A 57671-nucleotide genomic window follows, 5' to 3' on the forward strand; every position below is an offset into this window, starting at 1 on the left:
GCAGTTCGTTTACAAAATCCGTAGCCCCCGGACTGCGCGTGGGTTGGGTGGTTCCCGGTCGCTATTACAACAAACTGCTACACATGAAGTACGCCGTCATTGGTACTAACGTTCCCGCTACGCAGCTGGCAGCAGCCTCCTTTGTGCGCGAAGGTCATTACCATCGGCATATCCGGCGTATGCGCCAGATTTATCAGCGTAATATGGAGATCTACACCTGCTGGGTACGGGAATATTTTCCCTGCGGGATCTGCGTCACTCGACCGAAAGGCGGCTTTATGCTGTGGGTCGAGCTGCCGCTCCAGGTCGATATGGTCTGCGTCGCTAAGCAGCTCTGTCGCCTGAAAATCCAGGTCGCACCGGGATCGCTGTTCTCCGCATCCGGAAAGTATCGCAACTGCGTACGCATCAACTGCGCGTTGCCGCCAAACGAGAAGCATCAGGAAGTGATGCAAAAGCTCGGCGAGGCGGTAAAGATGGCGATAGAGTAAACCGGACCGCCCGGTGATTTCGGCCAGACGATTATGCGATTTAACTCATATCTAATGACTTAAACCCTGAATATCTTCTGCGGAAAGCCGGGTAATTTTTTGTACCGTGCAGATATCAATACCGTCTGCCAGCATGGTGTGGGCAATACGGAGCGCCTCATCACGTCGCCCTTCCTGTAACCCTTCCAGCCTGCCTTTTTGTAGCCCTGCCTCATGCAATCTGTCGGCGATCGTCATCAAGTGCTCCTTATGCTGCGGTGAACGTTCGGCAACCTCACGAATAAACTCACTGAATCGAGGTGCATCGCCAGTTCGTAAAATATAATTAAACAGCGTCTTTATCTGGCTGTCATTAGTCAGTCCGGTAAGTAGCAGGGAAACAATTTTCTCGACCAGCCCCATAAGTTCGCGCAGCGAAGCGGGAAGATGTATTTGTAGAAAATCCCGAGCTGTCTCAGGGTGGCGCAAAAACGTTTTAAAGACCGCATCATGCGGGGTGGAAGTCGGTGCTTTGTTCATGGCGATCCATCACCTGGAAATAAGATGCCGTGACTGTAGCGCTGGTAAACCACACCCTCACCTGTAACTTTCTCTCTTTGCGAGGCGATTTCCGGGATAAAAACGCCCCTTTGTAACGTCTGCATTTGTCTGGAACGCATCACGCAGAATCACGACCTCAATGCACATTCCCGCTTTTTCACCGCAGGGCCTGTGCTATAACAAATCATCACTTTCATGGAGGACACGATGTGACGCATACCCGAGATATTCCACAATCGTTCTGGCGTGATGAGCAACTGCCGTGGCTGGAGCTGCGCAGCACCTGGCGCAGCCAGCAGGCCTATAAGCGCCATCACCACTCTCAGCTCTCGATTGGGGCAATTCTCGAGGGAGGAACCTGCTGCCTGTGCGATGACAAGGAATACCATCTGAAGGTGGGCGATCTCATTGTGATCCCACCACTGGCACCTCACAGCTGTAATCCCGTCAACGGGAAATTTCGCAGCTATCACATGCTTTATCTTGATGCCCGGTGGTGTCTTGCCCATCTGCCTACGCTGAACAGCAATCAACGGCTTTGTACGCGCACTCCTGTTATCCGCGATCCGCAATTATTCCAGTGCTACATGCACCTTGTGGCGCTCATGCCGCAACGGCAAACGACGCAGATAACTGATGCCGCGCAAGCATTGCTGCGCTCGCTGCCATTGCAGTCGGTAACACCGGAAAACCTAAGCGTCACCAGCCAGTATCTGCGCGAGCGGTTGCAGTCCAGTTTGCTCTCCCCACCCTCGCTGGATGAGCTGGCAAATGAGTGTCACATGCGTAAAGAGACGCTGATTCGGACCTTTAAGCAGGACACCGGGCTGACGCCGGGAAATTATCTGAACATCATGAGGATTGACTATGCCCGTCAGCGGCTACGGGCCGGGGACGAGATTGTCGATGTCGGCTACCAGAGCGGGTTTGCCGACCAGAGCCATTTCCATCGCACCTTTGTTCGCTACACAGCAGCCACACCGCGCCAGTACGCACTGGGACGATCAATATCAGACAATAATTAGCGTTGCGTCAGGCGTACGCTGATCTCTGTTTCATTTTCTGAGGTCGCTATGTCGCTGCTTGCTGAACTTTTTCCGTCTGCTTTTCCCGCGCTGGCGCTGGCGCATTTTGTTGCACTACTCAGCCCAGGGCCGGACTTCTTTTTACTGGTCGGTTACGCCGTACGTTACCGAATGCGCGGCAGCGCCGGGCTGTGCGTGGGGATCGCTATCGGCAACGGGCTGTATATCCTGCTGGCGATTATTGGTTGGGGGATCCTGCGCCAGCTTCCCCTGCTGTTTACGGTTATTGAGCTGCTGGGCGCGCTCTATTTATTATGGATTGGCAGCCTACTGATACGCAGCCGCCCGCAAACCCTGACCGGAGCAGACGCCCAGTCTACCTGTCCAGGATTTGGCAAACAGCTGCTGCTGGGATTAGGTTCGTCGTTGCTCAACCCAAAAAATGCGCTGTTCTATCTGGCGCTGATGACCGCCCTGCTCGGCCCGTCGGTGACGCTGCTGCAACAAACCATGAGCGGGATCTGGATGACCAGCGTGGTGTTGTTCTGGGATCTGCTGATCGTGATGTTCATCGGCTTACCGCAGATCCAGCGGCGGTTAACCAGAGGGATCGTGTGGATCGAGCGTATCGCCGGCGGCGTGTTGATCATCTTCGGTTGTGCAATCGCGCTGCGGTTTTTGCAGAGCATCGTACCCTGATTAACGTGGTAATTTTCTGCAAATAAAGCGGATAAACTCGTTTAATTAATATCCAATCCGCATTACACTTTGGGTGGCTATTATCCATTCAACCAATTCTTCCCGAGGTGCGATGTGCTGATTGTTACCTGTAATCGTTACGTTTTCTGACCCGAGTCTGAAAACGTTTCTCCTGTTTGCGCCTCGCGCAGGCAGCGTTTTTGATTACATGAAATTCAGTACATTTGCAGTCTGCTTTTTTCTGTCATCGGTCTGACGTCTCAAAGACGGTATTGAATTTCGCTATTCCCGTTGAGGGTTTTCTCCCGAAAAGGAGCTGTTTTATGCAACGGATTCTCGCGTTTTTCTCCCAACGCACCACGACGCTATTTTTTCCTGTCGCGTTGATTTTATATGACTTCGCCGCCTATCTGTCGACGGACCTGATCCAGCCAGGCATCATCAATGTGGTGCGTGATTTCAACGCCGACGTCAGCCTGGCCCCCGCTGCGGTGAGCCTCTATCTGGCTGGCGGCATGGCGCTGCAATGGCTGCTGGGACCGCTTTCCGACCGGATTGGCCGTCGACCGGTGCTGATTGCGGGGGCATTAATCTTTACGCTCGCCTGCGCTGCCACGCTATTGACCACCTCAATGACGCAATTTCTGGTCGCCCGATTTGTACAGGGCACCAGCATCTGCTTTATCGCTACCGTTGGCTATGTCACGGTGCAGGAGGCGTTTGGGCAAACGAAGGCCATTAAGTTAATGGCGATAATCACCTCCATTGTGCTGGTTGCGCCAGTTATCGGCCCGCTCTCCGGCGCAGCGCTGATGCACTTTGTACACTGGAAGGTCCTGTTCGCCATTATCGCCGCCATGGGGCTTATCGCCCTGATAGGGCTAGCGTTAGCAATGCCGGAAACCGTTAAGCGCGGCGCGGTGCCGTTCAGTGCACGCGGCGTACTACGTGATTTCCGCGACGTTTTCCGTAACCGGGTGTTCTTGTTTGGCGCAGCCACGCTGTCGCTAAGCTATATCCCGATGATGAGCTGGGTGGCGGTCTCGCCGGTGATCCTGATCGACGCTGGCGGTATGAGCACATCAGAGTTCGCCTGGGCGCAGGCACCGGTGTTTGGCGCGGTGATCGTCGCCAATATGGTGGTTGTTCGTTTTGTGAAGGATCCAACCCAGCCACGTTTTATCTGGCGGGCGGCACCCATTCAACTGAGCGGACTGGCGGTGCTGATTGCCGGCAATTTGCTGTGGCCACACGTCTGGCTGTGGTCGGTGCTGGGAACCAGCCTGTATGCGTTTGGCATTGGTATGATCTTTCCGACGCTGTTCCGCTTTACGCTGTTTTCCAACAACTTACCGAAGGGTACGGTCTCGGCGTCGCTGAATATGGTCATCCTGACGGTGATGGCGGTTTCTGTCGAAATCGGACGTTGGCTGTGGTTTAACGGCGGCAGGATTTCGTTTCATCTGCTGGCGGTTGCGGCGGGTATTGCTGTCGTCTTTACCCTGGCAGGCTTACTGAAGCGGGTTCGCCAGCATGAAACAACAACGTTAGCCACTGAAAACTAACAAGCCGGATGGCACTGACGCTTATCCGGCCTATGTCGTAGTGATAGGCCGGATAAGGCGCTTGCACCGCATCCGGCAACCATCACATTGTCTTAAGCAATGCGCGCAAACCCTGCTTCCAGATCGGCAATCAGGTCGCCAATATCCTCAAGGCCAATATGCACCCTGACCAGGGTACCGCTGAAATCCACCTCTCCGGCTGGGCGAATGCTGTTCAGCTCTTCCGGCTGATTCGCCAGAATAAGCGACTCAAATCCGCCCCACGAATAGGCCATATGGAACAGCGAGAAGTTATCGAGGAAATTCGCCATCTGCTCGTCGGTCAGTCTCTTTTTCAGCACAAACGAGAACAGGCCTGAGCTTCCGGCAAAGTCACGCTGAAAATACTCGTGCCCTGGACATTCCGGTAATGCCGGATGATTCACCCGCGCCACTTCCGGCCTTGCCGACAGCCAGCGGGCAATATGGATGCTGCTCTCCTGATGCTGCTTAAGACGTACCGCCAGGGTGCGCAATCCACGGCTGCCGTTGTAGGCCGTATCGGCATCCAGCGTTTGCCCCATCAAATAGGAGTTCTCGCGCAGACGATCCCAACAACGCGCGTTGGACACCGCCGTGCCCAGCATGCCGTCCGAATGACCGATGGTGTACTTCGTTCCCGCCTGAATGGAAATATCCACGCCATATTCCAGCGCTTTGAACAGCACACCCGCCGCCCAGGTGTTGTCGATCATAATGACAATCTCCGGATTAACCGCGCGGATAGCTTTCACCATCCCCGGTACATCCTGGACTTCCATGGTGATCGAACTTGGCGATTCGAGGAATACAACTTTCGTTTCCGGACGCAGAAGATCAACGATACCAGCACCAATCAACGGATCGTAATACGTTGTTTCCACATTGAATTTACTCAGGATCTTATTGCAAAAATCCTGGGTTGGCTCGTAGGCCGCGCCCGTCATCAAAATATGATCGCCACCCTGAACAAACGCAAGAATCGCATTGGTCACCGCCGCAGCGCCGCACGGGTAAAGCGCGCAGCCAACGCCGCCTTCCAGTTCGCTCATTGCCTTCTGGAAGGCAAAGTGGGTGTAGGTTCCGCGACGGCCGTAAAACAGCTCGCCATTTGCGCGATTGGCGGTGGCGAATTTTTTGTCTTTCACGGTATCAAACACCAGCGAAGAGGCGCGCTGGATAACCGGATTCACCGCTCCCTGGGTGTAGCGTTTGTCGCGACCCGCAACAACTAATTGCGTCTCAAGCTTCATTGCGTCTTTCATAACATCTCCTGTTCTTAATCCGTGTGAAACCTATACCACCGCAGCAGTAGAGTTTATTTCAGTGTTGGTCTGCTTTTTTCCAGCGAACCGTTCAACAATCTGCGCCGCATTCAAATCATGGATAACGTTAATCAGTGTGGCAGGCGCATCGGTAATCGTGCCCAGCACTACCAACATCGGGATCGCTTCCATTGGCAGGCCCAGCGTAGTGACGATAAAGATTTCACCGAGGAATGCCCCGCCCGGTACGCCGCCGACGATAATGGCGGAGAGCACCGCAATCAGCATGGTCAGGAAGAAGGTCTCGGTGGTGAACTCCATGCCCAGCACGGAATAGATAAAGACAATTTTCAGCGCGGCAATCATCGCCACGCCACCTTTGTTCAGGTTAACCAGTAGCGGAATGGAGACATCAACGATTTCCGGGTTAATCCCCATCGCCTTACCGGCACGCAGCGTTACCGGGAGAGTCCCCAGCGAAGAGCAGGTTCCCAGCGCAGTCGCAGACGGTTCAATCGCATTACGCCAGAAGGCTTTGACCGCCGGAATACCGCCGCCAATATACGAATAAAGAATCGAGCCAAAAACAAAGTAGACCAGCGTGGCCACCATGAACAGGCCGATGGCGCGAGCAAAGGTCAGCAGCAGTGCAGAGTCCTGACTGGCCATAGTGGCAGCGAAATAGCAGCCCAGGCCAATCGGTGCGACCTTCATAATGATCGAGACGATCTTCATGATCACGGTATTGGCATCTTCCAGCAGCGACGCAATGCGCTTACCGGCCTGATCCGATTGACCAATCGCCACACCAGCAATAATCGCCATCACAATCAGCGCCAGAATATTGGACTTGGAAAACAGTCCGATAAAGTCGCTGGTCGTGATCATGCTGACAAAATCCATCTTACCGCTGCCCGCCTGCACCGACTGCGAAAGATCGATAGTGACGCCCTGCGCCGGGTTATACCATAGCGCCAGCGCGACGATCCCGGCAGCCGGAATAAAGGCCATTGCGATCGAAACAATAAAGATAATCGCCATAATGCGCCCCAGCCTTTTCAGGTCGGTCATACTGGCGATCGAAGACATGACGCTGATCCCCACCAGCGGCACAATAATCATAAATAGCAGATTTAAGAATATCTGGCCGATTGGCTGGAGTTTACTTGCAAACGAGGGGGCATAAATACCTAATAAGCCGCCAATCACCAGAGCAACTAATAAAATAATCGACGATCTGTAGGGTTCGAGTCGTGACCACATAATCGGTACCTTTAGAATAATATTTAATGAGATTAAATTCACAATGTGATGAGTTTCCGTTTCGCCTCCTTTTATTTTGTGACGTAACTCACCTAAGTTGTTATTTTTTCATTTTGCCAGCAAGTTGTTTCCTGTGATTCAATAGTTGCATGTTTAAAACGCGAATGTAACGGCCTATTCGTACCGTTTTTGCAAATCACTTGTGAATAAAAGGAAACTATGAGTACGCCGATTTCACTCAAGCATCTGGAGTTTTTCATTAAAATCGTCGACTGCGGAGGATTGTCAGAAGCCGCGGCGCAGCTCAACGTCTCACCATCTGCGGTCAGCAAAAGCCTGGCGGCAATGGAAGATACGTTAGGCACGACATTAATTAAACGTACCACCCGCAGTATTACCCTGACCGATGCCGGGCAATATCTCTTTAACCGCGCCAATAAGCTTTTGAAAGAATTCGATGAAACGCTGAATACCACCTCCGGTTATTACCACAGCCCGCAAGGTGAATTACGCATAACCTGCTCAATTGCGTTTGGTTATTCCCGGCTGGTGAACCTGGTGGATAAATATCGTTCCCAGTTCCCAGATGTGAATCTGTATATCGATCTCAACGATAACTTCGTGAATCTGAACGAAACGGATTTCGACATCGCCCTGCGAATCTCCACCGCACCACCGCAGAACTACGCAATGCGCAAGCTGGTACCTGTCCGCTGGGCGTACTGCGCCTCACCCGGCTACCTTGCCAAAAAAGGCATGCCCCAGCGTCGTAGCGATCTGGTCAATCATGATTGCCTGGTTTACCCAGGTCTCACGCCGGTGCTGAAGGTGGCGGATGAACAGGATCGTCTGCATCAGTTAAAACTGCATATGCCTATCCAGGCCAACAGCAGTCTGGTATTGCTGAAATCGGTGTTAGAAGATCAGGGAGTGGCATATTTGCCCACCTATCTGATTGGCGATCATATTCAAAAAGAAGAGATAACGCCGCTGATGCTCGACGGCACCATCACCTGCGAAACCCACGCCCTGTATGCGCTCTATTTTCCCAGTAAGTACAGCAATCCGAAGGTGCGATCGTTTATCGATTTTCTGGTGGCGGAACTCGGCCCCTTACCCGCCTGGGACAACTGGATCCCGGAGTAAGCTTTGCTCGTCTGAAAATGGGAGGCGCTCCACATTTTTTGCGCGATCCCCCCGTCTGGCTCTATCCTTAAGCCTATGAATAAAATTGCTGAACTCAAACGCGCCAAGCGACTGGCGCTCTCATTGCTGCTGATTGCCGCCGCTACCTTCGTCATCACGCTGTTTCTGCCGCCTAACTTCTGGGTGCTCGGGATCAAAGCGATCGCCGAAGCGGCGATGGTCGGCGCGCTGGCGGACTGGTTCGCCGTGGTGGCGCTTTTTCGACGGGTACCAATCCCGTTTATCTCGCAACATACGGCGATTATCCCACGCAATAAGGATCGGATCGGGGAGAATCTCGGTCAGTTTGTGCAGGAAAAATTTCTCGACACCCAGTCCCTGATCGCCCTGATCCGCCGCCATGAACCGGCGTTGTTGATTGGTAACTGGTTCAGCCAACCGGAAAACGCCCAGCGAATTGGCCAGCATCTGCTGCAGATCATGAGCGGTTTTCTCGAACTCACCGACGACGCCCGCATTCAGCGGCTGATCAAGCGGGCAGTGCACAAAGCCATCGACAAGGTCGATCTCTCCGGTACCAGCGCGCTGATGCTGGAAAGCATGACCAAAAACAATCGCCATCAGGTGTTGCTCGACACATTGATCGCCCAACTTATCGCCCTGCTCCAGCGCGACAGCTCGCGGGCGTTTATCGCCCGACAGATCGTGCACTGGCTGGAGACCGAGCATCCGCTGAAAGCGAAGATCCTGCCGACTGAATGGCTGGGCGAGCACAGCGCCGAACTGGTGTCTGATGCCGTTAATTCCTTACTGGATGACATCAGCCACGATCGGGCGCATCAGATCCGCCACGCCTTCGATCGCGCCACGTTTAAGCTAATCGATAAGCTCAAACACGATCCGGAGATGGCCGTGCGGGCCGAAAGCATGAAAAACTATCTGAAGGAAGACGAAGCCTTCAACCGTTATCTTGGCGAACTGTGGGCAGACCTGCGCCAGTGGGTGAAAACCGACATTAACGCTGACGATTCGCGCGTGAAGCAGCGCATCGCCAGCGCCGGACAGTGGTTCGGCGAAACACTGGTTGCCGATAGCGCCCTGCGCGCCTCACTGAATGGGCATCTGGAGCAGGCCGCGTATAAAGTTGCGCCGGAGTTCGCCACCTTCCTGACGCGCCACATCAGCGACACGGTGAAAAGCTGGGATGCGCGCGATATGTCGCAGCAAATTGAGCTAAACATCGGCAAAGATTTACAGTTTATCCGCATCAACGGCACGCTGGTCGGCGGTTCTATTGGGCTGGTGTTATATCTGTTGTCGCAAATTCCTTCCCTGCTGACGCTGGCGAATTTTTAAGGAGAAAGTAAAACGCCCATTTTATTTTACTTTTCATTATCATTTGCACATGTAATATAACAATTATCAAACTAACAGCGTGAAATGAGAGTCCGTATGTCCGAGGGAAGCCCCGATTCAAATCGTCATGCCATCAGCGTCGCGCTCTTCGGCATGCTGGTCTTAACGCTGGGCATGGGAATTGGACGCTTTCTGTATACGCCGATGCTCCCGGTGCTGCTGTCGGAAGGTCAGTTTACGTTTGACCAGCTCTCCTGGATTGCCAGCGCCAACTACGCCGGATATCTGGCGGGAAGCCTGCTCTTCTCCTTCGGGCTCTTCCATCTTCCCTCACGTTTACGCCCGATGTTGTTAACTTCTGCGCTCGCTACCGCAGCGTTGATTCTGGCAATGGCAAGCGTTAAGCAGCCCACGCTGGTGATGCTGATCCGTTTTCTGGCAGGCGTCGCCAGTGCCGGTATGATGATTTTTGGTTCGATGATCGTCCTGCATCATACCCGGCATCCCTTCGTGATCGCCGCATTGTTCTCCGGCGTTGGCGCAGGCATTTTGCTGGGCAATGAATATGTCATCAGCGGTCTGCATTTTGCGCTGTCATCACACACGCTCTGGCTGGGGGCAGCGGCAGCCTCCGCGCTGTTCTTTGTGCTACTCGTTATGCTCCTGCCATCTCGCGACCATGCGCTTCCCGCCGCCACACCGGTAAAAACAGAGCATCAGCCTATGTCCTGGTGGCTGCTGGCGCTACTGTATGGGTTAGCCGGATTTGGCTACATCATTGTCGCTACATACCTGCCACTGATGGCGAAAAGTGCCGGGTCGCCGCTGCTGACGGCCCATCTCTGGTCGTTGGTCGGCATATCGATTATTCCGGGTTGTTTCGCCTGGCTGTGGGCTGCCCGACGCTGGGGGGTATTGCAATGCCTGACGGCGAATTTACTGATCCAAAGCGCCTGCGTGGTCATGACGCTCGCCAGCGACTCCTTGCCGCTGCTGGTGATAAGCAGCGTGGGTTTTGGCGCAACGTTTATGGGGACCACTTCGCTGGTCATGCCTCTCGCCCGTCAACTTAGCGTACCGCGCAATATTAATCTGCTGGGCCTGGTCACCCTGACTTACGGCATTGGGCAAATACTCGGGCCGCTCTTAACCAGCCTGCTAGGAAGCGGCGCTCAAGCGATCGTTAATGCCACGCTATGCGGTGCCGTCGCCTTGTTTATTGCGGCACTGATCAGCCTCACACAATTATACAAACAGCGTTTCGCCTCCCCCAAAAGGGTATAATCGACAACCTTATAAACAGGTATCTTAGGATTAGTCCGCAATCAAATGTCAACATTTAATAAACAACAAATAATCAGCAATTACCCGCCAGACAATTTATAATCCCCGGCTGTTCATTTATAAACTCAATTTAAAATGCGTAAAAATGGACATATTAACTCAGCATCAACACTATCTTCGGGAAAAGTACATGTCATGGTTTAAAAAATACTACTGGGGTTAATTATTTTGGTGGGTTTAATTGGCACGCTAAAGGATTATAAAGACTTTGGCTTGTTTGGCGCGTTAGGATTGTTTCTTATATTCCTGTTAACAACAACATTTTTATGGCAATGGGCCTCTGGCAGGTTACCAGAGATAACCCAGCTTCAGGCCGTATTTATTTTACTGGCCAGCGCGGTAGCCTCAATTTTTGTTATCAATATGGCAATTGCCGGTAATTTGCATGTGGATTTAATGGAGGTCATGTACGTTACCATTACGCATAATCCACTTTTTTACCTGATTCTCTGCGTGGTCGCATGGGTAAAAGTGGGCATCTGGCAATGGCTGTTTAGCGGTGGACAGGTGAAAGAGAGTCAGCCAGTTTAAACACTGCAGAGCTAAAAAAGGCGTCTTAACTAAGACGCCTTTTATGCTAGTACAACAAATTAGAACTGATAGGTCAGACCTGCAACAACCTGGTTGTCGTCGTCTTTGCCGTCGAGCAGGTTAATTTTGTAACCCACATCAGCCACGATGTTTTTGTTGAAGTAGTAATCCGTGCCCAACGCTACGTATTCAGTCAGGTCATTATTGTTGTTGTCACGCGCGTGAACGTAACCCACGTTCGGACGCAGACCAAAATCAAACACATACGCAGCCATTGCTTCAAAGTGCTCAGCTTTATCCGCATCCTGAATCAGGTTGTGGGACTCGCCGTACATGGTCGCGACGTAGATGGCATTAGCATCATATTTCAGACCCGCGCCCCAGAACTCTGCGTTTTCGCCATCCCAGCCGCTTCGTTTCTGCAGAGCAGTCACCGCACTGGTGGTGTAGGCCGCAATCGCAGATACGCCGGAATCCGCAATATTGTCATAACCCAGGGAGAAGCCATAGCCATTGCCATGCTGTTTTGCCGGGCTAATGTTAGTGTCATCCTGGCCCTGGTATTGCGCGCCAATGTTTAGACCATCAACGGCTCCAAACAGATTTTTGGTGCGGAGTGTTGCAACGCCAGCAGTACGTGTAGTAAGGAAGCGGTCAGTATCTTCAAAGGAGTCGCCGCCGAACTCTGAAAGAGTGTCAGTGTAAGCTCCCACGTCATAAGCAATACCGTAGTTACGACCGTAGTCAAAGCTAACGTCATGGCCATAATCCAGGCCAGCAAACGCCAGACGTGTATTGACGCCATTCTGAGAACCTTCTGCTTTAGAGGCATCAAACTGACTTTCAAATTGGCCATAACCGGTCAGTTGATCGTTGATTTGTGTCTCACCGCGAAAACCCAGACGCGCGTATGTACCGTCGGCATCGGTGCCGCCAGTCCAGGAATGGACCGCTTTTACTTTGCCGTACAGATCCAGTTTGTTGCCATCTTTATTATAAATTTCCGCTGCATGAACGGAGGTTACCCCTAATACCATTACAGCTAATGCCACTGCTGACTTTTTCATGTTATTACTCACTTTTAATTGTGAATTTTGCTATCAACTTTGTTATGAAGGCAGAATACCCGCATAAAAAAGCCCCCTATGGAAAAGGGGAAAACCTCTAACACACCAATGAAGGTAATAATAAAGTGGCAAGACACATATCATTTTGGGTTAAATAAAACCCGAACAGAGAGTAATTACTTGGATTCTTCGTTTACGCTCTCATTAACAGAGCGATATAACATTATTGCTTCGGCAATAATATCTTGTTTACTTTTACGGGTTTCAAATGCCAGCGTACGAACATATTCCCACAGAGAGGTATCGACACGGGCACTTAAAAGAACCATATCTTTTGAACGGGTACCCCTGGCCTTTCTAATATCGGGGTAATCTCGAGAGGGCATTATCATCTCCTGAACGCAAACACGCTTATGGCGATGAAATATGCAGTCAGTGTAAAAACATGTCAACGGCAAAATACAGTGACAATAGTAATGAAACTGTTAATAACGGACAAAAAACTGGAACAGCATTTCAAATGAAAGATAACTTGATTATAGAATAATGTGTAATTTTAACTTTACATATATTCACTTTTATTCATTTGATTAAAAAAGCCAGAACTATTGACAATAAACATGACCTCAAATCAAAACATCATTACAGCCAATAAGTTACGTGCCGTTATTAATGTCTACATTTCCGTGAAGCGCCTGTTTTTATGCACTGTTATTCCGGGCTGCCTCGCTCTGACCACCGCGTAAATCAGTTTGATTCTCACTTAACACAGGCCCGTTTTGTCTAAAAATAAGCACGGAAAGGTAAAAATAAGGTAAACAATGCATTTTTTCGCATGCAAAAATAAGTTGTTTTTAATTGATATAAATCAATTTTCACCGCGTAACCACGGAGGAAAAATCATCATCTGAGGTGATGGAAACCTTTTTTTACGTGACGTTCATGACGAGAAAAAAGCATTGTTATGCAATAAGCTTTTGTGCTGAAAAGTGTCGCGCGGGCTGCAACAGCCCGCATGGGAGAGGAAGGAAAATCAGGCGTTAACTTTATCCAGCGGCCAGGAATCAAACAGATAACCATCAAAGTCGATGTCATCAACATTTGAAAACTCCAGCAGGCGCTGTTTGACGTTTTCCAGATGCTGCCACATTGCCAGCTTGGCTGCGCGGGCATCCTTTTTGATTAATGCCGCCAGGATCTGTTTGTGGTCGCCCATCCACTCTTTACGGTAATGGGTATCGTCGAGGTGGCTATGGAGCTGGATCCACATCGGGTTGTTTTCACGCCACTGCCATGACTGGCGAAACAGCTCCACCAGCATGCTGTTATGCGTGGCTTCGGCTATGGCGAGATGGAACTGCATGTCACCGCTTTCAGAACCGTTCGCTTCGCTGGAGGCCAGCTCCCGCTCTTCCAGCTGTAACGCCTGGCGCATTTTAACGATATCTTCACGGGTAGCCTGCAGCGCGGCGAATTCGGCGATATTGCTTTCCAGCAGTTGTCGCGCCTGCAGCAGCTCAAACGGGCCCGCGTCATTGCAATGATTGACATCCGTACTGTCGATGGTCTGCGCATCTGCATTGTCGAGTACGTAGATCCCGGCGCCGCGACGCACGTCCACCAGACCTTTAATTTCCAGCATAATTAACGCTTCGCGAACCACCGTGCGAGTGACGTTGAGCATCTCAGCAATTTCACGTTCCGGCGGCAAACGCTCCCCGGGCTGGTACGGCGTCTGGACAATCAGATCGCGGATCATTGCACCCACTTCCTGGTAGGGTCTTTGTTGAGAAGTGTTCGATTTCATCGTGTTATGTCCGTCAGATGCGTCAATTCAGATCCGTAGGCCGGATAAGGCACATGCGCTGCCAACCGGCACCTGTGCCATTGGCTGATGGCGACGCTGACGCATCTTATCAAGCCTACAAAAAACATTTTTTCGCCTGAACTATAGCATTTGCGGGAAGCCAAAAACAGAAAACGGGTCAACCAAATCAGCATTTTGATTGACCCGTCATACTTCGGGGATTATGCGTCAGCGCTTAACGCCGCAACGCACTCGCGTGCACCGTGTTCACACAGCTGTTGATACGTCGCGATAATTGTCTCAACAAAATCAGCGTTTTCCGCCAGATCATGGCCAAAAATGCCGCTCAGCCCCAGCAGCGCCGTCACGCGTTCGGCCCCCTGGAACTGTTGGTTAATGCGCTGGAACTCAGCCAGCAAGGGGTCGACAACATCAATGGCCTGCCCCTGTTCATCCACGCCACGGGTGTAGCGCATCCAGCCCGCCACGCCCAGCGCCAGGTGACGCCAGTCGCTGGCGTTTTGCAGATGCAGACGCACCGGATCCAGCAGGCGCTGCGGCAATTTCTGGCTGCCGTCCATCGCAATCTGCCAGGTGCGGTGACGCAGTGATGGGTTGCTGAAACGTTCGATGAGCAGCGTCGCATAGGCGTTAAGATCGGTGCCTTCCGGCATCGACAGCGTCGGCGCTTGCTCCTGCATCATCAGCGCGAACGCCGCTTTGCGGTACGCCGGATTTGTCATGGTATCAGCGATAGTTTCATAGCCGCCGAGATAGCCCAAATACGCGAGGAAAGAGTGGCTGCCGTTGAGCATTCGCAGTTTCATCATTTCAAACGGCACCACATCGGCAACGAACTGCGCACCAACGTTATCCCAGTCAGGGCGACCGTTGACAAAGTTATCTTCGATAACCCACTGACGGAATGGCTCACAGGCGATAGCACACGGATCGTACACGCCCAACTGGTCGGCAATCTCTTGCAACGTTTCTGGCGTCGCCGCCGGAACAATGCGGTCGACCATGGTGCACGGGAAAGTGGCGTTAGCCTCAATCCACTGCGCCAGCTGCGGGTCGCGCGCCTGCGCCAGACCCAGCACCGCGACTTTCGCCACATGACCATTTTCACGCACGTTATCGCAAGACATCACGGTAAAGGCCGCAAGCCCTTGCTCACGACGCAGATGCAGCGCCTGTACGATGTAACCAATCGCCGATTTCGGCGCGCCTGGATTCGCCAGATCGTGTTTAATCAGCGGGTTATTGAGATCTAACTGTCCGCTGGCAGCATCGGTGCAGTAACCTTTTTCCGTGACCGTCAGCGAGACAATTGCCGTCTGCGGGCGCGCCATAGCCTGTAAAATACCATCACAGCCGTCAAGCTCCGGGTGCAACGCTTCTTTCATCGAGCCAATCACTTTCAGCACGGTGTTGTCCGCGCCTTTTTCCGCCACGGTATACAGCAGTTGCTGTTTGCGCAGGTTTTCAATCAGCACGCGATCGTTACCCGGCATCAGGTTAACTTCACAGATCCCCCAGTCGCTGTCGGTGGTTTCCAGCAGATGATGGGTGTACAGCGCCTGATGCGCGCGGTGAAATGCGCCGCATCCCAGGTGAACAATGCGGGATTGCAGGCGCGAGCTGTCCCATGCAGGGCGAGCAACCGGCAGGTTGCTATTGGCAATTGTCGTTGTCATCGTGAACTCCAGAACCCGTTGAATGACCAACGGAAGAGAAAAGAAAAAGCCGGCCAGACAGGTGACCGGCAACTCGCTTTAGCGGCTAAAGAAAGCGCGCTGGATAGCCATCTCAACGCCACGCACTTCCGCCAGCCCTTTCAGGCGACCAATCGCGGAGTAGCCTGGGTTGGTTTTCTTTTTCAGATCGTCAAGCATCTGATGGCCGTGGTCCGGACGCATTGGGATCAGGTCCTCTTTACCCTCGGCTTTACGGCGCTGCTCTTCCTCAACGATCGCTTTCACGACTTCGTACATATCGACGTCGCCGTTAAGATGCGCCGCTTCATGGAAGGTTTTCGGGTTATCTTCACGCAGCGTGGAGCGCAGGTGGGTGAAGTAAATACGTGGGCCAAACTGTTTGATCATGTCGACCAGATCGTTGTCCGCCCGGACGCCGTAGGAGCCGGTGCACATGGTAAAACCGTTCGCCATGCTGTTAACCGTATCGACCATCCATTGCATATCTTCCACGGTGGAAACAATGCGCGGCAGGCCGAGGATTGGGCGCGGCGGATCGTCCGGGTGTACCGCCATCCGCACGCCTGCTTCTTCCGCCACAGGAATAATTGCTTTCAGGAAGACGGCAAAGTTCTCGCGCAGTGCGGCTTTATCGATATCTTTATAACGCGCAAGATGCTGGCGGAACTGGTCAAGCGTATAGCCCTCTTCCGCGCCCGGCAGACCGGCGATGATATTGCGGGTCAGACGCGCTTTGTCTTCATCGCTCATGGTGGCGAAGCGTTCATTCGCCTGAGCAATCTCTTCGGCGGTGTAATCCGCTTCCGCGCCCGAACGTTTGAGGATGTGCAGCTCAAAGGCGGCGAATTCAATCTGGTCAAAACGCAGCGCTTTGGAGCCGTCCGGCAGGACGTATTCCAGGTCGGTACGGGTCCAGTCGAGAACCGGCATGAAGTTGTAGCACACGGTACGAATGCCGCACTGGGCCAGGTTACGCAGGCTTTGCTGGTAGTTGGCGATCCACTGCTGATAGTTACCAGAACGGGTTTTAATGTCTTCGTGGATCGGTACGCTTTCGACGACCGACCAGACCAGGCCCGCCTGCTCAATAATGGCTTTGCGTTTTAGGATCTCATCAACCGTCCACACTTCCCCGTTCGGGATATGGTGCAAGGCGGTGACCACGCCCGTGGCACCCGCCTGACGTACATCCGCTAAGGTGACCGGATCGTTAGGACCATACCAGCGCCATGTCTGTTCCATCTTTTATTCCTCATTTACGTTATGGACTCGACGATATGGCACATAAATTCCTCCTTTTGGTATGACATGTCAACCAGAAGGGATAAATTGGTTAACCAAATCACGATTTTTGCTGATTAGATCGCCATTTTACTGCCAGGAAGCACAGTAAAGATGTAAACATGTAACGCAATGTGACATTCATCGCATCAATGGTTAACCAATACGGATAACATCTCAACCAAAATCATAATAGTTCAACCAATAAAGGTAGACGTTATATGCATGTTCTCAATATTCTGTGGGTCGTATTCGGCATCGGCCTGATGCTGGTGCTCAATCTAAGATTCAAAATAAACTCGATGGTCGCCCTGCTGCTGGCGGCGCTCTCGGTCGGCATGCTGGCGGGTATGGACTTAATGGCGCTGCTGCACACCATGAAATCCGGCTTTGGCAGCACGCTGGGTGAGTTGGCGATTATCGTGGTATTCGGGGCAGTCATCGGTAAGCTGATGGTCGATTCCGGAGCGGCGCATCAGATTGCTCATACGCTGCTGGCGCGACTCGGGCTGCGCTATGTGCAGCTGTCGGTGATCATTATTGGTCTGATTTTTGGCCTGGCGATGTTCTATGAAGTGGCGTTTATTATGCTGGCGCCGCTGGTGATCGTCATTGCCGCAGAAGCGAAGATCCCGTTCCTCAAGCTGGCGATTCCTGCCGTTGCCGCCGCCACCACCGCCCACTCTCTGTTCCCGCCGCAGCCTGGTCCGGTCGCGCTGGTTAACGCCTACGGCGCTGACATGGGTATGGTCTACATCTACGGTATTCTGGTGACTATTCCGAGCGTGATCTGCGCCGGGCTTATCCTGCCGAAGTTCCTCGGCAACCTCGATCGCCCGACGCCGTCATTCATGAAGGCCGACGTACCGGTTGACCAGAACAATCTACCGTCTTTCGGCATCTCTATTCTGGTTCCGCTGATCCCGGCGATCATCATGATCTCCACCACCATCGCCAACATCTGGCTGGTGAAAGAAACGCAGGCGTGGGAAGTGGTCAACTTCTTAGGCTCCTCGCCAATTGCGATGTTTATCGCCATGATTGTCGCCTTCGTGCTATTTGGTACCGCGCGTGGTCACGACATGCAGTGGGTGATGAACGCCTTTGAAAACGCGGTGAAAAGCATCGCCATGGTGATCCTGATCATCGGCGCGGGCGGCGTACTGAAGCAGACCATTATCGATACCGGCATCGGCGATACCATCGGCATGCTGATGTCGCACGGCAATATTTCTCCGTACATCATGGCGTGGTTGATAACCGTGCTTATTCGTCTGGCAACCGGTCAGGGCGTGGTCTCAGCCATGACGGCAGCGGGGATTATCAGCGCAGCCATTCTCGACCCGGCAACCGGTCAACTGGTGGGCGTCGATCCGGCGTTGCTGGTACTGGCGACGGCGGCAGGCTCCAACACCCTGACCCATATCAACGACGCCTCGTTCTGGCTGTTCAAAGGCTACTTTGACCTGTCGGTGAAGGATACGCTGAAAACCTGGGGTCTGCTGGAGCTGGTGAACTCCGTGGTTGGTCTGATTATCGTGTTGATCATCAGCATGATTGCATAACATCGATACCGCTCTGGCCCGCAGCGCCAGAGCGGTTCTTTCTCCTGCCTTAACAATCCTCAATAATCAGATACACCGCCTTCACCGGGCCATGCACCCCAACCACCTTGATAAGCTCAATATCCGCCGTCGAGCTGGGTCCACTGATAATGTTAATGCACGACGGCATACGCTCACCGGCCTGCGCTTTCTGATGCAGTTTTTCTGCCAGTTGTGCCACGCGCGGCAGGATGGTGCTTTTACGCAGCACGAAAATCGAGGACTCCGGCAACAGGCTCAAAGAACGCCCGCGCTCCGGTGCGGAAAACAACACCACACCGCCGGACTCGGTCAGGCCATACTCGGCATACACCACGCCGACTTTCGCCTGCTCGGCCTCGGTAATATTTTCGCTGCCTCGCGCCGGATCCCAGACCACGGCGTTGCATTCCTGCTGCAAGCGTTCGGTAATGCCCAGCGCCACCAGTCGGCTGTCGCCGCTCAGCACTACTGGCTGACCCAATTCTTCACACAGGCTTAGCGCTGCTTCTGCGGCCTGGTCCTCGCGAGTCAGTTCACAGCGGGCCAGCATCACTTCGCTGGCGAACTGGATAAACGCATCGCAGCGCTGCTGCGGGCTAAGTTCGGTCAGGCGCTCGTTGGCATAATTGTTAACCGGCGCGGCATCCGCTTGTGGTTCGAAACGCGGCGGGCGACCCAGCGCCTGGGCGATGGTGTTTAAAAACGCGGTACGGTTATCCATTCTTTTTCTCCTGCGCCTGATGTTTCTTAAACCAGCTGCGGAAGCTTTCGCCGTCAGCATCAGGCAGATCGCGCGCCTCCATCCAGTCACCAATCGCGCCAACCTTGAGCGGGGTTTTCCCGCCATTGATAAACCAGCTTGCCGCATGCGCGCCCGCCATCATCCCGACTTTCCACAGCCCCGGATGGCTATTGGCATAAGCGAACATTTTGATCGCCCGTCGCTCGGCTTTCGGGGTAATGCCCTCCTCGGCCATCACCCGACGATGACGCAGGATCAGTTTTGACAGCGGAATACGCACCGGGCAGACGCTGTCACAGGCCGTGCATAAAGAACAGGCGTACGGCAGGTCTTTAAAATCTTTATAGCCGCCGAGCAGCGGAGAAATCACCGCGCCAATAGGGCCAGGATAGATCGAGCCATAGCCGTGTCCGCCAATGTGGCGATACGCCGGGCAGGTGTTCATACAGGCCCCGCAGCGGATGCAGCGCAGCACATCGCGAAACTCAGAGCCCAGCACCTGCGAGCGACCGTTATCGACAATCACCAGATGGAACTCTTCCGGTCCGTCCACGTTATCCGCCTCACGCGGGCCGGTCAGCCAGGTGTTATAGCCCGTCAGACGAGCGCCCACGGCGCTGCGCGCCAGCATGGTGATCAGCACATCCACATCAGCAAAGGTTGGCGCGATACGCTCCATGCCCATCACCGCAATGTGCGTTTTCGGCAGCGTGGTGCACATGCGCGCGTTGCCTTCGTTGGTCACCAGGCATACTGAACCGGTTTCCGCCACGGCAAAGTTACAGCCGGTAATACCGATTTCGGCACTCAGGAAATCCTCGCGGATCTTCTGGCGAATGAACAAGGTCATAGCTTCCGGGGTTTCCGGGCCGTCATACCCCAGACGCTCGTTCAGCACGCGGCGGATCTGATAGCGATCTTTATGAATAGCCGGGACCACGACGTGCGAAGGCGGATCCTGATCCAATTGCAGGATGTATTCCCCGAGATCGGTTTCGATCACCTGGATTCCCGCATCCTGCAGGACATGGTTGACGCCGATCTCCTCGGTCACCATCGACTTGGACTTCACCACCTTCTTCGCGTTTTTGCTGCGCGCGACCTGCAGAATGTAGGCGGTGGCCTCTTCTTTGGTTTTGGCGAAATAGACGTGGCCGCCGTTTTGCGTCACTTTCTCGGAGAGTTGATACAGGTAAGCGTCGAGGTTGCTCAGCACGTGATCGCGGATCTGGCTGGCACGATCGCGCCAGTCTTCCCAGTGGCCTAACTCATCGACCATTTTTTGTCGATTTGCGCCAATACGTTCCTGCGCATTGGCCACGGCTTTGCGCATGATCGGATCTTCTATCTGCTGACGAATACGCAGTTTAAATTCTACATCGCTGGTTTTTATCGACATCTCTTTCCCCTCAGCGGCTCATCAGCACTTCAGCAATATGCATCACTTTGACCGGCTGGCCTTCCCGTTGCAGTCGACCGCCAATGTTCAGCAGGCAACTGACGTCTGCGCCAATCAAATATTCCGGCTGCGCATCCATCAAATGTAAGACTTTCTCTTTCACCATCTCGCCGGATATCTCGGCCATTTTGACCGAGAACGTCCCGCCAAAGCCGCAGCAAGTGTCCTGATCGGCAAACGTCAGCAGCTCCAGCCCGCGCACGTTTTTCAGCAGCGTGAGCGGCTCTTCCTTCACTCCCAGCTTTCGAGTTAGGCTACAAGAGGGATGATAGACAGCGCGGCCCTGCAGGCTGGCGCCGACGTCCACCACGCCCAGCTTGTTGACGATAAAGGAGGTGAGATCCTGCATACGCGCGGCGACCTTTTCGGCACGCAGCGCCCATTCCGGTTCATCGGCCAGATACGTCGGATAGCTTTTTACCGCGTAGGTACAGGAGCCTGCTGGCGAGATAATCGGATCGTCGTTGTCTTCCAGGGCGGCGATCAGGTTTTTCATCCCAGGGATCGCCTCTTTGATGTAACCGCTGTTAATGGCTGGCTGACCGCAACACCCTTGCTTCTCGGGGAAATTAACGCGACAACCCAGTTTTTCCAGCAGCAATACGGAGTCTCGTGCCATCCGTGATTTCAGTGCGTCACCAATGCAGGTAACAAAGAAATTTACATTCACAATAACTACTCCATTGCTTCATTTCTGTTTATTGCGCTTGATATCGCGATATCAAGCAAAGGTTCAGCCGTATTTCACGCCCAGTTTTTCTGTTTGCTGTTTTTACTAATGCCTGGGTTCATGGTGATGCTCGGGTCGTTTTCCTTTGATGCCGACTCTCCGCTTCTTAAGTCAGGACAGTCGCATATGTCTGTATTTTCATTTGTATGACAAAACCAAATAATCCCCTAATCAACCCCCATATGCAACAACCAGGTTTATTTCTTTCGGTCTCGCTCACATTTTTATATTTAAAACCACAGCGTTATGAACACCTTAAAAACAGTTTCAGGTGCTTACTATTCTCATCACCAGCATTATTAAAAAGGTTATCATATAACTATTTATAGGTATTCAGCTTACTCTTAAGTATATTTACCTGGCATTGGATTTTAATTAAAAGATTACAATAGTTACAAAACTACAAATCATAATTACTTTATTCACTGAAGCGATTCAGTTTACATACTTTATTAACACAGCAATGTAGCCTCCCCACCATAAATATAAACCAGGTTTAATGAACCAATCAGGAATAGCAATGAACGAATATTTTATGTTTGCCCTGGCACTCTCTCCTTTACTACTGATGGTATTTTTAATATTGAAATTGAAAATGCCCATCCATTATTCCGTGTTGATCTCTTTGGTATTCACTGCCGCGCTGTCGGCCATATTCTGGGAAATGCCCGTACAGAATCTGAAAGCCGCGATAGGCTATGGCGCCCTGAAGGGGTTATGGCCGATTGTGATTGTGATCCTCGGCGCCATCTTCAGTTATAACGTCATGCAGGCGACCAAGGCGCTGGATATTCTGCGCGATATTCTCGCCAGCATTAGCGAAGATAAGCGTATTCAGGTGCTACTGATTTCATGGTGCTTCGGCGGATTCCTTGAAGCCGCGGCAGGTTATGGCACGGCGGTCGCCATTCCGATCGGCATTCTCATTGCGCTGGGATTCAACCCGCTGAAGGCGGCGATCGCTTCTCTCGTGGCGAATACCGTTCCCACCGCGTTCGGCGCGGTCGGGATCCCGGTTTCTATTCTGGCGGAACAGGTTAATCTGCCGGTGTATACCTTAGGCGGAACCATTATTCTGCAGCTCGCGCTGTTTAATATCCTGCTGCCGTTTGTCATTGTCTGCATTATTGGCGGCGGCCTGAAAGCCATTCGTGGCGTATTTCTGATCACGCTGATTTGCGGCATCACCACGCTGGTTCCACAATATTTTGTCGCCATCCATCTTGGCGCGGAATTGCCCGCCTTTGCCGGTAGCCTGGTCAGCCTGTTTGCCGTGGCGATGGTCAGTCGCCTGCGCAAAGGGAAAACCGATCCCGAGTGGCGCATTGAGGTCAGCCATACCCGCGAAACCACGCCGCGCTCGGCAAAAGTGTTGTTCCGCGTAGGCTCTATATATCTGTTTATTTTTGTTTTTATCCTGCTGTGCTCACCGCTGTTCCCGACGATAAAAGGCGCGGCGTCCCAACTGGCCTCGGTGCTGCATTTCACGCTCGCCGACGGCAACACGCTGGCGCTGAAAGTTGAATGGGTGACCACGCCGGGGATGCTGATTATCTTTGCGACCCTTATCGGCGGTTTTATTCAGGGAGCGTCCGCACGCGGGATGCTGGAAGTGTTTATCAAAACCATTTTCCAGCTTAAAAATTCCATTGTGGCGATTATGGCGATTGTCGCGCTGGCCACGGTGATGGATCTCAGCGGGATTATCTCCACGCTGGCCCAGTCGATTGTCGATCTGACCGGCAGTTCCTACGTCTTCCTCGCCCCGGTGATTGGCGCGCTGGGCACGTTTGTTACCGGCAGCGATACCAACTCGAATATTTTGTTCGGCAAACTGCAAACCATTGCCGCCAGTAAACTGCATATCGATCCCAACTGGCTCGCGGCGGCGAATACTTCTGGCGCAACGGGAGGGAAAATGATTTCGCCGCAGAGTATCGCCATTGCGGTTTCAGCCACCAAAATGGACGGACAGGCCAACCAGATAATGTCTGGCACCATGAAATACTGCTGCGCCTATATTGTGATCCTCGGCCTGAAAGTCGGTCTCTTTTATTACTGGTTTATGGCGTAATCCATTGTCAACCCCGTCAAATTCACGGCAACCGTATTTGACGACGCGGTGACCAAAAAGGTTTACACCGCTTCAGGATCGAAACGAAGCGACTGGCTTTACGATTTGTCGGCGCTGACTAAAATAGCGCCGATGTTTCAAATCGAGGATTGTTGTTATGTTGTTCTGGAAAAAGATGGTGAAGAAGTTCGACGCCTTTTCCGCGTTGATCCCACCACGCTACTTCCGCGTGTAATGCCTGGCGCTAATGCCTGATGGCGCTTCGCTTATCGGGTCTACGTTTCACGCTCATTTGTAGGCCGGATAAGGCGCAAGCGCCGCATCCGGCAGCAGAGAAAATGTTCTCCCCTTTCACTTACGCAGCCCGCACGCTCTTAACACCCTGACCCACAGACGAAGCCATGCAAAACGGTAGATCAGCGGATGCTGAAATCGTAGCAGTGTCAGAAACATAGAGCCTCCTTGCGGCGCTACAGCACCGTTGCCTGATAGCGAATTTGCGGCTCCATTATCTGGTGACGCGCGTCTATCAGCCTCAGTTCATACGAATCGTGCTCTTTCGTCAGCCGCATCACCGCGTCGACGACACTGGTGGTCCGCTCCAGCGCCTGCTTGTCCTCATAACCGTTGAGCAGTGAAGCCAGCATCACGCTGCAAATCAGATCCCCAACGCCCACCGCCATTTTGGCAAAGGTATACAGCGGCCGGGCGATGTGTAACGTCTGTTCCGCCGTCACCAGCAGCATTTCAAACGCCTGTTTGTCGCGCGAGCAGTCGCCGAGATGTTTCACCAGCACCTTCTTCACGCCCCACGCCACCAACTGCTGCGCCGCTTCCACCACCTCGTCAAAACTACGTAGTTGTCTGCCCGTCAGCACGCCCAGCTCATAGAGATTCGGCCCCATCACATCGGCCAGTTGAATGGCGTCATCGACAAAAAAGGACTCCACGCCCTGCGCGACGATGCAGCCTTTTTGCGGGTCGCCCATTACCGGATCGCAAAAATAGAGCGCCTGCGGATTACGCTGGCGAATGGTGGTGACCGCGAGCTTCACCTCTTCGCAATGGCGTTTGTCCCCGAGATACCCGGACAGCACGGCATCGCATTGCGCCAGTTTTTGCAGGTCATCCAGCCCGCTGATAATGGCGCTCAGCTCGCCGTGCGGCATCGCCATGCCCTGCCACATCCCGTACTGGGTGTGGTTGGAAAACTGTACGGTGTAAAACGGCCAGACATCGATCCCCGAGAGCTGCATCGGCAACACGGCGGCTTTATTTCCGGCATAGCCATAAACGACTGACGACTGAACAGACAACACGTTTTTCATTTTGACTCCGTCTAGCGAAACGTTGGCAGCAGACCAAATACGTCCAGAACAACCGTCAGATAGACAACCGCCCCACAGACAATAACCAGATTGAGCACGGTGTTATTACACGGCGCGGTATAGCTGGCGGTCGGAAAACGTTTCCGCGCCGCTTTCACCAGGAACGGCGGCAGGATCACGCTCCAGATGGTAAAGGCCAGACCGGCGTAACCAATGGCGTGCACAAACCCGTTCGGGAAGAAGAAGCACACGGCGGCTGGCGGGAAGTAGGTCACCAGCGCGGTTTTCAGGCGACCCATGCCGTCATCCGGGAAGTGAAACAGGTCGGCGATGTAATCGAACAGGCCAAGCGTCGCCGCCAGCAGGGAACTGGCTACCGCAAAGTTGCCGAAGAAGGTCAGGATCAGATCCATATAACGGCTGGTGAACAGCCCGCTGATAGCCTCGACAAACACGTCGATATTGCCGCCTTTGGCGATAATCGGTGGGAACGAGGAACGACTGATGTTGCCCATCGTGACGCCCAGCCAGAAGATATACAGCAGCAGGGCAAACAGCGTGCCGATGATAATCGAACGCGTAATATTCGAGATCCCGCTCGTACCATACAGCTTCACCAGGCTCGGCACGTTACCGTGAAAACCAAACGAGATAATGCAGAATGGCAGCGTCATCAGGATATACGGCAGGTACTGCGAATTGGGCAGCGCCACCGCCACGCTGTCGACGAGTTTCGCCACTTCGATATGACCCACCAGGCCAGAGAAGGTGGCAAAGAACGCGATAAACTTACCGATGATCAACACGGTAGTAATACGTCCAACCAACAAGGAGCTGTACCAGGCAATCGCCCCGACCAGCATACTGACGATCACCACCGAGATATTCGCCGGAAAGCGCACGCCGCTGTATTTGAACACGGTTTGCGCCATCACCGCCGACGAACCAGATATATAGGCATAGGTCAGAATATACAGCACAAAGCCGAAAGCGATACCGACCACAATATTCCACTTTCGGCCTAATAAATCCTGGGTAAAGGTATTAAAACTGGCACCGGCGCCATAATGCAGATTAACTTCGACCAGCATCAGACCGGTTAATAACATCATGATGGCGATAAACAGAAGAATAACTGACGCACCGGGGAACCATACGCCAGCCATCGCAATCGGCAGGGAAAACATCCCTCCACCCACTACGGTCGCGATAACCAACATGGTTCCGCTAATCAGTCCGGGGGTACTACTCTGTCGCTCAATGGCATTAATATCCATGATAAATGTTCCTGTAGACTATTCGTTATAATTACAGCTGTCATTTGTACATCATGCGGATAATAAAAATGTCGGAGTCAGGGTTTACTTTTGTAGTTATGTCACGGTAACGGGCACCGCAAAGGCTTCCTGTTCATGGAAAAGAAATACAAAAAAGCCCCATCCTGAGATGGGGCCATAATTATTATTTAGATATAGTCAAAGCGTGCAGTAAAGAAACGGAGCTGCTTCGGCTCGTAAATAAACTTCAGCCCGCGAATATCTTCTTTGTGCTGGTAAAGTTTAATAATACCGTCAGCCACCACATCCATATGCGCGTAAGTATAAACGCGGCGTGGAATAGTCAGACGCACGGTTTCCAGTTTCGGCCTGTGGTGTTCACCAGTCACGTTATTACGGCCCGCAGAGATAATTCCGCGCTCCATACTACGTACGCCGGTTTCCACATAGATACTAGCAGCCAGGCTTTGCGCCGGGAACTCGTCCTGCGTCAGATGCTCGCAGAAGCGACGCGCATCAAGGAATACCGCGTGACCGCCCACCGGTTCAACAATCGGTACACCCGCGGCTTTCAGCTTGTCGCCCAGATAGCGAACCTGCTTCACGCGGTGCTCGATGTACTCATACTGCATAGCTTCGCGCAGACCAATCGCCATGGCTTCCATGTCGCGTCCGGCCAGGCCGCCGTAAGATGGCATGCCTTCGTAGACAACGACTAACTCTTTGGCAGAAGAGAACATTTCGTCATCGTTCATGCACAGGAAGCCGCCGATGTTCACCAGACAGTCTTTTTTACCACTCATGGTACAACCGTCGGCGTAGCTGAACATCTCATGCACGATCTCTGCGATGCTCTTGTTCTCAAAGCCCTGCTCTTGCTCTTTGATAAAGTAGGCGTTTTCTACGCAGCGGGTTGCGTCGTAGAACACTTTAATGCCGTGTGCTGCAGTCAGTTCACGCACCGCGCGCATGTTAGCCATGGAGACCGGCTGCCCGCCTGCGAGGTTAACCGTGACTGCCAGGCAAATATAGGCAATATTCTCGGCGCCTTTTTCATCAATCAGTTTTTGTAATTTTTTAAGATCGATATCACCTTTAAAAGCAATATTCAGACCGGCATCGTGCGCTTCGTCACGAACGATATCGACAAACACCGCACCATTTTTTTCCTGGTGATAACGGGTGGTAGTGAAATACATATTCCCGGCAACATATTGCCCCGGTTTAATTGCCAGCTGCGATAACAGGTTTTCTGCGCCGCGCCCCTGGTGAGTAGGAACAATATGTTTAAAGCCAAACAGTTCCTGCACGGTTCTTTCCAGATGATAGAAGTTTTCGCTGCCCGCGTAGGCTTCATCACCCATCATCATTCCGGCCCACTGCTTGTCGCTCATTGCGTTGGTGCCACTGTCTGTCAGCAGGTCAATATAAATATCTTTCGAATTTAACAGGAAAGTATTGTATCCCGCTTCTTGCATTTTCTTAAGGCGTTCATCACGCGGGATCATAGATACAGTTTCAACGCTTTTAATACGGAAGGGTTCTGCCGGATAATTCATTTTGTTTCTCCAGTAACAGTGGTCATGTACGTATTAATGTGAAGTAAAGCATACCTGGTTCATCAATAAAGTCTGATGAAATATAACTATTCGCCTCCTGAGTCAGGGGGAGAAATAATGTGGAGGCACTATGCAAGATTTAATTGATTATGGAAATAGCCTGGTCAACATTAATCACTGGCAATAATTTAAAAAGCTGTAAATGTAGGTGATGCAAATCACACGTCATTTTTTTACCCGTTCATATTCAACAAGTTTTTTTTTGCGTGTTGATTTGCCATTTGCGATGGTGCCCCCGTGGAGAGGGGAAATACTGAAAACTTAACTTTCCAGTCTGTGCTCATACTGTATTGCTGAATGAGTACACCCCATTTTGTGAGAGTCGGATCACTTCACGGGTTTATATTTGTGATTCACATCACTAAAAGTGTAAAGCAAAGTGTACAAAACGGCGTTGTTTCAGAGTTTGCTATTTGCTTCAGTGAGTTAGATCTCATTTTTGGCCTGATACAGATGGGCGTTATTTTCTGGAAATGGCAGGTATCAGGAGGATGGGACAGGAATGAATTTATACGGTGAATAATACTATGTTTATTGGGATAGAGAGGATTTCTATTTATTCCGAAAGCGTGCTAATCGCGCTTATTTCATCTTATTTACATCTGGACTTCCCGCCAATTACTGGGGTAATTTACAGGGGTTTTATTAGCGCGATGCGAAGGTGCGCCAACACCTCCGCATCGCTAATCACAGTAACTATTATCGAGGAATAGCGACCATGACTGATACGCATTGTATTGCAGTTTCATTTGATCCAGAAGTGTACGTCGCAGATAACCGTTGCCTGAAGGTGGGTTATGCGAGCGGTTATCCTGATTACAGCCGTTTGCCGGTGAAGTATGTCCAGTTTCCGTCCATCGTGATGAAGGGCCAGTGGCTTAAAGCCGCCGGATTCGACACCGGCACCCGCGTCGATGTGCGCGTCATGCAAGGCTGCATTGTGTTAACCGCCCGCACGCCCGAACCCGAAGAGTCAGAACTGATGAAATCCCTGCGCGCCGTGGAAAAGCTCTCCGCGCGTAAGCAAAAGCAGGTGCTGGAGTTTATCGGGGTGATTGCGGGGAAAGGGTCGAAGGGGTAACGGTCTTGCTAAAGGCGCCTGTGGGCGCCTTTTTTGGTCCTTTAGCACAGCATATTTTTCAGCTCTTCTGGGGTATACGGCGGCATGCGTCGGTGCAGCATGGCATGACAGTTTGGACACACGGGAATCAGGTCATTGATGGGATCAAGGCGGTAGTCTTCTTTAATTACCGATAAGGGTACCAGGTGATGAACATGGATAAACCCTTCGGCAATCTTACCGTAGACCTTTGACATATCGATGCCACACACTTTGCACTGACAGCCGTGATGGCGAAGCGCTGCTTGTCGGGCATTGCGGTCACGCTCATAGCGATTCACGATCACCTGAGTCGCCGCCCCTTCTATATATTCCGTTTGCGCCTCGAGTTCTTCAGGGAAAATCGTGCCGCTCACCGCCGCAACACGGTTTTTATCCTGAGCAATATGAAAACCCTGCTCAGTCAATAATCTGACGCATTTCGAACTGATACCGCCGGAGAAATCCTGAGGGGTAAACGTTTTGCCCGTCAAAAGCGTCGCCGCAATTCCGGCAATAGCTTTTGACGGATAGCGACGTCCCTGAAATTCCAGCTCGTAAAGCCGCGCCTCTTTGAAGCGATGCGAAAAGCCTGAGTCATAGGCGTGAATGGCCTTGATAATGTACTCGCGCGGTAGCGTGTCAGGTAGTTCATTCATGAGTCAGGTTCCTTTAACCCAAGGCTTTCTGAAATAACGGCAAGCGAAAAAGTGAAGTCGATAGTGTATCGGCCTCGCCCCTCTTGATCAGGTGATATTTTGCGAGCATCATCGCAATTATTTACCTGATAATGAAATCAATGACTTCCAGTAAAACCCTGCAACAGGCAATTGCCGACATCACCATCTGGCGTAAAGGCGAGCAGCGTGCGCCGCACAAACCTTTGCTGCTGCTTCATGTGCTGGCGGGTTATCAGCAGGGTCACGGTCGCCTGTTTGACTACGGTTCGGAAGTTCGCGACCCATTGCATAGCCTGCTGGAACGATTTGGACCACAGCGCGCGCAGTACCGCCCGGATATGCCCTTCTGGCGCTTACAGGGCGATGGGTTCTGGGAGCTACAAAACGCCGAGCAGTGCTCAACATCCGGCAGCAGTAAACAGCCCCCTGCCGGAGAACTGGTGACGCATAACGTTGCCGGAGGCTTTGATGAACAACATTTTGCCCTGCTGAAAAAGAACAAGAACCTCATCAACGCCCTGGCCCAGCAAATCCTCGAAGCGCACTTCACCGAAAGCATTCAGGAAGAAATCGCGGATGAACTGGGGTTTGATATCCTGCAAATCCGCAAACAGCGGGACCCGTTGTTCCGCCAGCAGGTTCTGCGTGCTTATAACTATGAATGCGCCATTTGTGGCTTCAATATGCGCCACGACAGCACTTCAGTTGCGCTTGAAGCGGCCCATATCAAATGGAAACAGCATGGTGGCCCGTGCGAGATTTCAAACGGACTGGCGCTGTGTGCAATCCACCATAAAGCCTTTGATAAAGGTTCGATTGGGCTGGATGAGAGTATGCGAGTACGAATTTCGTCTGCAGTAAATGGCAGTAATATTGTCTCCAGGCTATTTTGGGACTTTTCAGGAGTTCAGATTCATCTTCCAAAAAATAAAGAGGACTATCCTCAAGACAAATTTATTGAGTGGCATCAACAAGAAGTTTTCAGGACATAAAAATATTAATCCATTGATGGTGATCAACATGTCGTTTCCCAGTTATAAAGAGATAGAAATCCCCCTGCTTTTGAATATTTACACCAGAGGGGGAGAAGTCAGTTCCTCCTCATGTTACGAGCCGTTGGGCAAGGAGTTCGGCCTGACCAACGAAGAAATGAACATGTTACTCCCCGATGATACTAATCGCCCTCAATGGAACAACATGGTCCAATGGGCGAGGAAAAAGCTTGTTGACTACAAGTATCTCCACAATGCAAAAGAATCAGGCCTTGGTATCTGGAAGCTCACACCTGAAGGCATCAAAAAGGCAGAATCGCTTTCCACTCGAGTGAATATCGATTATCCAGATGATGTTCCGGAAACCTTTTACGAAGGTGCCGTAAAGCAAATCAAAGTTAACAAATACGAACGTAGTAAAACGGCAAGAGACAAATGCATAGATCACTACGGCTGTCAGTGCAGCGTGTGCAATATGGATTTTGAGGAAACGTATGGTGAAACCGGGAAGGACTATATTCACGTCCACCATATTACACCGCTGTCTGATATTGGAGAGCGTTACAAACTGGATCCCGTAAAAGACCTTCGTCCTGTCTGCCCCAATTGCCATGCCATGCTCCACAGACAAAAACCCTCACTCACTATTGAGGCATTGAAAGCCTTAATGAAGAAAGCGCAAAACAGGAACAAGTGAGTACTGTCTGTTAAACCAGAACAAAAGTAGCACGGGAAGTTGAGAACATACTTACAAAATAGTGAGTTACATTAAATTCTGACGATTGAATGTACAACTGGAGAGAGGTAGCATGCACTGATGCCTCCTCCATTAACGGATTATCCTAATACGTCAGCATCCCGAAGGCTGGCCTGAACGCGGAACGTGCATGAACAAATCCAACTTCGATTTCCTGAAAGGCGTAAACGATTTCACTTACGCCATTGCCTGCGCGGCGGAAAACAACTACCCCGACGACCCGAATACGACACTGGTAAAAATGCGCATGTTTGGCGAAGCGACGGCCAAACACCTGGGGTTATTACTGGATATTCCTCCCTGCGAAAACCAGCACGACCTGCTGCGTGAGCTGGGCAAAATCGCCTTCATTGACGATAGCATTCTTAATGAGATGGTCACTCCCTCCTTCCCGGTACTATGCTGAGGACAGGCTTTCATTCGGAGAACTATCATGGAAAACATTGCGCTCATTGGTATCGATCTGGGTAAAAACTCTTTCCATATTCATTGCCAGGATCGTCGCGGGAAGGCTGTTTACCGTAAAAAATTTACCCGGCCAAAGTTGATCGAATTTTTGGCGACATGCCCCGCTACAACCATCGCAATGGAAGCCTGTGGCGGTTCTCACTTTATGGCACGCAAGTTGGAAGAGTTGGGGCATTCCCCAAAGCTGATATCACCACAATTTGTCCGCCCGTTCGTTAAAAGCAATAAAAACGACTTTGTCGACGCCGAAGCTATTTGTGAAGCTGCATCGCGTCCGTCTATGCGTTTTGTGCAGCCCAGAACGGAATCTCAGCAGGCAATGCGGGCTCTGCATCGTGTCCGTGAATCCCTGGTTCAGGATAAGGTAAAAACAACCAATCAAATGCATGCTTTTCTGCTGGAATTTGGCATTAGCGTTCCCCGAGGAGCTGCCGTTATTAGCCGACTGAGTACCATTCTTGAGGATAATAGTTTGCCTCTTTACCTCAGCCAGTTATTGCTGAAATTACAACAGCATTATCACTATCTTGTTGAGCAGATTAAAGATTTGGAATCCCAGTTGAAACGAAAGTTGGACGAAGATGAGGTTGGACAGCGCTTGCTGAGCATTCCCTGCGTCGGAACACTGACAGCGAGTACTATTTCAACTGAGATTGGCGACGGGAAGCAGTACGCCAGCAGCCGTGACTTTGCGGCGGCAACAGGGCTTGTACCTCGGCAGTACAGCACGGGAGGTAGGACGACATTGCTGGGAATTAGTAAGCGAGGTAATAAAAAGATCCGAACTTTGTTGGTTCAATGTGCCAGGGTATTCATACAAAAACTGGAACACCAGTCTGGCAAATTGGCCGATTGGGTCAGGGATTTACTGTGCCGGAAAAGCAACTTTGTCGTCACTTGTGCTCTGGCAAACAAGCTGGCCAGAATAGCCTGGGCCCTAACGGCACGACAGCAAACTTATGTAGCATAACGGCAGAAATACACCGGTTTAAAGAATTACTGATCTGGTTTTGCGAATACTGATATTGATGATACTAACGGCCCACCGGCCTGTTGAGGAACCTGTAAAACGGAAAGGCTCATTGAAGCCGTATATTTTCTGGAGGTTCATCAGGCGCGGAACTCATCAAGGCGCGGGAATAAAATCCCATTCAGACGCCGGATAGATTCAAGCAAGCCAACTTGTCGTCAAAATCGGTGTTGCAAAAACGGGAGTGACCATAGATTCCGTTTTCCATAAGCTGCGCCGTATCGGCAATCAGGCCGTTCACGAATACCATAACGATCTCGATGATGCCCAGATGTGTCTGCGCCTCGGATTCCGTCTTGCCGTTTGGTACTACCGGCTGGTGACCAAAGATTACGATTTCCCGGTTCCAACTTTTGTGATGCCTGAGCACGGCGATGATCGCTACCACGCCGAAGTTCTCACGCTCAAACAGCAGCTGGAGCAGCAGGCACAGGAAAAAGTTCACAGCCAGGCAGAGCTGGAAGCTCAGCAGCAACGCTTAATTGCACTCAATGGCTACATTGCCGTTCTCGAAGGTAAGCAACAGGAAACCGAAGCCCAGACCAAAGCCCGCGTGGCTGCCCTGGAAGCACAGCTCGCTGCCAAAAATGCCGAGTTAGCAAAACAGACCGAGCAGGAACGTAAGGCCTATCACAAAGAGATCACCGATCAGGCGATCAAACGTACGCTGAATCTCAGCGAAGAAGAGAGTCGCTTCCTGATTGACGCCCAGTTACGTAAAGCGGGCTGGCAGGCCGACAGCAAAACGCTGCGCTTTGCTAAAGGCGCTCGCCCGGAACCCGGCGTCAACAAAGCGATAGCCGAATGGCCGACGGGTACAGATGAAACGGGTAAAACAGGCTTTGCCGATTACGTACTGTTCGTTGGCCTCAAGCCTATCGCAGTGGTCGAAGCAAAACGTAAAAACATCGATGTTCCCGGCAAACTCAACGAATCGTATCGCTACAGTAAATACTTCGATAACGGTTTCCTACGCGACACGCTGCTGGAGCACTACGCTCCCGACGAAGTACATGAAGCCGTGCCAGAGTATGAAATCAGCTGGCAGGACACCAGCGGTACACAGCGCTTTAAAATCCCTTTCTGCTACTCCACCAACGGGCGTGAATACCGCGCGGCGATGAAGACCAAAAGTGGCATCTGGTATCGCGACGTCCGCCACACCACCAACATGTCGAAAGCGCTGCCGGAATGGCATCGTCCGGAAGAGCTCCTGGATATGCTGGGCAGCGACCCGCAGAAACAAAATCAGTGGTTTGCCGATAACCCCGGTATGAGCGAACTCGGCCTGCGCTATTACCAGGAAGATGCCGTCCGCGCGGTAGAGAAGGCTATCGTTAATGGCCAGCAAGAGATCCTGCTGGCAATGGCGACCGGTACCGGTAAAACCCGTACCGCCATTGCCCTGATGTTCCGCCTGATACAGTCGCAGCGTTTCAAACGCGTTCTGTTTCTGGTCGATCGTCGCTCGCTTGGCGAGCAGGCGCTGGGGGCGTTTGAAGACACACGGATTAACGGCGATACCTTTAACAGTATTTTTGATATCAAAGGATTGACCGATAAATTCCCGGAAGACAGCACCAAAATTCACGTCGCCACGGTTCAGTCGCTGGTCAAACGTACGCTGCAATCCGATGAACCTATGCCAGTCGGCCGCTACGACTGTATTGTCGTCGATGAAGCGCACCGCGGCTACATTTTGGATAAAGAGCAGACTGAAGGCGAGCTGCAGTTCCGCAGCCAGCTGGATTACGTTTCTGCCTACCGTCGTATTCTCGATCATTTTGACGCGGTAAAAATTGCCCTGACCGCCACGCCAGCCCTGCACACGGTCGATATTTTCGGCGAACCGGTTTATCGCTATACCTACCGTACGGCGGTGATCGACGGCTATCTGATCGACCAGGATCCGCCCATTCAGATCGTCACCCGCAACGCGCAGGATGGCGTCTATCTATCCGAAGGCGAGCAGGTGGAACGCCTGAACCCGCAGGGCGAGCTGATCAACGACACGCTGGCTGACGATCAGGATTTTGAGGTTGCCGATTTTAACCGTGGCCTGGTGATCCCGGCGTTTAACCGCGCGGTATGCGCCGAGCTTACCAAATATCTCGATCCCACCGGGCAGCAAAAAACGCTGGTGTTCTGCGTCACCAACGCCCATGCCGATATGGTGGTGGACGAGCTGCGTACCGCGTTTAAGAAAAAGTACCCGCAGCTTGAGCACGATGCGATCATCAAGATCACCGGCGATGCCGATAAAGACGCGAAGAAAGTGCAAAGCATGATCGTCCGCTTCAACAAAGAGCGGCTGCCCAATATCGTGGTCACCGTCGACCTGCTGACCACTGGCGTGGATATTCCGTCTATCTGTAATATTGTGTTCCTGCGCAAAGTCAAAAGCCGCATTCTCTACGAGCAGATGAAGGGCCGTGCCACGCGTCTGTGTCCATCGGTGGGGAAAACCAGCTTTAAGATTTTCGACTGTGTTGATATCTACAGCTCGCTGGAAAGCGTCGACACCATGCGCCCTGTGGTTGTGCGTCCGCAGGTGGAGCTGCAAACGCTGGTCAACGAAATTACCGACTCAGAAACCTACAAAACCATCGAAGCGGATGGCCGCAGTTTTGCCGAACACAGCCATGAACAACTGGTTGCTAAACTGCAGCGGATCATCGGTCTTGCCACCTATAACCGCGATCGCAGCGAAACGGTGGATAAGCAGGTCCGCCGTCTGGACGAATTGTGCCTGGATGCCGCAGGCGTCAACTTCGGCGGGCTGGCTTCTCGCTTGCGGGAAAAAGGGCCGCACTGGAGCGCCGAGATTTTTAATAAGCTCCCCGGCTTTATCACCCGGCTCGAAAGGCTGAAAACCGATATCAACGCCCTGCGCGATGCGCCTATCTTCCTCGATATTGACGATGAGGTGGTGAGCGTCAAATCGCTGTACGGCGACTACGACACGCCGCAGGATTTCCTCGAAGCCTTCGATGCGCTGGTGCAGCACGCCCCTAACGCCCAGCCCGCGCTGCAGGCGGTGATCAATCGCCCGCGCGACCTTACCCGTAAAGGGCTGGTGGAATTGCAGGAATGGTTTGACCGCCAGCATTTTGAAGAGTCGTCCCTGCGCAGCGCGTGGAAAGCAACGCGCAATCAGGATATCGCCGCCCGGCTGATCGGCCACATCCGCCGCGCGGCGGTGGGCGATGCGCTCAAACCGTTCGACGAACGTGTCGATCACGCGCTGGCGCGTATCAAAGGCGAGAACGACTGGAGCCCTGAGCAGCTAAGCTGGCTCGACCGTTTAGCGCAGGCGCTGAAAGAGAAAGTGGTGCTCGACGACGATGTCTTCAAAACCGGCAATTTCCATCGCCGCGGCGGTAAGCCAATGTTACAGCGCACCTTTGACGACAGCCTCGACAGCGTGCTGGATAAGTTCAGCGATTATATCTGGGACGAGCTTGCCTGACGCGTTATCATTCCCGGCAATTTCTTCTTCCGCGGCCCCGATAAGGGCCGCTGTTTTACATGGGATCTTCAATGAACAATAACGATCTGGTCGCCAAATTATGGAAACTGTGCGACAACCTGCGCGACGGCGGCGTCTCCTATCAAAACTACGTCAATGAACTCGCCTCGCTGCTGTTTTTGAAAATGTGTAAAGAGACCGGCCAGGAAGCGGACTACCTGCCGGAAGGCTATCGCTGGGATGATCTGAAATCGCGCATTGGCCAGGATCAGATGCAGTTCTACCGTAACCTGCTGGTTCAGTTAGGGTCTGATGAGAAAAAGCTGGTGCAGGCGGTGTTCCATAATGTCAGCACCACCATTGAGCAACCCAAGCAGTTGACGGAACTGGTCAGCTATATGGATGCGCTGGACTGGTACAACGGCAACCACGGGAAGTCCCGCGACGACTTCGGCGATATGTACGAAGGGTTGCTGCAGAAGAACGCTAACGAAACCAAATCCGGCGCGGGCCAGTACTTCACCCCACGTCCGCTGATTAAAACCATTATCCATCTGCTGAAGCCGCAGCCGCGTGAAGTGGTGCAGGATCCGGCAGCGGGAACGGCGGGCTTTTTGATTGAAGCCGACCGCTACGTGAAGTCACAAACCAACGATCTGGATGATCTTGATGGCGACACCCAGGATTTCCAGATCCACCGCGCGTTTATCGGCCTCGAACTGGTGCCCGGTACCCGTCGTCTGGCGCTGATGAACTGTCTTCTGCACGATATTGAAGGCAACCTCGACCACGGCGGCGCTATCCGTCTGGGCAACACGCTGGGCAGCGACGGCGAAAACCTGCCGAAGGCGCATATTGTCGCCACTAACCCACCGTTTGGCAGCGCCGCGGGCACCAACATTACCCGCACCTTCGTACACCCGACCAGCAACAAACAGCTGTGCTTTATGCAGCATATTACCGACACCCTGCACCCCGGCGGCCGTGCGGCGGTGGTGGTGCCGGATAACGTGCTGTTTGAAGGCGGCAAGGGTACCGATATTCGTCGCGACCTGATGGACAAATGCCATCTGCACACCATCCTGCGCCTGCCGACCGGCATCTTTTACGCTCAGGGCGTTAAAACCAACGTGCTGTTCTTTACCAAAGGCACGGTGGCAAATCCGAATCAGGATAAAAACTGCACCGACGACGTGTGGGTATATGACCTGCGAACCAATATGCCGAGCTTCGGCAAGCGCACGCCGTTTACCGAGCAGCACCTGCAGCCGTTTGAAACCGTCTACGGCGAAGATCCGCAAGGCTTAAGCCCGCGTAAAGAAGGTGAATGGAGCTTTAACGCCGAAGAGAGCGAAGTCGCCGACAGCGAAGAGAATAAAAACACCGACCAGCATCAGGCCACCAGCCGCTGGCGTAAGTTCAGCCGCGAGTGGATCCGCACGGCGAAATCCGATTCGCTGGATATCTCCTGGCTGAAGGATAAGGACAGCATCGACGCCGACAGCCTGCCGGAGCCGGATGTGCTGGCGGCAGAAGCGATGGGCGAATTGGTGCAGGCGCTGGGCGAGCTGGACGCGCTGATGCGCGAGCTGGGCGCGGGCGATGAAGCGGATGCGCAGCGTCAGTTGCTGGAAGAAGCGTTTGGTGAGGTGAAATAATGTTATTACAAAACACGCACATTTGGCCAAAAATCAATCTTCTTGATATTTCAGATGTTAAAACTGGTAAAGTTGATGCAAATCATGCTTCTGCTTTTGGCAAATATAAATTTTTCACCTGTGCGTTAGAACCTCTTGCAGCTGATACATTTAGTTTTGAAGGTGAATTAATCATTCTTCCTGGTAATGGAGCTAATGTAGGCCAAGTATTTTATTATAATGGTAAAGCTGAAGCCTATCAGAGAACTTATGTTTTATATAATTTTCTATGTTCTACAAAATTTATTTATTACCATTTAAAATGGCGATGGAAGATAGAGAATGAAAAAAAACAATATGGCTCTGCGACTAATTATATAAAAATGGGTAATTTCACGGATTATGATATAAATCTTCCGTCATTACATGAACAAAAAATCATCGCCGAAAAACTCGATACGCTGCTGGCGCAGGTAGACAGCACCAAAGCACGTCTTGAGCAAATTCCACAAATCCTGAAACGTTTTCGTCAGGCGGTGCTGGCTACAGCGATGAGTGGAAAATTAACAAATTTACCTACCGCTAATAATTTTAAAATAAAAGATATTGCATGTGTAATAGGTGGTTTAACTAAAAACTCAAAACGTAACAATTTCGAAAAAAGAGTACCATACCTTCGTGTCGCAAATGTTTATGAAAACGAGTTGAAACTAGACGATGTAACAGAAATAGGCATTCAACCTAATGAACTACGTAGAGTCTCATTGGAGTATGAAGATCTATTAATAGTAGAAGGAAATGGTAGCCTTGATCAAATTGGTCGAGCAGCTATTTGGCGTGAAGAGATACAAGAATGTGTACATCAAAACCATCTGATAAAAGTAAGAGCTAACAAAGAAATTTTATATCCTACTTTTCTTCTTTTCTACTTAATGTCTCCACAAGGGAAAGAAGAGATCGTTAGCAAAGCTACATCGGGAGCCGGGCTCTACACACTAAGTATATCTAAAATTTCATCAATCAATGTACCTGTGTATTCGCTCCCTGATCAACACGAAATCGTCCGCCGCGTTGAACAACTCTTCGCCTACGCCGACACCATTGAAAAGCAGGTCAACAGCGCCCTGACCCGCGTCAACAGCCTCACCCAGTCAATCCTGGCGAAAGCCTTCCGCGGTGAGCTTACCGCCCAGTGGCGTGCTGAAAACCCGGATCTTATCAGCGGTGAAAACAGCGCTGCCGCGCTGCTGGAAAAAATTAAGGCTGAACGCGCCGCCAGTGGCGGTAAAAAAGCCTCGCGTAAAAAAGCATAATCCTTATAAAAGCGCACCGGAAGCGTGCGCTTTTATCTATTCACGTCCATTTATAATCCGCAAAAATATATCTTATTTATTCCAAATAGCGCTTATTACGTTTTGTTTTCAGCTGGACTTTTCTTTTATTTGCTGATGATATGTACAGGTATTTATCGCGATATGGCCGTGGTGGAACACGGCCATATCGCTCATCACAATCACTATTATCGGAGAATAGCAGTCATGACTGATACCCATTCTATTGCAGATCCGTGCGATCCAGAAGTCTCTCCAACAAATAACCGTCACCTGACCGTGAGTTATGCGAGCCGTTATCCGGATTATACCCGCATCCCCGCGCTCACCATGAAGGGCCAGTGGCTGGAAGCCGCCGGTTTTGCCACCGGTGCCGAGGTGGATGTGAAGGTGATGAACGGCTGTATTGTGCTAACGACTAAGCTGCCGGAGCCGGAAGAACCCGCGTTATTGCAATCGCTGCGTAGGGTGTGCAAGCTGTCCGCCCGTAAGCAGCGGCAGGTGCAGGAATTTATCGACGTGATTACCGGCAAGCGTACCGCCTGACGCACACCGCTCCCGACAGTGAGTCGGGAGCGGTGTGCCTTACGCTGCTATCACCTCCACCAGCACATCCGTTGCCCAGCTTTCTTCTCTGTTAAGCACGTTGCCCTCCTGGCAGGCCAGCGCCATATTGCCTAACTGGAAGGAAACGTCATCGCTGAAGTCAAAGTAATACCATTTCGATGCAAATTTGATATGCCAGTAACCCATACCCTGATCAAAACGGATCTTTAATACCTGACCATTCTCAAAGGTCACCGTCAGTTTACGGTGGTGGGGAATATCGCGCAGCGAGTTGAATACCCTCAGAGCTACCGTCCTGCCCATTGCCGCGGCAAACCACTGGTCGGCGAAATCCTGAAAATCTGCTTCGTTCATCCAGTCGTGGGAAGGGCGGTTACCGGGGCGGTCCTTGGGTTTGAACAGGGTATCAATTGCCATTTTTGCGTCATCTGTCAGTAACGGTTTTAACGATTGCAGTATTCCTGCCAGCAGCACCAGCGCAACCGGGTTTTGCAAATAACGATCGGTATAGTGAACGCCGATGATCCGCTGATTTTTCATCAGCGACTTCGCCTCTTCGTGATCGTTAAACAGCACGTTCCAGAAGCGTTTTCCAAACTGCGAAAGCGGGCCGTTCAGCTCTTTATGGATCGCAATATCTTTGACGCGTTCAACAGCGCTCGCGGCTTTCCCCGGCAGAACAAACTCGTTCAGCGCTACCGGTTGATAACCGAAGCTGCGAACCACCAGCTCGTCATTCAGATGCCAGCCCGGTCCCGGGATCGTTGCCTGCTGGCTGCGTGAAGCCAGCGTCATCACCCGATCGGCAAAGGCGATTTGTGCCACAATCGGCAGTTCCGGAGCCTGTTCGCTATGACACAACCGTACACCCAGAGCAGTAAACTGCGAAAGCTCGTGCATCAATTCAGGGTCATCGACGCCAGCCGGGATGACGAGATCAACCGCAACGTTATCTTTTACCCGGTAGTTCTGTATAGCAGCCCGGAACTGGCGGGCATAGAGATCCCACTCATTGAGCGGCCCGTTCATCCACAACGTGAGTTTTTCAGCCCCTTCGTTAATCGCCCGGCGAAGGGTATCGCTAATGGCTCCCGGGCAGTAGCGGGCAGCCGGCAGCGAGAATGTCTCCGTATCCGGCAAACCAACATAGTAGACGAAGTCATCCCCAAGCCAGGCCAGTGCCGCTTTTCGGTCCAGTAAATCGTGATCGTGGCGAGTCTGGGAGTCGAGCAGGCATTCACTGCAGGAGGTATCACAATGATGACACCCTAGCTGTTTGACCATTCCCTGCAGAATAGACTCAATATGCAATGGCGCACTGGAGGCAAAACCAGCACCACCACTGATCACATCATACAGCTGAACAGCTAATACCGATTGCCCGTCCTCCAACCTGACCGGACGCACAGCGTAGCCCAACTCTGCGGCAGAGATACCCAGAACACCCGCCAGCGCCTGACGCAGCGCAACTGCAAGGGTCATGGCGACAACACGCCCCTCTTCAGTGTTATCCGGCAGATATTCACCGTTTTGCGGCTTGCGTAGTACCATTTCAAAGACATCCGTTCGCGCCAGAGCCCCCAGCGTGACCTTCTTCATAAGCGCCGTCGAACCGGGACAAATTAGACGTTGATTCTGGCTATCGCGATCCGCTTTTCCCGGGCGCGGTGGGTAGTGCGCTTCCATACTCTTCGGTGCGTCGTTGGCATTCAGCATCGACTCTGCACGGCCACAGCTCAGACATAACGCGTAACCATGCCCACCTTCTCCCAGGCTTTGCTGGAAGACATGCCCGTCAGCGCCAGAGGCCATATATCCCATTATTGGGTTAGGCAGCGGCATCGGTTCGGCTTTAACAAATACCCAGGCAGGGACCACCGGGATGAATTTCATGGTTTCAATATTGTTGGTCACCGGCGAATGCGCATCGGTCACAAATCCGGCAGGCTGCAGCACCTGACGGCGATTTTCAGTGATAATTTTTTCACCACACGCGCTGTTGGTGCAATAGAGCGTCCCGGAGTTGCTCATCCCCTCTTTATAGCCAATCGTACCGCATTTGTGGCAGCGCCAGGCGCAATCCAGACGCTGGGCCTCATTGGTATCCGCGTTAATATTGTGCCAGTGCAGCGAGACACCAGCGGAGCGGAAGACCCGACCATCAAGAATGATCTCTGCGCCTGGCGCATATTCCCGGATGGCGACTCCCAGGTTACGGGAGGGCAGCCCTTTGTAGCGTGACACGTTATCTTCGCGATCTTTTTTATCCCGGCTTTTCCGCGATTTTTCACGGATATAGTCCTCCATAGTGAAGTTATCAAACGTCACCACATCCGTCGGGAAGCCATAACCCGGCAGGAAGGTTCTGGCTGCCAGATCGCGCAACAAATACTCGCCGCAGTGCCGTTTTTTCTCCAGTTCTATGCGCTTGCGATAAGGCGTTTGCGGCTGTGATTCGCGCTCTTGAGCCACAAGATCGCGATAGACGGAAAGCCATCGCTGTTGCAGGAAAGTAATCGCGTTAATGGTTTTATCCCGCAGCAGGTCAGGTCTGGCACCATGTAGCGCCGTACCTTTCACCAGCCGTTCCAGCGCAGCGTCGATATCAAGCACCGGGCGCTCCAGCCAGACTTTAAAGCGTTCACATTTTGACTGCCCGTCGTCCTCACCAAAAAACCAGAGACTGTCGAGGCTGGTTTTTTCTTTCTCCGTTTCACCAATAACGTTGCATAAGAAGTCGGACAGTAATAATGCATTGACGTGGCGTTGTACCAGCCGGGCAGAATTCATCGCCACCATCGGGGCCGGGATCATGGTTTCAAACGGCCACAGCGGATTGGCAAAAACCTGCTGGTCGTGCGGGTTCCCTTTACATAGGGTATAAGAGATCGCTCGCGATTCCTTACTACGCCCGGCCCGCCCTGCACGCTGTAAATAGTTGGCCGGATGCGGCGGTACGTTGTTCATCACCACGGCAGTAATACCGCCAATATCAACCCCCATTTCCATGGTGGTGGAACAGTTGAGAACATTCAGTTGCCCGTTTTTGAACATCTTTTCGTAGCTTTGCAGACGTTCTGACGATTGCTGGGCTGAGTGCTCAGCCGTGCGGTAATAAAAGCCCCCTTCCACAACACGATCGTTGATATCCGTCCAGACGTTTTCCGAACGTAATTGCGCGATCAGCGGCTCCTTGCTGACCCAGTCACGTACTTTCGCCAGACCTGCCGCGTAGTCTTCTTGCGAACGGTCCAGCTTCCAGATTTCCGGCATAGTGACCTTTTGCGCGACAAACGTGTCGAACTGCACCTGGCTAAGATGTTCAAACGAAATATGGGTTGGCAGATACGGGGTTAAGCCTTTAAAGGTGGTATCCAGAATTTTGTTGGTTACCGGGCAAATCCAGCCATCCGTGATTAAAGAAAAAGTCAGGTGCTCTTTTGGAAGATAGAAACGGTTACCATCCGGCTTCAGTACGGCAAGTGGTCCGGTAAGTTGATTCCATGCTTCTTTCAGCCACGCGTTGATAATATCAATCGTCGTCGTATTTGCTGTTTTGAAACCCGCTCCCAACATCAACAACTTCACTAAACGATGGGATAAGTTGCCATTACGGATTTGCGGCCAGCGTTTGTTCTGATTATCTTCAGGATCTTTCGTTTCCGGGTTACGGACGAATTTCGATGAAAAACGACTACCAATCCAGTTTTTCAATTCATCGTCCAGTTGCGTGAAGTTGCTTTCACGAACGTATAAATCCAGCGTAACCTTAAGAAAATCCTGCCAGTCGCCCAGCGTCAGCCCTTTTTCCTGCCAGTGCACCGGGAGTTTAATTATTCTCTCCAGCCCCTGATAACCAACCTGGACCAGCCCTTGCGTTTCCAGGCTGTTAGTTCGTTTAGGACGACGCATGAACTCCCGGAAAAGCAACATTTCTGAAAGCTTCAGCGGCCCTCCATTTTCGTTGAAAATTTCAGGCTTCAGGTAGTGGTTATATTGCAGAATCGGACCGCGAATATCGGCCTTCTCTTTAAGTTCATTTACCATTTCCGTCCAGGTCCGGGACAGCAGAACAGTTGCTGCTTTGCCACCGGTCGCAACCTGAATAGCCTGTTCAAGCTGTTCAGCTTGCGCTTCTGCCAGTTTTGCTTGTTCCGGCATTCCCCAGCTTCTATATTCTTCTGCCTCATTTCGGGCCTGTTTTGCCCTCGCGGATAACTTTTCAAGATCGGCATTGGCATTCGGTGTGACGGTAGTCTGCGTTCGTTGATGCCAGCTCAGGATTTCCACCACGCTACCGCGTAAACGACTGCGCTCAGCTTCCTGCTGCATGCGCACCGCCATTCGGGCCGTTCCTTGCCGGCTATCGGTAAAGGTAATAAGTCGACGGCCTCGACCTGGTAGCGAATCAGGTCCGACGCCCTCTTTTCCTTCTTCACTAATAAAGTCCTGACAATACTCCAGAACGGTGGGCACAATGTTGGTGACATAAAATGGCCCCCCCAATAAAGCGCGACGGAAGGGTTGTTTCCCGCTCGTCCCTCTGTAGCCACAGCCACTAGCGCTGCAAACTTGCTCAATATCGTTAATAACCAACGGGATACTGTCATTACTACCCACGCCAATACGACGCGTCTGGCGATCCAGCCTTTGGATGGTATACCCCATCTCACTGGTCTTTTCTGCGGCAATAATAAGCGGGGGCTGGAAAGTACTCTCTTTCTCGACTTTATCTTCTACGCCGTCATATTCAACATGCGTATCATCCTGCAAAGAGAACTCATCACCGCCTTTATTTTCCCATTGGACCAGTTTGCCCTTTTTGTCCCGCGCCAAAAGATGTGGCTCGTTACATTCATTACAGAATGCCAGTTCGTAGACCGGGCTTCCGCAGTCACAATTTTGCCGTTGATTCACATACACATAGCCAAAGGGCCAGCCCTTTTCCAGCGGAGTGCCATGCTTTTTTCTGCAGTCTTTATCAACGCAAGCCCACACACCCTGGGTGTTGCGCTGGAAGATATGCGCTCTTACCTTCAGAAATGCCGGATCTTTAGTATTAGGTTGAGTGCCGGAGCAAACATCGATCCAGCGCAGCACATCCTGCTGGCTATAATGTTGCCTGGTCAGCGTATTCAACCGCTGCGTCATCGTATCCAGCTTCATTGGATCCGGCTGAGTGACTAACATCTCACGCAAGTAATGTGCTTCAGGTGAATGTGTAAGTGCATCAAAGCGCTCTGGGCTTACGCCCTTCATGTCTGTATCAGGGATTTGCTCAATTTCTTCTAACGGAATATAAACGTGTTTGCACGGTTCTAGTTTCGGAATCACCCGGGTTCCATCCAGTACGTCAATACGCTCCTGCGGTATACCGGATAATTCAGAGAGGAATTTTTTCAGCTGTTTTTCGGCATCGCCTCCGGCAATAGTTGCAGAGGTTGCCACGAAACGCACATCATCGGGCGTCACGCCAAATGCCGTCATCACGCGACGTAACTGTAGCGCCAGTTCAGCGGCCTGCGAACCGACATAGGTATGCGCTTCATCCAGTACTATCCAACGTAGTGACTTTTGTGCTTTGGATTGCTGAATAATCGGGGCGTCGATTTGGCGTACCATCATATATTCCAGCATTGTGCCGTTGGTCACCAGAATCGGAGCAGGTTCTTCACGCATCTTTTCACGCGAGAGCACTTCATTAGGCCTTTTCACCTGCTCACTTTTTACCGCAGCGTGGAGATTTTCAGTATTACCGTTATAGAGGCAGTATCGGATCCCGGTGCCAAAACCTCGTGTCCATGCTTCCAGGCGCTCACGTTGTGAATTAATCAGGGCGTTAAGTGGATAGAGGAAAAGGGCTCTGACACCAACCAGCGGATTGTTGCCATTTTCATGCAGCTCCCGGTAGAGATCTTCCAGCACCGGCACCATAAAACATTCCGTTTTGCCTGAACCCGTACCACTTGTCACCACCACAGAATGTTTCTCTTCCAGTAAAGCCTTCCAACTGGCCAGCTGGTGAGTGAAAGGTTTCCAGTCAGCACCAAAACGGTAGCGACCATTGTTCTGATCATCAAGCGAATCAACAACGGCTTTACTTAGCAATCCCTTGCCTTCCGTCAGGCTGCGCATCGTGTTATTTGACTCTTTCCAGCCAAACATTTGCTGGAAAACCGGTGCAGCAAGAAATGAGCCAGACTCCCCACAATCGGCACCCATTTGCTGCGCGAGGTGTTCACGCAACTGCGGGTTTGTGACCCCCATGATACTCAGCGTTGCTTCTGTTGAACGAGACAACGATTGTTCAATAAGTGACGAAAAATAGCGTGTAGTCATTTTTTCCCTTTTTTATTTTTCGGTAACATTACGCAATAAGCAGTACTGGAAAATGGCGTTAAACCATCGCGAGTCGAAATCTCTAACCTGCCTCAAAAAAAATACGGCACCAGGCTTATTTTCAAAAACACTGCCAAATGTTGTTTTTCCGCTTGCAACAGCAGCAGCAAATACGGGGAGCAAGGTGACGGAATATCGGTAACTGGCATCAGGTGAAATATCGATAACTGGATTTTGTTGCGACATATACCAACGGAAAAGGCCCGGACCACCAAATTCTGGCCAGCGAGATTCACCATGTTCGCGTAGAAGTTCCTGATACCACCCTTGGATAATACCTTTCATCACCAATTCCGGAAAAACCGGTGGTAATCTCCCTTGACTCAACCATAATTTCACCTCACTGGCATAAGTCGGGAACACTGTACCCAGTTGCTGATACATTCTGTCCAGCAACCTTCTCTGCATTTCCTCCGGCGCACCTTTATGAGTCAAAAAAGTACGAAAACGTGTAGCGGCACGTTTAACTTCTGTAATAGGTAAAAACTCCCAGAAAACAGGAAACTCGCTTTCAATACGGCTGAGATAATCAATGGACATTTCAAATTTGAATAGCGACATCGCCAACGCTTGCGGATGCTGAACAAGTGCCCGCCATACCTCAAAGGTAGCCAAAGGTAAATATCCAAACTGATCGTATAAATTGCGTAAAAACTGCCAGCCCGAGTGTGCAGGGTCGCTCGCCATTTGTTCCAGAACTAACATAATGGTATTGACATCTGAGCGAGGATTAAAAAGCTGCGTTGCTTTTTGCAAGGATTGTATTGTTGTCGTGTCGCTTTGAATTACCGACTCGCCAGCAATGTAGCAAGGCCGAAATGAAGCTTCTTCACCTTGTTTCGGCAGAACCAGCCATGGACCACTGTTCTGTACTGTCGAACTTAATTCAAATTCACCAACGGGTACACCTTCGCTCATTCTTGACATCAGAGGTATGGGTTTTCTCTCCGGTTCGCTGAGTAACATAATTACGGGCGAGGGGATCTGTCCTGTACGATTACTTACTGAGTTTGCGAAAAGAATCTGCCTTTCCCGATCATAGTCCAGACTATATTTGTAACGTCGGATCTGCCAGGTAAAAGAACTACCACCTCCTTCTATACGCATATCAACTATCTGATCAATACCTTCTTCCAGTGAAAGTAAATTATCAATATGATCCCTTAAGCTGTATAACGTAAGCTCTACCGGGCTTTCTCCTGCACTATAGTGCCACTCATACCTAGCCTGCATTCCACTACGGGAATGTAAACGTAGTTCAAGCTGGTATCGCGTACGCTCACCATTTTTTCCGAAAAGATATGCCCTGGCCCCCAGAAGATCGTTAATCGTTAAATTTTTAGGTAGAGGCTTCTCGTCTTTATCGAACGCAAGACAGCCTCGTGCAGGAAATGGTAACCAAATAACAATTGGGTCCGCAGTGAGGTTTGGCGTTATTTGTAATAAAATCGATGCAGGAGGAATCCCCTCCGCCTTCATCATTATTTCTGTACTACCAGGCAATCGCTCCCGTCCAACTTCAAGTGTTTTTTCCTTCAAACTATACAAACAAGGATGCTGAGTAGTAATAATGACAGAACCTTCGTTTGCCTGTTCTCCGTTTTTTATTTCCAGGCTAAAGTCATTGGGGAGAATACCTATTTTCTTACGCAGTAACGTTTCATTATTTTCGTTACGCACCGAAATAAACTGTGCTCCCATTCTCTCTTGCACATCACAATTTTCTATAAATGTTCCATTGAAAAAACGCTTGTAATGGCGCGTTGATAGATTCTCAGAATTTTGAGTTATCGCAGGAACACCGAGGAAGAGTTCATCCGGGTAACTTGTCCAATTTAACCGCTTCCCCTGGAAAGAGAATCCAGTCTGGATAATCTGATCTCTTCCTGTCTTTATCCGGTACGTTTCGTCGCCTTCAATAATGATCTCCTGCCGACCTTTGATGGTCAGAGTACGGCAACCCAAAGCCGAAAAGCTAGAGTCACAATCCTCATGTACTGAAGCCAGACAGCCATCCTTTGGTAGTACGATAAGCACATGACTGCCACGTACGCTGCAAGAGGCTTGTCCCTGTAACAGCCATTCATGTTTATCAGAAACAAAAACCAATGGAACATCGCCAACGGCAACTTCACTGCCTTCTAAAAGATTAGAGCCGACAAACATTCCCCCAGCTCTCGCTACAATAAACAAACTGACTGAGGGATTTCTTCGGTAAAATTTAATCTCGCGCTTACGAACTCTTATTTTTGCTTGGGAGTTACTTAGTGTTGCATAGGCAGGTCCCAAGCTTGCGATTTCGCTACCATCCTCATAGATAGCAAGCTCGAAGCGCGTTGTTGAAGGCTCACTAACAATTGAAAAGCTCAGCTCTTCAGGCAGAGAAATGAGAGTCTGGACGGCTTCAGGATGATTTTCTGACCATAAAAACTGACAGAGAGTTGTTTTATTCTTTTGTAGGCGGGGTTTTGATTCAGTAGAAGCTGTTCGTAAAAGTCCATTAAGGAAACTGGTACCCGTATCATCATCGAGAGGAACAGGGAAACTGTCCCGCCACTTCGGATGAACACGTTCAAGTTCTTTTACGGGTTCGGTATGATTACTCAAATCATAAATTTGAACAAGAGATACTAACTGTTCTGCCATTCGACTAATAAGCTCAACTGAAGTATCCTCTTTGAAAACGACTGGCAGGGATGATTTTTCTACCGCTGCATGAACCAACGCGTACGTGGAAATGTTAGAAGATTTAGCCTGATCGTATTGGTTTAAAATGAGAGAAAACATTGACTGAAAACGGCTATCAGATTCCTTTAGCAACCTGAAAGGTAAACCGCCTTCACTGAATAAGGACCCTAAAAAATTCCGCCTTTCAGTATCATAGAACCGCACTGGACGTCCCCAGTACCCATCCAGCCCTTTAGGGATTATATTCCCCATATCAGAAGAAGGTAGCGATATACCAAGAACTTTATAAACAGGTTCCCACGTCCATCCACAATATCGCTCGTAATCCCTTCTGTACCACTCAGAGCAGAACAACGTGAAGCAGGCTGCGTACCCTTTATCACTTTTGTAACCATCGGGTAGCCCTATAGCTCGCAACAGCTGTTTCAATTCATCATATTCATCACTCGTTGCTTGATATTCATATAACGGACGATGGTCTGGTTGCCTCAATCCCCTACGAGTGAGGAATTTAGCTAGCCACTGGGTACACTTTAGGATCGACGTGTATTCTGACTGACTCAAAGCAAGCTCCTTGCAAATTGACTGTATAAACAGACTGATCCGACAGGAATAATTCATAAAAATAACTAGCAAAACAGATAAGAATATTAACCTTCACAAAAATAATCACCCATTACATTTTCAAAATGCGAAGATAATCACAATAAAAATTGACCTGTAAATTTAATTCACTTCAGAATCAATAAATTAAACATACTTAATTATAGTAATTTATTCAACAAGGTGGAGCACCTATGATTTGGTGCTTTGTCAGAGGAATATATAAGTTGAGCATATGATGCTGAAAAAGATGACACAAAAAAAGCCACCCTTAGGTAGCTTAATCTTGCATTCTTGGTGGAAGGCCGGATTCACCTTTTTCGTTTAAATCCTTGAAAATTAACAGGTTGTTAGATTTTAATTTGGCCCTCCCCAAAAAATGGGACATGAAATTGAATACTGCGCGGAAGATCACAAAGTTGGATTTTTATTCTCAATAAATGGAGCCAATATGATTAGCAAATATATATCATCGGTCACGATGAATAATAAATCAGCAGTAAAGGTTACTCTCCGATAGGAGTGCCCACCTGTATTATAAGTAGGCTATCCCCTAAAAAACACATTGGGATTCGAACTATATGACTAAACCTAAAGAAGCCACGCCTTCTTGAGGTAGACGCTGATGGATCGCCACAAGAGTCTTCATTTCTCGTAAAACAAACTGTGGCATCCATCTACACTGCAATTCAAAATCAAACCGTTCGTTGTTGGCGTTCCCTTCTGGCGTCATTAGACCATTTAAGATCAGTTCATTATAAAGCCATTCATCCAAATGTAAGCTGATACCGTAATCACTAAGCAGCTTACACTGCAACTGATGGGCGATTTTTAAGCCCGCTACATCCAGATCGCCAAAATAAAGTAGCTGTTTTACCTGTTCGACCTCAAGGAGTTGTGACACGCACTCCGCCTGGCCGGACACTTTGTTACCTGCGCCATAAATGACCAGTGACCAGCGAGTCTGAACTCGATTAAGTTGGCATAGTCGATAATACACATCGGAGTTTTCAACAATGATAGCCGGAAGATCATGGCAACATGATGACTCATACGGTAAAGGCGGTGCACGTCGAAACGCGCCCATATCAGCCAAAGTCAGAGTGACATGCTTCCAGCCATCAGGTGGCAAGGAGTCCAGCGCTTTTTCGTCACCAAATATAAGCAGAGACCGCTCACGATGCCCAAGCAAGCCCGGGAATAGTGACTTGTCGTCCTCGGTTTGGCGAAAAAGATATGTATTCAGCTGTTGTAAGCGTGCCTTGATTGGCTGGGTCAGTTGTCCTGTAATACGTCGGGCCAACCAAGGATGCCAGGCTATTTCTGATGTTGTCTTCGTAGGAACGATGGCACCTTCGTAAACAAAAGTACCTGGCAGGCGCATACCCCTCCAATAGCGCTGCCAACTCGCTTTGTGCTTAGGCTGAGCCCGCCAGTCCCTCTCAAGCATTTGCGTAACAGCCTGACTCAGCAAATCAGGCACCTCCTGGCTCAAAGCCTCTTGGTTGTGCGCGCGTAATACCTCATCCAGCACCGCATTAGCTTTCACTGTACGGACGGCCTTACCAGCGGCAAGACGATGTTTATTGGCTGTCGACTCCAGTCGGGATAACCAGATCATTACGCTACTCATCTCATATCAACCTTAAATGACGGGATCGAACTGTGGCTTAGCAGCCAGAGAAGCCGCCCACAGGGCATGGCGTTCTTTATCAACGGTTACCAAATCGCGCCGCCTCAGTTTTTGAACTTTATTCAGGAAGAGATGGTTATCAAACATTGATTGGGCGTTCTCATCCGAAATACCAGTCAGGTAGATGAGCTGGATTTTATAGGCTTTGGCCATTTGGGTTTGAATTCGCATTAGATCATCGGCATTCGATTTACCCAGCGGGTTATCGGCTAACAAAAATCCTGCACTTGAAATACCCGTATCGTACTCTCGTACTTTACCAACCGTCACAAACAGTAAAAAGGCAGATGTAAGGCGCTGTCCACCCGAACCTTCAAGTCGGGTGACAGGAGTCCATTGTGGACGGCTGGCATTCGTCTTCAGCAAACGCACCTCCAGCTCCCCTTCGCCAAATACCGACTGTATCAAATCAGCTGTCAAGGCGTCTCGATTGGGCGCTCGGGGTATCTGTCCCTTGGCTATCCACTGCTGCAGGCGGCTGCTGGCAAAACCCCTTAGATCAGCGGCAACATCATTCAGCCGATCGGTCATTTTGATAATAGGCCGACCAGGCAGTACAGGGCAATCCTCAGGAATTTTGACCAACATCGCGCGCTTGAGAAGTTTAATCGCCCCCTCCAGATGAGCAGTCAGATGGGTGACAGTCAGATCAATCGAACGCTGGAATTGTTCCAGGCTGTCCTGCACAGCTTCGAATACCTGCGTGATCCCTGTACCGACTCTGTCCAAATCGCCCAGCACTTCATGATAAGTTGCGATTGAGTCCAACTGCCGTAAGTATTCCTGACTGGCTTGAGCGTCTGGATCCTTAGCCGACTCTTCTTCGATCCGTTTGCGGAATTTTCCCCAGACCGTAGAGACGCATATATTTTGCTGTTTTAGCGTTTCATTTAGACCGGCATACTTTTGGCATTGTGTCGCCAGATTGTCAGCATATTCAGTGATGCTCTGGATCCTGCCAGGTAGACCCGCCGCAGAGGTCGGCGTAATGGGCTGGATCATCGCTTGAGCTGTTTTGGCGTTCTGCAGCCGTTCTTTCACATTTTCCATCTTTTGCAACTGCAGCTTCTTTTGCTCCAGGTGAAGTTTTAGCTGGTATTCAATTTCATGGAGGCTGTTGACGATTTCAGCCAGAGACGTTTGGATTGTCTCTATCTCAATGGGCTTCTCTTCCCAGACAAAATCCTCGTCAATTGCTTTACTAGCCTCCTCACAGCTTTGGGAAAAATTTTGCAGAGTTACCTGAGAATTAATTAGATTTTGCGTGAATTGCTTCTGCTGTTCGTTGAGGCGTACGATGCGGTTATTAATTACCGTTAGCTCATTGATGGCCACCGCTTTTACTTCGTCCGGATATATATTGTAGGTGGGTTGAGCGGTCAAACGCTCAGAGGCGTAACGTTGTGCCTTTCCAGCATCTTTCAGTTGTTGCTTGAGAGCGGTCACTTGATCACCGTTGGCTGCTTCGAGCAATTTTTTGTGCGCCTGAGCAGCCATCTCATGGGCATCTTCGGGGCTTCGTCCTTCCATACCTTCAGTAGCCGTAATCTCTGAATAGAACGGCTCGTTACACAGATTACTCCAGTTGCCCATCTGGATATTTAAAAGGGTTTTCTCGGAGAGCTTGTTCTCCTTGATCTCGCTCAGCCGTTCCAGTCTCTCTCTCTGGGTGCAAAGATTGCCCTTGCTTCGTTGAATCTGTGCAGCTAACTGCTCCAGTTTCATTTTCGCCGTTTCACGCTTCGCCCATTCTGTTTCTACAAAAAGACTCAGTTTATCATGTGCTTTTTCTGCCTGAATTTTCTGCTGTCGGGCATTGTTTAACCGCACCAGGACATCTCTCTTCTCGGCACGCAGTGTTTGCTCATCATGCTCAGCTTGCTTAAGTGCTGCATCAGCATTTTCCAGTATTAAGAGAGCCTGCTCCCGTTGGTCAAGCAGTCCCGCCCAATGCTTACCATACTGTTCGTAATGCAGACGCCAGTTATTCCTGAAAGATTCCAGTACATTAAGGGCGCTCTCCGCAGCCTTCACACTGATTTCCTGCGACGCTACGATATTCTCCAGGTCTTGCAGCCGGGCTTCGTAAGCGGCTTGGCTATATCCGTGCTTATCGGGGTTTGAGAGGACGACCTGTACTAATTCAGACGTTTCTCGGCGGAGATCTTGTGCTTCATCCAGCAAGTAAATAGCAATAGGTGCCTTCTTCCAGGGCAGGATCTCACTAATTTTATGGACCTGTTCAAACGTTACATTGTCGAGTGCGACCAGGCTCAGGTAGCGGCCAGGGTTTTGATCGATCACCGCAGCAATCTTTTGTGCATCATCGTTGTAAACAGAGGCCAAATAGTGTGGAAATGTCCAGAGCTTATCCCGTGCAATGCCCGCCGCATAAAACACTTCAAGTGCCTCATTGACCTGCTTAGCGACCAGTTCATGTCCCGTCATCCTTAACTCGTCCAGTTCGTGCCGGGCTTGCAGTAAACGCTCTTTCATTCCATTCAGCGTTTGAGAGTTCGCATTCAATACTTTGTCGAGCTGCAATCCACACAGCTCGCTGTGCCAACTAGTGTCTTCAATATCTAGATCATGTTGCATTGACGTTGGCAGTTTTTGATAGGTTTTTGCTAAAACTAAAGCACTATCCACAGCTGACTGGTGTTTTTGTTCAGCCAGAATGAGTTTTTGCTGGGCCTCACTTTTCTCAATTGATGCCTCCCGCACAACATTCAGCTGTGCTTCCAGCGCCTGCTCTTTTTGATGAAAAATTGTATTAGCCAGTTCTTCACTCTGCTGTGCATCGCGTAAGGTTAAATCCAGTCGGTATTGGGCTGCTACTGGTGTTTCATCCTTCTGGATCAACCCAGCTTCACATAATTCATTCCGTTGCGATTCGCCCTGCCGTTTGTCTCTTTTATATCTCTCACGATCCGCCTCCAGACCACCCAGCATTTTTTGTAGTTCGTCGTATGATTTTTTAAGGGTATTATTTTCCCTATCAATCTGCCCTAATTCTTCCTCAAGCGTAACCTTCTGCTGACGATGTCTGTTGATTGCCCACTCTAATGTACCCAAGGCCTCGCCAGCAGTACGCTCGAAAATCACCTGTAGCGGCCTTTCCGTTTCACTTTGGAATACCTTCAGATCCTCATCTGCCTGGCGGTACTCATTCAGGGCCTTAGCATAGGCTTTGTAGTCTATAGCAGCGTGAGTAATCTCAATCTGGCGCTGATTGGTATCGGCTTCGTCTTGAAGCGCAGCGACTATCGCTTTTTGTTTGTCGAACTGATGCTGCACGAGATCATATTCAAGCAGTGCTTTGCGCTTACCTAACTGCTCACGCAGAGACATCGCCTGGCCAATATGCGTTTGCAAACTATCCATGTTATCTTCAAGCTGCGTTTGTTCAACCTGAGCATCCCCGACAAAGGCTGCGAGATCGCGCATTGCTTCTCGGAAGCCATCATCCAGCAGTTGCTGCTGCGCCTGGATGCTTTCCAGCTGTTTAGCCGGATCAAGAAACGCCTGCCAGTTAGCCAGCACATCCTTCAGGAAGGACTCGTTACGACGGATCCCCTCTAACTCTCCCTGACGTTCAACTTCATGCTCTACCAGTTCCCGCAGCCGCTCAGCCGCATCTTTAGACATGGTGCAGGCGAAAAACGCGCCAAGGAAATCATGTTCAGTTTTGTATTCGATAAAACGGGTCAGGCCACCTTCTTCGGAGTTGAAGGTCACCATTGTTTTGATAAGATCAACGTTAATTTGTTGTTCCAGCAAAAATGCGCGCCACTCGTTCTGTCTGGTGGTTTTACGCCAATGCATGCCGCCTTCACTACCGGCCTTGAGATTAAGCCAGCTATCAAAACTGCGCAGGCTATTGGCATAGGGACGTAGCTCAGAATTGCGTTCCGCGCGGGAATAAGAAGGGACTTCATCAAACGGCGCGCCCATCAAGGAGTCGGGCGCATCACAAATAAACAGTGTGCGGTCAACATCATCTCCATTACGCTGATGAGCATGTCCCAGTAATAACGTTTGTCCTGATTCATTGACCATCTCAACCAAAACAACAGAGAGTTCTTTATAGAAGTAATTGCGGTAGTGGTATTCACTCTGGCGATGATTTGCCAGATATTGGGTGAAGTCACTAACGGACGGCTCAAAAATCGATAACAGCAGCGCGATGTAGGTTGATTTACCGCCCCCATTCACAAGCTGCTGATAAGTACTGGTCACCACCTTCGCATTCCTGACGGGCGAGCGCAGGCCTTCAACAACAGGGCTACCGACCGCTTGAGACAGGCCAATATAGTCCAGTGTTAGGTCCTTGTAGAAAGCTTCTTCATGGCCTGCGCCATCCATATAAACCCGCTTAATCAACCACATGCTTAAATCTCCGTCAAACGTTGTGTTTCTGTGGTTCCAGTTGTAACTGGACGTTCATTGAGCGAAGGAAACTCCAGGGTATCTGCTAATGCTGCAATATCGCTTTCAGCTAAAACGGACGACCGTTCTTCTACGGCTGGACTGATGCTCATGACAAAACGCACCGTATCTTCGATGCCAGTATGGCGCAGATAATGTTTGAGTTTTTGGGTCGGATACCAGTCGGAATCTCCCGACAGACTGCTGTCTTCGGCCAGAAATCCTTCCTCCTGCAGTAGTTGTATCCAGCGCGTTGCCATTTCTGTTTGCGAGCGAATACTTGAGACACGCCCTACCTTTTCGTCGTGAATACGGGGAATACGTTCTTCCTGCACAAACCTGGCCGCCATAAGTAGGCCATCTACGGTATCGTCACCCTCGGCCTTGCGCAGGGCAATCACCTGGTCGGCAACATTATTGAGCCTAGCTACCACCGAGGCGGCATTAATGGCGTTACTCTGACCGAACTCGACACGAACGGTGTCTGGAGTTGGAAACAAATCAGCCAGCAACGCAATCAGAGTTAAGCCTGCAAACAGGCGCTGTTCTTTCCGTTCCTTACCCTGTTGCTCAGCCATTGTTTCAGGTAGCAAGCGTTTGTTCAGCCAACCCAAAGATGGGGAAAACGGACCTCGGCCATCTGCAGCCAGTAATACCCCGTAGGTCTCATGAATCCCCAGATACCGCAATTTCATACCTGTCGCGACGCCACGGATAATCTCTGCGAACAGGGCATCACCTTGCAGATCAAGCGCACGTTGAATCAGCTCATCCCCCATTTTATATCCCAGTGAATTCATAATTGCCTGCGTGGCAATCTCGGCGTAGTGTTTCGCTTGTCGATGCGCGTTGTCGTACATAACTACTCCTCAAAGGGGTGTAAGGGAGCGACCGTTAACAGTTTGATATTGTTAGCCCGCCAGAGTGTTGTTTCGATAGCGTCGTCTATCTCCACTTTTATTGCGGGATCGCTGTTAGCTGCCAGGCTGCCAATATGAAGTAAACAAACCTGTTGTTCTTGTTCGGATAATTCTTCGCACTCATAGGCGTCAAAAACATCTCTAAAGCTCACATGACCCCAATTCTTCAATCGGTCACTAACCCAATTGCTGCATTTTTTAATGACAGATTCAGGGATACTTCGCAGGTTAGTTTCAATAGCTACAGGCTGATCGGTGAGGTCCTGTATCTCATGTGGAAGCGCCTGTTCAAATCTATCGAGATAAAGGTTCAGCAGCGCCTCAAGGTCAAACAGAATGTGCCGATCATCATCCTGTCTTCGGGGAGCCAACAGGCGTGCGGTGAGACCATCGATTTCCTTTTCGACAGTATCGGGGGAATGAAACAGCAGGGGCTTGAGTACACCTTTTTCAAGCGTTTCCCGGAAAAGGGTATTATCTCTGGGAATAATGAGTTTCAGACGAGCTCGCTCAAAATCTTTGTTAACATCAAGTAAGCAGTCTTGATAGCGCTGCGTAAAAGCGCAGACCTCAGCAAAAATCTCCTGTGCCTTACGTAGCTTATTTAATTTGTCGGGGTTTAATTTCGAACTTCCTTCAACCAACATTTCGGTAATGGCCGACATTGAGTTCTGGATATGTTCCAAAACCTCTCGGGTTTTATCAAAGGAATCATTGAGTACGGGACGGATATCGTGTGCATAAGATGCACTCAAATCACCAGACTGGGCAGCACGCACTTTCATCCGCATCCCAATCAGATATTGCTCCAGTTGCCGCTGCGTTGATTGGATCTGGTGTACTGCCTTGTCGATCTCACCGCGACGGATGGTTTTAAGCGTGCGCCAGGCCAAAATCGCAGCGCGTTCTATCGGCGTTTCATCCAAACGGAGGGTATAGAACAGCATTCCTTCATCAGTCAGCGACCAGAGAATATCAT

The 57671-nt window shown here is 50.8% G+C and carries 36 protein-coding genes and 5 pseudogenes (2 of these 41 only partly in view); 20 read left to right on the plus strand and 21 right to left on the minus strand.

The window, feature by feature from the left end; translation table 11 throughout:
- A protein-coding gene (locus tag HV314_RS21680) for an aminotransferase-like domain-containing protein (protein WP_181546678.1) crosses the window boundary here: on the plus strand, positions 1-491 show its end. 922 nt of this gene lie to the left of the window's left edge; 491 of the gene's 1413 nt are visible here — the last part of the coding sequence; its start codon lies off the left edge, out of view; it ends in the stop codon at positions 489-491.
- 393 nt (positions 492-884) lie between these two features.
- Here HV314_RS21680 and HV314_RS27680 read toward each other — a convergent pair.
- Positions 885-1010, minus strand: a pseudogene (locus HV314_RS27680) (Rpn family recombination-promoting nuclease/putative transposase); the annotation flags it as partial.
- A 230-nt stretch (positions 1011-1240) separates the two neighbouring features.
- Here HV314_RS27680 and HV314_RS21690 point away from each other — a divergent pair.
- The 3 genes from HV314_RS21690 to mdtM all read left to right on the plus strand — a co-directional run bounded on the left by HV314_RS21690 (position 1241) and on the right by mdtM (position 4320).
- Positions 1241-2056, plus strand: a complete 816-nt coding sequence (locus HV314_RS21690) for a helix-turn-helix transcriptional regulator (RefSeq protein ID WP_181546682.1) — start codon at positions 1241-1243, stop codon at positions 2054-2056.
- Between the two features lie 48 nt (positions 2057-2104).
- A complete protein-coding gene (locus HV314_RS21695; RefSeq protein WP_075847892.1) occupies positions 2105-2755 on the plus strand; it encodes a LysE family translocator in 651 nt (216 codons plus the stop codon).
- A 323-nt stretch (positions 2756-3078) separates the two neighbouring features.
- Positions 3079-4320 carry a multidrug efflux MFS transporter MdtM gene (mdtM, locus tag HV314_RS21700; RefSeq protein ID WP_016151565.1) on the plus strand — a complete coding sequence of 414 codons (1242 nt, stop codon included), beginning with the start codon at positions 3079-3081 and terminating at the stop codon, positions 4318-4320.
- A gap of 92 nt (positions 4321-4412) precedes the next feature.
- Here the strand turns inward: mdtM and metC are convergent, their stop codons facing one another.
- Positions 4413-5603, minus strand: coding sequence for a cystathionine beta-lyase (gene metC / locus HV314_RS21705; protein ID WP_016155600.1), 1191 nt, complete (start codon positions 5601-5603; stop codon positions 4413-4415).
- Positions 5604-5633: 30 nt separating this feature from the next.
- Positions 5634-6866: a dicarboxylate/amino acid:cation symporter gene (locus HV314_RS21710; protein ID WP_003019196.1), complete on the minus strand. Its 1233-nt coding sequence runs from the start codon at positions 6864-6866 to the stop codon at positions 5634-5636.
- 219 nt (positions 6867-7085) lie between these two features.
- Here HV314_RS21710 and HV314_RS21715 point away from each other — a divergent pair, with 219 nt between their 5' ends.
- The 4 genes from HV314_RS21715 to HV314_RS21730 all read left to right on the plus strand — a co-directional run bounded on the left by HV314_RS21715 (position 7086) and on the right by HV314_RS21730 (position 11243).
- Complete coding sequence (locus HV314_RS21715) at positions 7086-8012, plus strand: LysR family transcriptional regulator (protein ID WP_016151563.1); 927 nt, start codon at positions 7086-7088, stop codon at positions 8010-8012.
- A gap of 75 nt (positions 8013-8087) precedes the next feature.
- Entirely contained in the window at positions 8088-9368 is a 1281-nt protein-coding gene (locus HV314_RS21720; protein ID WP_016151562.1) for a DUF445 domain-containing protein, read from the plus strand.
- Between the two features lie 96 nt (positions 9369-9464).
- The gene (locus HV314_RS21725; RefSeq protein ID WP_181546684.1) at positions 9465-10652 is read left to right on the plus strand and encodes an MFS transporter; all 1188 of its coding nucleotides are present in this window, start codon (positions 9465-9467) and stop codon (positions 10650-10652) included.
- Positions 10653-10880: 228 nt separating this feature from the next.
- Positions 10881-11243 carry a hypothetical protein gene (locus HV314_RS21730; RefSeq protein WP_239006827.1) on the plus strand — a complete coding sequence of 121 codons (363 nt, stop codon included), beginning with the start codon at positions 10881-10883 and terminating at the stop codon, positions 11241-11243.
- Positions 11244-11302: 59 nt separating this feature from the next.
- Here HV314_RS21730 and HV314_RS21735 read toward each other — a convergent pair whose 3' ends face one another.
- From HV314_RS21735 to uxuA, 5 genes are all read right to left on the minus strand, one after another.
- A complete protein-coding gene (locus HV314_RS21735) occupies positions 11303-12310 on the minus strand; it encodes a porin (RefSeq protein WP_016155597.1) in 1008 nt (335 codons plus the stop codon).
- Between the two features lie 176 nt (positions 12311-12486).
- Positions 12487-12696, minus strand: a complete 210-nt coding sequence (locus HV314_RS21740; protein ID WP_016151558.1) for a hypothetical protein — start codon at positions 12694-12696, stop codon at positions 12487-12489.
- Positions 12697-13343: 647 nt separating this feature from the next.
- Entirely contained in the window at positions 13344-14117 is a 774-nt protein-coding gene (gene uxuR, locus HV314_RS21745; protein WP_029139754.1) for a Uxu operon transcriptional regulator, read from the minus strand.
- Positions 14118-14338: 221 nt separating this feature from the next.
- The gene (locus HV314_RS21750; protein WP_181546685.1) at positions 14339-15814 is read right to left on the minus strand and encodes a fructuronate reductase; all 1476 of its coding nucleotides are present in this window, start codon (positions 15812-15814) and stop codon (positions 14339-14341) included.
- A 78-nt stretch (positions 15815-15892) separates the two neighbouring features.
- Positions 15893-17077 (minus strand): mannonate dehydratase, encoded by a 1185-nt coding sequence (gene uxuA, locus HV314_RS21755; RefSeq protein WP_016151555.1) that lies wholly within the window; start codon positions 17075-17077, stop codon positions 15893-15895.
- Positions 17078-17337: 260 nt separating this feature from the next.
- Between uxuA and gntP the strand changes: the two genes are divergently transcribed.
- A complete protein-coding gene (gntP, locus tag HV314_RS21760; RefSeq protein WP_181546687.1) occupies positions 17338-18681 on the plus strand; it encodes a gluconate permease GntP in 1344 nt (447 codons plus the stop codon).
- A 49-nt stretch (positions 18682-18730) separates the two neighbouring features.
- Here gntP and HV314_RS21765 read toward each other — a convergent pair whose 3' ends face one another.
- Genes HV314_RS21765 through HV314_RS21775 form a run of 3 tightly spaced genes read right to left on the minus strand, consistent with a single transcriptional unit; the run spans position 18731 to position 21573 of the window.
- Positions 18731-19423, minus strand: a complete 693-nt coding sequence (locus HV314_RS21765) for a LutC/YkgG family protein (protein ID WP_181546689.1) — start codon at positions 19421-19423, stop codon at positions 18731-18733.
- Positions 19416-20843, minus strand: coding sequence for a LutB/LldF family L-lactate oxidation iron-sulfur protein (locus tag HV314_RS21770; RefSeq protein WP_016151552.1), 1428 nt, complete (start codon positions 20841-20843; stop codon positions 19416-19418). The genes HV314_RS21765 and HV314_RS21770 overlap by 8 nt, the downstream gene beginning before the upstream one ends.
- 10 nt (positions 20844-20853) lie before the next feature.
- Positions 20854-21573, minus strand: coding sequence for a (Fe-S)-binding protein (locus HV314_RS21775; RefSeq protein ID WP_016155592.1), 720 nt, complete (start codon positions 21571-21573; stop codon positions 20854-20856).
- Between the two features lie 580 nt (positions 21574-22153).
- Here HV314_RS21775 and HV314_RS21780 point away from each other — a divergent pair.
- A complete protein-coding gene (locus HV314_RS21780; RefSeq protein ID WP_016151550.1) occupies positions 22154-23707 on the plus strand; it encodes an L-lactate permease in 1554 nt (517 codons plus the stop codon).
- 470 nt (positions 23708-24177) lie between these two features.
- Here HV314_RS21780 and pdxY read toward each other — a convergent pair whose 3' ends face one another.
- The 3 genes from pdxY to HV314_RS21795 all read right to left on the minus strand — a co-directional run bounded on the left by pdxY (position 24178) and on the right by HV314_RS21795 (position 27871).
- A complete protein-coding gene (gene pdxY / locus HV314_RS21785) occupies positions 24178-25035 on the minus strand; it encodes a pyridoxal kinase PdxY (protein ID WP_181546690.1) in 858 nt (285 codons plus the stop codon).
- 11 nt (positions 25036-25046) lie between these two features.
- Positions 25047-26312, minus strand: a complete 1266-nt coding sequence (locus tag HV314_RS21790) for an aromatic amino acid transporter (protein ID WP_016151548.1) — start codon at positions 26310-26312, stop codon at positions 25047-25049.
- A gap of 188 nt (positions 26313-26500) precedes the next feature.
- Positions 26501-27871 carry a tyrosine phenol-lyase gene (locus tag HV314_RS21795; protein WP_016155590.1) on the minus strand — a complete coding sequence of 457 codons (1371 nt, stop codon included), beginning with the start codon at positions 27869-27871 and terminating at the stop codon, positions 26501-26503.
- A gap of 778 nt (positions 27872-28649) precedes the next feature.
- Here HV314_RS21795 and symE (HV314_RS21800) point away from each other — a divergent pair.
- Positions 28650-29012, plus strand: a complete 363-nt coding sequence (gene symE / locus HV314_RS21800) for an endoribonuclease SymE (RefSeq protein WP_016155589.1) — start codon at positions 28650-28652, stop codon at positions 29010-29012.
- Positions 29013-29053: 41 nt separating this feature from the next.
- On the opposite strand, the gene HV314_RS21805 is transcribed toward symE (HV314_RS21800), so the two are convergent.
- Positions 29054-29689 carry an HNH endonuclease gene (locus tag HV314_RS21805; RefSeq protein ID WP_181546692.1) on the minus strand — a complete coding sequence of 212 codons (636 nt, stop codon included), beginning with the start codon at positions 29687-29689 and terminating at the stop codon, positions 29054-29056.
- Positions 29690-29829: 140 nt separating this feature from the next.
- On the opposite strand from HV314_RS21805, the gene HV314_RS21810 reads away from it, so the two are divergent.
- The 9 genes and pseudogenes from HV314_RS21810 (at position 29830) to symE (HV314_RS21845) (ending at position 39940) form a co-directional block, all read left to right on the plus strand.
- Positions 29830-30702: a phosphorothioated DNA-binding restriction endonuclease gene (locus tag HV314_RS21810; RefSeq protein ID WP_181546694.1), complete on the plus strand. Its 873-nt coding sequence runs from the start codon at positions 29830-29832 to the stop codon at positions 30700-30702.
- A 28-nt stretch (positions 30703-30730) separates the two neighbouring features.
- The gene (locus HV314_RS21815; protein WP_239006828.1) at positions 30731-31399 is read left to right on the plus strand and encodes a winged helix-turn-helix domain-containing protein; all 669 of its coding nucleotides are present in this window, start codon (positions 30731-30733) and stop codon (positions 31397-31399) included.
- 190 nt (positions 31400-31589) lie between these two features.
- A pseudogene (locus HV314_RS21820) lies at positions 31590-31829 on the plus strand (hypothetical protein); the annotation flags it as partial.
- A gap of 63 nt (positions 31830-31892) precedes the next feature.
- Complete coding sequence (locus tag HV314_RS21825; protein ID WP_000427623.1) at positions 31893-32897, plus strand: IS110-like element IS4321 family transposase; 1005 nt, start codon at positions 31893-31895, stop codon at positions 32895-32897.
- A 256-nt stretch (positions 32898-33153) separates the two neighbouring features.
- Positions 33154-36426, plus strand: a pseudogene (gene hsdR / locus HV314_RS21830) (type I restriction-modification system endonuclease); the annotation flags it as partial.
- A 71-nt stretch (positions 36427-36497) separates the two neighbouring features.
- Entirely contained in the window at positions 36498-38084 is a 1587-nt protein-coding gene (gene hsdM, locus HV314_RS21835) for a type I restriction-modification system methyltransferase (protein ID WP_181546698.1), read from the plus strand.
- Positions 38084-38512: pseudogene (locus HV314_RS27685) on the plus strand (restriction endonuclease subunit S); the annotation flags it as partial. The gene hsdM and the pseudogene HV314_RS27685, both read left to right, overlap by 1 nt.
- Positions 38489-39376: pseudogene (locus HV314_RS21840) on the plus strand (restriction endonuclease subunit S); the annotation flags it as partial. The pseudogenes HV314_RS27685 and HV314_RS21840, both read left to right, overlap by 24 nt.
- A gap of 225 nt (positions 39377-39601) precedes the next feature.
- A complete protein-coding gene (gene symE, locus HV314_RS21845) occupies positions 39602-39940 on the plus strand; it encodes an endoribonuclease SymE (RefSeq protein WP_181546702.1) in 339 nt (112 codons plus the stop codon).
- A gap of 39 nt (positions 39941-39979) precedes the next feature.
- Here symE (HV314_RS21845) and HV314_RS21850 read toward each other — a convergent pair whose 3' ends face one another.
- The 6 genes from HV314_RS21850 to HV314_RS21875 all read right to left on the minus strand — a co-directional run.
- A complete protein-coding gene (locus HV314_RS21850) occupies positions 39980-46300 on the minus strand; it encodes a DEAD/DEAH box helicase (RefSeq protein ID WP_181546704.1) in 6321 nt (2106 codons plus the stop codon).
- Positions 46301-46312: 12 nt separating this feature from the next.
- Positions 46313-49612 (minus strand): STY4851/ECs_5259 family protein, encoded by a 3300-nt coding sequence (locus HV314_RS21855; RefSeq protein WP_181546706.1) that lies wholly within the window; start codon positions 49610-49612, stop codon positions 46313-46315.
- Positions 49613-50228: 616 nt separating this feature from the next.
- Positions 50229-51272 (minus strand): Wadjet anti-phage system protein JetD domain-containing protein, encoded by a 1044-nt coding sequence (locus tag HV314_RS21860; protein ID WP_181546708.1) that lies wholly within the window; start codon positions 51270-51272, stop codon positions 50229-50231.
- 24 nt (positions 51273-51296) lie between these two features.
- Positions 51297-55733 (minus strand): hypothetical protein, encoded by a 4437-nt coding sequence (locus tag HV314_RS21865; protein WP_181546710.1) that lies wholly within the window; start codon positions 55731-55733, stop codon positions 51297-51299.
- A gap of 2 nt (positions 55734-55735) precedes the next feature.
- Positions 55736-56632: a hypothetical protein gene (locus HV314_RS21870; RefSeq protein ID WP_181546712.1), complete on the minus strand. Its 897-nt coding sequence runs from the start codon at positions 56630-56632 to the stop codon at positions 55736-55738.
- 2 nt (positions 56633-56634) lie between these two features.
- Positions 56635-57671, minus strand: the 3' portion of a protein-coding gene (locus HV314_RS21875) for a hypothetical protein (RefSeq protein ID WP_181546714.1). The gene runs 430 nt beyond the window's last position; only the last 1037 of its 1467 coding nucleotides appear in the window; its start codon lies off the right edge, out of view; it ends in the stop codon at positions 56635-56637.

It is taken from the genome of Citrobacter sp. RHBSTW-00887, assembly GCF_013728095.1.
Taxonomy (GTDB): domain Bacteria; phylum Pseudomonadota; class Gammaproteobacteria; order Enterobacterales; family Enterobacteriaceae; genus Citrobacter; species Citrobacter braakii.

Excerpts from the sequence above, each read along its gene's own strand:
- HV314_RS21695 (WP_075847892.1), top strand. The coding sequence starts at position 2,105 with ATGTCGCTGCTTGCTGAACTTTTTCCGTCTGCTTTTCCCGCGCTGGCG.
- mdtM (WP_016151565.1), top strand. The coding sequence starts at position 3,079 with ATGCAACGGATTCTCGCGTTTTTCTCCCAACGCACCACGACGCTATTT.
- metC (WP_016155600.1), bottom strand. The coding sequence starts at position 5,603 with ATGAAAGACGCAATGAAGCTTGAGACGCAATTAGTTGTTGCGGGTCGC.
- HV314_RS21710 (WP_003019196.1), bottom strand. The coding sequence starts at position 6,866 with ATGTGGTCACGACTCGAACCCTACAGATCGTCGATTATTTTATTAGTT.
- HV314_RS21715 (WP_016151563.1), top strand. The coding sequence starts at position 7,086 with ATGAGTACGCCGATTTCACTCAAGCATCTGGAGTTTTTCATTAAAATC.
- HV314_RS21720 (WP_016151562.1), top strand. The coding sequence starts at position 8,088 with ATGAATAAAATTGCTGAACTCAAACGCGCCAAGCGACTGGCGCTCTCA.
- HV314_RS21725 (WP_181546684.1), top strand. The coding sequence starts at position 9,465 with ATGTCCGAGGGAAGCCCCGATTCAAATCGTCATGCCATCAGCGTCGCG.
- HV314_RS21735 (WP_016155597.1), bottom strand. The coding sequence starts at position 12,310 with ATGAAAAAGTCAGCAGTGGCATTAGCTGTAATGGTATTAGGGGTAACC.
- HV314_RS21740 (WP_016151558.1), bottom strand. The coding sequence starts at position 12,696 with ATGCCCTCTCGAGATTACCCCGATATTAGAAAGGCCAGGGGTACCCGT.
- uxuR (WP_029139754.1), bottom strand. The coding sequence starts at position 14,117 with ATGAAATCGAACACTTCTCAACAAAGACCCTACCAGGAAGTGGGTGCA.
- HV314_RS21750 (WP_181546685.1), bottom strand. The coding sequence starts at position 15,814 with ATGACAACGACAATTGCCAATAGCAACCTGCCGGTTGCTCGCCCTGCA.
- uxuA (WP_016151555.1), bottom strand. The coding sequence starts at position 17,077 with ATGGAACAGACATGGCGCTGGTATGGTCCTAACGATCCGGTCACCTTA.
- gntP (WP_181546687.1), top strand. The coding sequence starts at position 17,338 with ATGCATGTTCTCAATATTCTGTGGGTCGTATTCGGCATCGGCCTGATG.
- HV314_RS21765 (WP_181546689.1), bottom strand. The coding sequence starts at position 19,423 with ATGGATAACCGTACCGCGTTTTTAAACACCATCGCCCAGGCGCTGGGT.
- HV314_RS21770 (WP_016151552.1), bottom strand. The coding sequence starts at position 20,843 with ATGTCGATAAAAACCAGCGATGTAGAATTTAAACTGCGTATTCGTCAG.
- HV314_RS21780 (WP_016151550.1), top strand. The coding sequence starts at position 22,154 with ATGAACGAATATTTTATGTTTGCCCTGGCACTCTCTCCTTTACTACTG.
- pdxY (WP_181546690.1), bottom strand. The coding sequence starts at position 25,035 with ATGAAAAACGTGTTGTCTGTTCAGTCGTCAGTCGTTTATGGCTATGCC.
- HV314_RS21790 (WP_016151548.1), bottom strand. The coding sequence starts at position 26,312 with ATGGATATTAATGCCATTGAGCGACAGAGTAGTACCCCCGGACTGATT.
- HV314_RS21795 (WP_016155590.1), bottom strand. The coding sequence starts at position 27,871 with ATGAATTATCCGGCAGAACCCTTCCGTATTAAAAGCGTTGAAACTGTA.
- symE (WP_016155589.1), top strand. The coding sequence starts at position 28,650 with ATGACTGATACGCATTGTATTGCAGTTTCATTTGATCCAGAAGTGTAC.
- HV314_RS21805 (WP_181546692.1), bottom strand. The coding sequence starts at position 29,689 with ATGAATGAACTACCTGACACGCTACCGCGCGAGTACATTATCAAGGCC.
- HV314_RS21810 (WP_181546694.1), top strand. The coding sequence starts at position 29,830 with ATGACTTCCAGTAAAACCCTGCAACAGGCAATTGCCGACATCACCATC.
- HV314_RS21815 (WP_239006828.1), top strand. The coding sequence starts at position 30,731 with ATGTCGTTTCCCAGTTATAAAGAGATAGAAATCCCCCTGCTTTTGAAT.
- HV314_RS21825 (WP_000427623.1), top strand. The coding sequence starts at position 31,893 with ATGGAAAACATTGCGCTCATTGGTATCGATCTGGGTAAAAACTCTTTC.
- hsdM (WP_181546698.1), top strand. The coding sequence starts at position 36,498 with ATGAACAATAACGATCTGGTCGCCAAATTATGGAAACTGTGCGACAAC.
- symE (WP_181546702.1), top strand. The coding sequence starts at position 39,602 with ATGACTGATACCCATTCTATTGCAGATCCGTGCGATCCAGAAGTCTCT.
- HV314_RS21850 (WP_181546704.1), bottom strand. The coding sequence starts at position 46,300 with ATGACTACACGCTATTTTTCGTCACTTATTGAACAATCGTTGTCTCGT.
- HV314_RS21860 (WP_181546708.1), bottom strand. The coding sequence starts at position 51,272 with ATGATCTGGTTATCCCGACTGGAGTCGACAGCCAATAAACATCGTCTT.
- HV314_RS21865 (WP_181546710.1), bottom strand. The coding sequence starts at position 55,733 with ATGTGGTTGATTAAGCGGGTTTATATGGATGGCGCAGGCCATGAAGAA.
- HV314_RS21870 (WP_181546712.1), bottom strand. The coding sequence starts at position 56,632 with ATGTACGACAACGCGCATCGACAAGCGAAACACTACGCCGAGATTGCC.